The organism is Winogradskyella maritima (assembly GCF_042650215.1).
GTDB classification, from domain to species: Bacteria; Bacteroidota; Bacteroidia; order Flavobacteriales; family Flavobacteriaceae; genus Winogradskyella; species Winogradskyella maritima.
The window spans coordinates 692,060-749,511 of sequence record NZ_JBHSAT010000004.1; the positions used below are offsets into that span (position 1 = coordinate 692,060).

Annotated in this window: 57 protein-coding genes and 1 tRNA gene (2 of these 58 running past the window's edge); 24 read left to right on the forward strand and 34 right to left on the reverse strand. The window is 38.7% G+C overall.

Translation table 11 applies throughout. From position 1 onward, the window contains the following. The 6 genes in view from ACFOSX_RS04065 to ACFOSX_RS04090 are tightly spaced (at most 43 nt apart) and all read left to right on the forward strand, a layout consistent with a single transcriptional unit that may run on beyond the window. Positions 1–458: the 3' end of a vWA domain-containing protein gene (locus tag ACFOSX_RS04065; protein ID WP_386097274.1), read on the forward strand. Its footprint begins 547 nt before the window's first position; 458 of the gene's 1,005 nt are visible here — the last part of the coding sequence; the start codon falls outside the window, past its left edge; the stop codon is at positions 456–458. Further along, positions 451–1,488 carry a vWA domain-containing protein gene (locus tag ACFOSX_RS04070; protein WP_386097276.1) on the forward strand — a complete coding sequence of 346 codons (1,038 nt, stop codon included), beginning with the start codon at positions 451–453 and terminating at the stop codon, positions 1,486–1,488. The genes ACFOSX_RS04065 and ACFOSX_RS04070 overlap by 8 nt, the downstream gene beginning before the upstream one ends. 43 nt (positions 1,489–1,531) lie before the next feature. Then, positions 1,532–2,365, forward strand: a complete 834-nt coding sequence (locus ACFOSX_RS04075; RefSeq protein ID WP_386097278.1) for a tetratricopeptide repeat protein — start codon at positions 1,532–1,534, stop codon at positions 2,363–2,365. A 6-nt stretch (positions 2,366–2,371) separates the two neighbouring features. Next, positions 2,372–4,135 (forward strand): BatD family protein, encoded by a 1,764-nt coding sequence (locus ACFOSX_RS04080; protein WP_386097280.1) that lies wholly within the window; start codon positions 2,372–2,374, stop codon positions 4,133–4,135. Then, positions 4,135–4,887: a tetratricopeptide repeat protein gene (locus ACFOSX_RS04085; protein WP_386097282.1), complete on the forward strand. Its 753-nt coding sequence runs from the start codon at positions 4,135–4,137 to the stop codon at positions 4,885–4,887. The genes ACFOSX_RS04080 and ACFOSX_RS04085 overlap by 1 nt, the downstream gene beginning before the upstream one ends. A 12-nt stretch (positions 4,888–4,899) precedes the next feature. Further along, positions 4,900–6,762, forward strand: coding sequence for a SulP family inorganic anion transporter (locus ACFOSX_RS04090; protein ID WP_386097284.1), 1,863 nt, complete (start codon positions 4,900–4,902; stop codon positions 6,760–6,762). On the opposite strand, the gene ACFOSX_RS04095 is transcribed toward ACFOSX_RS04090, so the two are convergent. Further along, positions 6,759–7,286 (reverse strand): CvpA family protein, encoded by a 528-nt coding sequence (locus tag ACFOSX_RS04095; RefSeq protein WP_386097286.1) that lies wholly within the window; start codon positions 7,284–7,286, stop codon positions 6,759–6,761. The genes ACFOSX_RS04090 and ACFOSX_RS04095 overlap by 4 nt on opposite strands. A 115-nt stretch (positions 7,287–7,401) precedes the next feature. Here ACFOSX_RS04095 and ACFOSX_RS04100 point away from each other — a divergent pair, with 115 nt between their 5' ends. From ACFOSX_RS04100 to ACFOSX_RS04110, 3 genes are all read left to right on the forward strand, one after another. After that, complete coding sequence (locus ACFOSX_RS04100; RefSeq protein WP_386097288.1) at positions 7,402–7,758, forward strand: hypothetical protein; 357 nt, start codon at positions 7,402–7,404, stop codon at positions 7,756–7,758. A 47-nt stretch (positions 7,759–7,805) separates the two neighbouring features. Next, positions 7,806–8,825 (forward strand): phenylalanine--tRNA ligase subunit alpha, encoded by a 1,020-nt coding sequence (gene pheS, locus ACFOSX_RS04105; RefSeq protein ID WP_386097290.1) that lies wholly within the window; start codon positions 7,806–7,808, stop codon positions 8,823–8,825. Positions 8,826–8,908: 83 nt separating this feature from the next. Then, entirely contained in the window at positions 8,909–9,304 is a 396-nt protein-coding gene (locus ACFOSX_RS04110) for a hypothetical protein (protein ID WP_386097292.1), read from the forward strand. A gap of 120 nt (positions 9,305–9,424) precedes the next feature. Here ACFOSX_RS04110 and ACFOSX_RS04115 read toward each other — a convergent pair whose 3' ends face one another. Next, the gene (locus ACFOSX_RS04115) at positions 9,425–10,426 is read right to left on the reverse strand and encodes an NAD(P)H-dependent glycerol-3-phosphate dehydrogenase (RefSeq protein ID WP_386097294.1); all 1,002 of its coding nucleotides are present in this window, start codon (positions 10,424–10,426) and stop codon (positions 9,425–9,427) included. A gap of 191 nt (positions 10,427–10,617) precedes the next feature. Here ACFOSX_RS04115 and ACFOSX_RS04120 point away from each other — a divergent pair, with 191 nt between their 5' ends. Together ACFOSX_RS04120 and ACFOSX_RS04125 are read left to right on the forward strand one after the other, a co-directional pair. Beyond that, positions 10,618–11,571, forward strand: coding sequence for a nicotinic acid mononucleotide adenyltransferase (locus ACFOSX_RS04120; protein WP_386097296.1), 954 nt, complete (start codon positions 10,618–10,620; stop codon positions 11,569–11,571). A gap of 271 nt (positions 11,572–11,842) precedes the next feature. Continuing rightward, entirely contained in the window at positions 11,843–12,439 is a 597-nt protein-coding gene (locus ACFOSX_RS04125) for a hypothetical protein (RefSeq protein WP_386097298.1), read from the forward strand. A 1-nt stretch (position 12,440) separates the two neighbouring features. Here the strand turns inward: ACFOSX_RS04125 and ACFOSX_RS04130 are convergent, their stop codons facing one another. Genes ACFOSX_RS04130 through mfd form a run of 3 tightly spaced genes read right to left on the reverse strand, consistent with a single transcriptional unit; the run spans position 12,441 to position 18,052 of the window. Continuing rightward, on the reverse strand, positions 12,441–13,739 hold the full coding sequence (locus ACFOSX_RS04130; protein WP_386097300.1) for a TlpA family protein disulfide reductase: 1,299 nt from the start codon (positions 13,737–13,739) through the stop codon (positions 12,441–12,443). A gap of 45 nt (positions 13,740–13,784) precedes the next feature. Then, a complete protein-coding gene (locus ACFOSX_RS04135) occupies positions 13,785–14,645 on the reverse strand; it encodes a DMT family transporter (protein ID WP_386097302.1) in 861 nt (286 codons plus the stop codon). Then, positions 14,642–18,052, reverse strand: a complete 3,411-nt coding sequence (mfd, locus tag ACFOSX_RS04140; protein WP_386097304.1) for a transcription-repair coupling factor — start codon at positions 18,050–18,052, stop codon at positions 14,642–14,644. The genes ACFOSX_RS04135 and mfd overlap by 4 nt, the downstream gene beginning before the upstream one ends. A 112-nt stretch (positions 18,053–18,164) precedes the next feature. Here mfd and ACFOSX_RS04145 point away from each other — a divergent pair, with 112 nt between their 5' ends. Then, on the forward strand, positions 18,165–18,596 hold the full coding sequence (locus ACFOSX_RS04145; RefSeq protein WP_386097306.1) for a tellurite resistance TerB family protein: 432 nt from the start codon (positions 18,165–18,167) through the stop codon (positions 18,594–18,596). Between the two features lie 59 nt (positions 18,597–18,655). Here the strand turns inward: ACFOSX_RS04145 and ACFOSX_RS04150 are convergent, their stop codons facing one another. From ACFOSX_RS04150 to fbp, 4 genes are all read right to left on the reverse strand, one after another. Next, positions 18,656–19,615 (reverse strand): HaeIII family restriction endonuclease, encoded by a 960-nt coding sequence (locus tag ACFOSX_RS04150; RefSeq protein ID WP_386097308.1) that lies wholly within the window; start codon positions 19,613–19,615, stop codon positions 18,656–18,658. A gap of 3 nt (positions 19,616–19,618) precedes the next feature. Beyond that, positions 19,619–20,659, reverse strand: coding sequence for a DNA cytosine methyltransferase (locus ACFOSX_RS04155; RefSeq protein WP_386097310.1), 1,041 nt, complete (start codon positions 20,657–20,659; stop codon positions 19,619–19,621). A 3-nt stretch (positions 20,660–20,662) separates the two neighbouring features. Beyond that, a complete protein-coding gene (locus tag ACFOSX_RS04160; protein ID WP_386097312.1) occupies positions 20,663–20,983 on the reverse strand; it encodes a helix-turn-helix domain-containing protein in 321 nt (106 codons plus the stop codon). A 71-nt stretch (positions 20,984–21,054) separates the two neighbouring features. Further along, on the reverse strand, positions 21,055–22,059 hold the full coding sequence (gene fbp / locus ACFOSX_RS04165; RefSeq protein ID WP_386097314.1) for a class 1 fructose-bisphosphatase: 1,005 nt from the start codon (positions 22,057–22,059) through the stop codon (positions 21,055–21,057). Between the two features lie 133 nt (positions 22,060–22,192). On the opposite strand from fbp, the gene ACFOSX_RS04170 reads away from it, so the two are divergent. Genes ACFOSX_RS04170 through ACFOSX_RS04185 form a run of 4 tightly spaced genes read left to right on the forward strand, consistent with a single transcriptional unit; the run spans position 22,193 to position 26,805 of the window. Beyond that, positions 22,193–22,666, forward strand: coding sequence for a GNAT family N-acetyltransferase (locus ACFOSX_RS04170; RefSeq protein ID WP_386100208.1), 474 nt, complete (start codon positions 22,193–22,195; stop codon positions 22,664–22,666). Positions 22,667–22,709: 43 nt separating this feature from the next. Continuing rightward, positions 22,710–23,960 carry an aspartate kinase gene (locus ACFOSX_RS04175; RefSeq protein ID WP_386097316.1) on the forward strand — a complete coding sequence of 417 codons (1,251 nt, stop codon included), beginning with the start codon at positions 22,710–22,712 and terminating at the stop codon, positions 23,958–23,960. A gap of 20 nt (positions 23,961–23,980) precedes the next feature. Next, complete coding sequence (locus ACFOSX_RS04180; protein WP_386097318.1) at positions 23,981–25,801, forward strand: GNAT family N-acyltransferase; 1,821 nt, start codon at positions 23,981–23,983, stop codon at positions 25,799–25,801. Next, positions 25,798–26,805 carry a carboxypeptidase-like regulatory domain-containing protein gene (locus tag ACFOSX_RS04185; RefSeq protein WP_386097320.1) on the forward strand — a complete coding sequence of 336 codons (1,008 nt, stop codon included), beginning with the start codon at positions 25,798–25,800 and terminating at the stop codon, positions 26,803–26,805. The genes ACFOSX_RS04180 and ACFOSX_RS04185 overlap by 4 nt, the downstream gene beginning before the upstream one ends. Here the strand turns inward: ACFOSX_RS04185 and ACFOSX_RS04190 are convergent. From ACFOSX_RS04190 to ACFOSX_RS04260, 15 genes are all read right to left on the reverse strand, one after another. After that, entirely contained in the window at positions 26,800–27,216 is a 417-nt protein-coding gene (locus ACFOSX_RS04190; protein WP_386097322.1) for an arsenate reductase ArsC, read from the reverse strand. The two genes, ACFOSX_RS04185 and ACFOSX_RS04190, sit on opposite strands and share 6 nt — an antisense overlap. 10 nt (positions 27,217–27,226) lie before the next feature. Beyond that, positions 27,227–27,721: a DUF6428 family protein gene (locus ACFOSX_RS04195; protein ID WP_386097324.1), complete on the reverse strand. Its 495-nt coding sequence runs from the start codon at positions 27,719–27,721 to the stop codon at positions 27,227–27,229. 10 nt (positions 27,722–27,731) lie between these two features. Next, positions 27,732–28,103: an ArsR/SmtB family transcription factor gene (locus ACFOSX_RS04200; RefSeq protein ID WP_386097326.1), complete on the reverse strand. Its 372-nt coding sequence runs from the start codon at positions 28,101–28,103 to the stop codon at positions 27,732–27,734. Between the two features lie 58 nt (positions 28,104–28,161). After that, positions 28,162–28,608: an NINE protein gene (locus ACFOSX_RS04205; protein WP_386097328.1), complete on the reverse strand. Its 447-nt coding sequence runs from the start codon at positions 28,606–28,608 to the stop codon at positions 28,162–28,164. Between the two features lie 41 nt (positions 28,609–28,649). Next, complete coding sequence (locus ACFOSX_RS04210) at positions 28,650–29,036, reverse strand: VOC family protein (protein WP_386097330.1); 387 nt, start codon at positions 29,034–29,036, stop codon at positions 28,650–28,652. A gap of 77 nt (positions 29,037–29,113) precedes the next feature. After that, positions 29,114–29,569, reverse strand: coding sequence for a DUF1801 domain-containing protein (locus ACFOSX_RS04215; protein WP_386097332.1), 456 nt, complete (start codon positions 29,567–29,569; stop codon positions 29,114–29,116). Between the two features lie 29 nt (positions 29,570–29,598). Then, complete coding sequence (locus ACFOSX_RS04220; RefSeq protein WP_386097334.1) at positions 29,599–30,537, reverse strand: 2-hydroxyacid dehydrogenase; 939 nt, start codon at positions 30,535–30,537, stop codon at positions 29,599–29,601. 43 nt (positions 30,538–30,580) lie between these two features. Beyond that, entirely contained in the window at positions 30,581–30,946 is a 366-nt protein-coding gene (locus ACFOSX_RS04225) for a cupin domain-containing protein (protein ID WP_386097336.1), read from the reverse strand. Between the two features lie 136 nt (positions 30,947–31,082). Continuing rightward, complete coding sequence (mgtE, locus tag ACFOSX_RS04230; RefSeq protein WP_386100211.1) at positions 31,083–32,432, reverse strand: magnesium transporter; 1,350 nt, start codon at positions 32,430–32,432, stop codon at positions 31,083–31,085. Positions 32,433–32,488: 56 nt separating this feature from the next. After that, entirely contained in the window at positions 32,489–33,265 is a 777-nt protein-coding gene (gene rsmA / locus ACFOSX_RS04235; RefSeq protein WP_386097338.1) for a 16S rRNA (adenine(1518)-N(6)/adenine(1519)-N(6))-dimethyltransferase RsmA, read from the reverse strand. 101 nt (positions 33,266–33,366) lie between these two features. Next, the gene (locus ACFOSX_RS04240; RefSeq protein WP_386097340.1) at positions 33,367–33,690 is read right to left on the reverse strand and encodes a DUF4286 family protein; all 324 of its coding nucleotides are present in this window, start codon (positions 33,688–33,690) and stop codon (positions 33,367–33,369) included. Positions 33,691–33,779: 89 nt separating this feature from the next. After that, positions 33,780–35,633: a tetratricopeptide repeat protein gene (locus tag ACFOSX_RS04245; protein ID WP_386097342.1), complete on the reverse strand. Its 1,854-nt coding sequence runs from the start codon at positions 35,631–35,633 to the stop codon at positions 33,780–33,782. Between the two features lie 495 nt (positions 35,634–36,128). Next, positions 36,129–37,400 carry a serine--tRNA ligase gene (gene serS, locus ACFOSX_RS04250; protein ID WP_386097344.1) on the reverse strand — a complete coding sequence of 424 codons (1,272 nt, stop codon included), beginning with the start codon at positions 37,398–37,400 and terminating at the stop codon, positions 36,129–36,131. A 154-nt stretch (positions 37,401–37,554) separates the two neighbouring features. Beyond that, positions 37,555–38,862 (reverse strand): HTTM domain-containing protein, encoded by a 1,308-nt coding sequence (locus ACFOSX_RS04255; RefSeq protein ID WP_386097346.1) that lies wholly within the window; start codon positions 38,860–38,862, stop codon positions 37,555–37,557. Further along, on the reverse strand, positions 38,859–39,788 hold the full coding sequence (locus ACFOSX_RS04260; protein ID WP_386097348.1) for a bifunctional riboflavin kinase/FAD synthetase: 930 nt from the start codon (positions 39,786–39,788) through the stop codon (positions 38,859–38,861). The genes ACFOSX_RS04255 and ACFOSX_RS04260 overlap by 4 nt, the downstream gene beginning before the upstream one ends. An 82-nt stretch (positions 39,789–39,870) precedes the next feature. Here ACFOSX_RS04260 and ACFOSX_RS04265 point away from each other — a divergent pair, with 82 nt between their 5' ends. Together ACFOSX_RS04265 and ACFOSX_RS04270 are read left to right on the forward strand one after the other, a co-directional pair. Next, positions 39,871–44,835: a thrombospondin type 3 repeat-containing protein gene (locus tag ACFOSX_RS04265; protein ID WP_386097350.1), complete on the forward strand. Its 4,965-nt coding sequence runs from the start codon at positions 39,871–39,873 to the stop codon at positions 44,833–44,835. Positions 44,836–44,863: 28 nt separating this feature from the next. Next, a complete protein-coding gene (locus tag ACFOSX_RS04270) occupies positions 44,864–45,763 on the forward strand; it encodes a PorP/SprF family type IX secretion system membrane protein (protein WP_386097352.1) in 900 nt (299 codons plus the stop codon). A 49-nt stretch (positions 45,764–45,812) separates the two neighbouring features. Here ACFOSX_RS04270 and pth read toward each other — a convergent pair whose 3' ends face one another. The 3 genes from pth to ACFOSX_RS04285 all read right to left on the reverse strand — a co-directional run bounded on the left by pth (position 45,813) and on the right by ACFOSX_RS04285 (position 48,135). Next, positions 45,813–46,430, reverse strand: coding sequence for an aminoacyl-tRNA hydrolase (gene pth, locus ACFOSX_RS04275; protein WP_386097354.1), 618 nt, complete (start codon positions 46,428–46,430; stop codon positions 45,813–45,815). A 75-nt stretch (positions 46,431–46,505) separates the two neighbouring features. Beyond that, a complete protein-coding gene (locus ACFOSX_RS04280) occupies positions 46,506–47,168 on the reverse strand; it encodes a 50S ribosomal protein L25/general stress protein Ctc (protein WP_386097356.1) in 663 nt (220 codons plus the stop codon). Between the two features lie 25 nt (positions 47,169–47,193). Continuing rightward, positions 47,194–48,135: a ribose-phosphate pyrophosphokinase gene (locus ACFOSX_RS04285; RefSeq protein WP_386097358.1), complete on the reverse strand. Its 942-nt coding sequence runs from the start codon at positions 48,133–48,135 to the stop codon at positions 47,194–47,196. 186 nt (positions 48,136–48,321) lie between these two features. On the opposite strand from ACFOSX_RS04285, the gene ACFOSX_RS04290 reads away from it, so the two are divergent. Beyond that, positions 48,322–48,403: transfer RNA gene (locus ACFOSX_RS04290), tRNA-Leu, on the forward strand. A gap of 44 nt (positions 48,404–48,447) precedes the next feature. On the opposite strand, the gene ACFOSX_RS04295 is transcribed toward ACFOSX_RS04290, so the two are convergent. Next, the gene (locus ACFOSX_RS04295; protein ID WP_386097360.1) at positions 48,448–49,470 is read right to left on the reverse strand and encodes a helix-turn-helix domain-containing protein; all 1,023 of its coding nucleotides are present in this window, start codon (positions 49,468–49,470) and stop codon (positions 48,448–48,450) included. A gap of 140 nt (positions 49,471–49,610) precedes the next feature. Here ACFOSX_RS04295 and ACFOSX_RS04300 point away from each other — a divergent pair, with 140 nt between their 5' ends. Then, the gene (locus ACFOSX_RS04300) at positions 49,611–50,441 is read left to right on the forward strand and encodes a helix-turn-helix domain-containing protein (protein WP_386097362.1); all 831 of its coding nucleotides are present in this window, start codon (positions 49,611–49,613) and stop codon (positions 50,439–50,441) included. Between the two features lie 60 nt (positions 50,442–50,501). Here the strand turns inward: ACFOSX_RS04300 and ACFOSX_RS04305 are convergent, their stop codons facing one another. The 3 genes from ACFOSX_RS04305 to ACFOSX_RS04315 form a co-directional block, all read right to left on the reverse strand. Beyond that, entirely contained in the window at positions 50,502–51,050 is a 549-nt protein-coding gene (locus tag ACFOSX_RS04305; RefSeq protein ID WP_386097364.1) for a carboxymuconolactone decarboxylase family protein, read from the reverse strand. A gap of 11 nt (positions 51,051–51,061) precedes the next feature. Further along, complete coding sequence (locus tag ACFOSX_RS04310) at positions 51,062–51,214, reverse strand: hypothetical protein (protein ID WP_386097366.1); 153 nt, start codon at positions 51,212–51,214, stop codon at positions 51,062–51,064. A 151-nt stretch (positions 51,215–51,365) separates the two neighbouring features. Continuing rightward, on the reverse strand, positions 51,366–52,376 hold the full coding sequence (locus tag ACFOSX_RS04315; RefSeq protein ID WP_386097368.1) for a helix-turn-helix domain-containing protein: 1,011 nt from the start codon (positions 52,374–52,376) through the stop codon (positions 51,366–51,368). 303 nt (positions 52,377–52,679) lie between these two features. Between ACFOSX_RS04315 and ACFOSX_RS04320 the strand changes: the two genes are divergently transcribed. From ACFOSX_RS04320 to ACFOSX_RS04330, 3 genes are all read left to right on the forward strand, one after another. Beyond that, complete coding sequence (locus ACFOSX_RS04320) at positions 52,680–53,264, forward strand: HupE/UreJ family protein (RefSeq protein WP_386100214.1); 585 nt, start codon at positions 52,680–52,682, stop codon at positions 53,262–53,264. A gap of 92 nt (positions 53,265–53,356) precedes the next feature. Then, on the forward strand, positions 53,357–53,788 hold the full coding sequence (locus ACFOSX_RS04325) for a deoxycytidylate deaminase (RefSeq protein WP_386097370.1): 432 nt from the start codon (positions 53,357–53,359) through the stop codon (positions 53,786–53,788). Continuing rightward, entirely contained in the window at positions 53,789–55,411 is a 1,623-nt protein-coding gene (locus ACFOSX_RS04330; RefSeq protein ID WP_386097372.1) for a S41 family peptidase, read from the forward strand. On the opposite strand, the gene ACFOSX_RS04335 is transcribed toward ACFOSX_RS04330, so the two are convergent. The 3 genes from ACFOSX_RS04335 to ACFOSX_RS04345 are packed head-to-tail and all read right to left on the reverse strand — an operon-like array spanning position 55,408 to position 56,820. Continuing rightward, a complete protein-coding gene (locus ACFOSX_RS04335) occupies positions 55,408–56,022 on the reverse strand; it encodes an FAD-dependent oxidoreductase (protein ID WP_386097374.1) in 615 nt (204 codons plus the stop codon). The two genes, ACFOSX_RS04330 and ACFOSX_RS04335, sit on opposite strands and share 4 nt — an antisense overlap. Continuing rightward, entirely contained in the window at positions 56,022–56,222 is a 201-nt protein-coding gene (locus ACFOSX_RS04340) for a hypothetical protein (protein ID WP_386097376.1), read from the reverse strand. The genes ACFOSX_RS04335 and ACFOSX_RS04340 overlap by 1 nt, the downstream gene beginning before the upstream one ends. A gap of 16 nt (positions 56,223–56,238) precedes the next feature. After that, positions 56,239–56,820, reverse strand: coding sequence for a MarC family protein (locus ACFOSX_RS04345; RefSeq protein WP_386097378.1), 582 nt, complete (start codon positions 56,818–56,820; stop codon positions 56,239–56,241). An 89-nt stretch (positions 56,821–56,909) separates the two neighbouring features. On the opposite strand from ACFOSX_RS04345, the gene ACFOSX_RS04350 reads away from it, so the two are divergent. Further along, positions 56,910–57,452, forward strand: the 5' portion of a protein-coding gene (locus ACFOSX_RS04350) for a DUF3109 family protein (RefSeq protein ID WP_386097380.1). The gene runs 30 nt beyond the window's last position; the window shows 543 of its 573 coding nt (coding positions 1–543); its start codon is at positions 56,910–56,912; its stop codon lies beyond the right edge, outside the window.

Below are 57,452 nucleotides of genomic sequence, written 5' to 3' on the forward strand. Positions count from 1 at the left end.
ACCGTTTAAAGGATAGCAAAGCCAAAAGCAAGGTTATTATTTTATTGACGGATGGGGTAAATAATTCTGGGTTTATAGACCCTAAAATAGCAAGTGAATTAGCTGTTGAATATGGGATAAAAACGTATACTATCGGTATTGGTACTAATGGAATGGCTCTATCCCCAATCGGCGTTTTACCAAATAATCAATTGCAGTTTGGACGTGTTCAGGTAGAAATTGATGAAACCCTCTTGAAAGAAATTGCAGACGCTACGGGCGGTAAATATTTTAGAGCCACCAACAACCGCAAACTGGCTGAGATTTATGAAGAAATCAATAAGCTCGAAAAAACCGAAATCGAAGAAAAGAAATATTATAACTATCAAGAAAAGTATAGGCCATTGATATTAGTCGCTGGACTCTTACTCTTATTGGAACTGTTATTAAGAAACACATTATTTAGAAGCTTTGTTTAAACTCGACGAAAAAATATGGTTTTGGACTTTACTGGCAATTCCGGTAATCGTTCTGCTATTTCTGTTTTTACAGATTTGGCGTCGTTCGGTACAGAGAAAGTTTGCAGATTCTGGGTTATTGAAGCGATTGAGCCCCAACCGTTCTATTTTTAAAGGAACGTTAAAGATGCTTGTTTGGTGCTTCGCCTTTTTGTTCTTGACCTTAGGATTGGTTAACCCTAAAATCGGGACAAAGTTAGAAACCGTACGTAGTCAAGGTGTGGACATCGTTTTTGCTGTAGATGTGTCTAAGAGTATGTTGGCCGAGGATATTGCGCCAAACCGATTGGACAAGTCCAAACAATTGGTGACCCAAATATTAAACAGCTTAGCCAGTGACCGTGTGGGAATCATCGCTTATGCTGGTAAAGCATTCCCGCAATTACCAATTACTACGGATTATGCAGCGGCGAAGATGTTCCTTCAAAATATGAATACGGATATGCTATCGTCTCAAGGCACCGCGATTCATGAGGCGATTGAATTGGCCAAAACCTATTACGATGATGAAGAGCAAACCAATAAAATCCTCATCCTTATTTCAGATGGAGAAGACCACGGAGATAGTGCTAGAACTATTGCTGAGGAAGCGGCCGATGAAGGCATCCGAATTTTTACCATCGGTGTAGGAGAAGCCAAAGGAGGTCCGATTCCATTGAAAAAGAATGGTGTGATTCTTGGATACAAAAAAGATAACCAAGGTGAAACAGTCATTACTAAACTTGATGAATCTACCTTAAAAACTATCGCAGAAGAAGCGAACGGAGTTTACATCAACGGTGCAAATACTTCCGAAGTTGTGGATACTATTAAAGACCTCTTGGATAAGATGGATAAGCAAGAATTTGAATCAAAGCAAGTCGCTGATTTTAAAGACCAGTTTCAATGGTTTTTAGGCTTTGCATTGTTTTTACTGTTTTTGGACATATTCTTGTTAGATAGAAAAACAGGATGGCTAAAACGCCTAAACCTGTTCAATGAGAACTTTTAATTTTATTTAACGCTAAATAATGAAGGCTTTTATACATTTAAATATGAGATTTTTTATAGCATTATTGGTGTTTTCGTTTGGGCTTCAGGCTCAAGACGTGACTAACGAAAAGCAGTTGGTCAAAAAAGCGAAGAAGGCTACCGAGTTGGTATATGAAGGCAATGAATTACTTCAAGATAACCAAATGGTGGAGGCCGAAATGGAGTTCCGCAAGGCACTTTCGGAAAAGAAAGACAATGTTGCTGGCGCATATAATCTAGCACACACCTATTATAAAAATGGAAGCTATGATGAAGCTTTGTTCAGGGTAGAGCAAGCCGCAAAAAGTGCAACAAACAAGTCAGATAAACATAAAGCTTACCATAACATTGGGAATATTCTCATGCAGAATAAACAATGTAAAGCGGCGGTAGAAGCTTTTAAAAATGCATTACGAAACAATCCCACAGACGACGAAACTCGTTACAATTTAGCCCTCGCACAAGAATGCGCTAAGGAAGAAGATGGTAGTGGCGAGGATAATAAGGAAGACGAAAATCAGCAGGACGACCAAGACAAAAAAGAGCAAGACCAACAGAAAAATAAGGACGACCAGCAACAAGAAAAAGACAAAAAAGAAGACGAAGGCGATAAGGATAAAAAGAAAGGTGAAGAGGAAGAAGATGATAAAGGAAAGCCTAAAGATGAAAAGGACGAAAAGAACAAAGGTGACGAAAACAAAGACAAGCAAAAGCAGAAACCTCAGCCTGGAAAAATGTCGCCACAGCAAATAAAGAATATCTTGGAAGCAATGAGTAACCAAGAACAGAAAGTCCAAGAGAAAATAAATGCACAAAAACAAAAAGGCGCTAAAGTTAAAACCGAAAAAGACTGGTAATCCTATATGCTAGCAAGGTCTTTCTATATCGTTCTATTTCTTTTATGCTCAGCGGCATCGTTTTCGCAAGTAAAGTTTGAAGCAAAAGTCTCCAAAAGTAAATTAGGACTTAATGAGCGACTTCGTGTTGATTTTGAAATGAACCAAAGTGGCGATAATTTTGAATCCCCTAATTTCACGGATTTTACCGTTGTCGGCGGGCCTAATTTGTCAGAAAGTACATCTTATTTTAACGGTCAGCGTTCCTACGCTAAAACGTATACGTATTTTTTATCGCCAACGGCTAAGGGTCGTTTCAAGATAGGAGCAGCTTCTATTGAAATTGGAGGCAAAACCTATAAAACGGAACCCGTAATAATTACAGTTACGGATGCCGTAGCGCCACCTAAGAATTCAGCAGCAGCGGCAGCACAAACTATTGCGGATGAAAATATCCATCTCGTGGCTGAAGTTTCAAATCCTAATCCTTATCTTAATGAGGCGATTACCGTTATTTACAAACTATACGTAGCACCATCGACTGGAGTTCGAAACTGGGTAGAGAAGGAAAACCCAAGATTTAATGATTTTTGGAGCCAAAATCTTGAAATTAAGGCTTATAAAGAAGAGCGTGGTAAATACAAAGGTGAGGATTACAGGTTTGTGGTTTTGAAAAAAGCTGTGCTTTACCCTCAAAAGACAGGTAAATTAAAACTAGATCCTTTTGTATTAGACCTAGTAGTTGAAGTGCCTAAAAACGGTTACGATATATTCGGAAACCGCTTAATGACGCGCGTACCTCAAACTATTAGAGCGGGGAATAGAACTATTAATGTAAAACCTTTGCCAGAGGAAGGTAAACCAGCTGACTTTAGTGGTGCTGTTGGCGAATTCGATTTTGTGGTTACGACCAATAAAACAGCTTTGAATGCATCAGAATCCTTGGAAGCCAAAGTACAGGTTTCGGGTAAGGGGAATCTTAAATTATTTGAATTGCCAAAGTTGACCGTGCCAAGTTCTTTAGAAGTCTATGAACCTGAACATGCTGAAAATGTCCGTACAAATCTTGGAGGCATGCAAGGACGAATATCAGACACCTATACGATTGTGCCTCAGTATAAAGGTAAATATCCGATACCAAGCATCTCGTTTTCGTATTTCGATTTAAAAACAGAATCGTATAAAACCCTCAATTCTGAAGAGCTTTTGGTTGATGTAATTACAGGACCTTCCAACACTGAAAATACCGCAACTTCAACTGCGATTGCGCAACCCAATACGCCGAATGCACCTTTTGCTTTTATAAAAATAAGCACCAATTTTAAACCCACAGAGAGCAAGCCGTTTTTTAAATCAACGACCTTTTGGGCGAGTCTGTTAATGCCATTATTGGCTATTCCTATTGCTATTTTGGTGAGACGAAAGAAGGACGAACGCGATGCTGATATAGTCGGTAATAAAAGACGAAAGGCCGATCGTTTGGCTAGAAAGTATTTAAGCACAGCTAAAAAAGCATTGGGCGATAAAGTGCCATTTTATTTGGCTTTAGAAAAGGCTTTGCACAATTACCTTAAGGCCAAACTGAAGCTTGAAACTAGTGATATGAGTAAGCCAAAAATCAGGGAATTGCTGGCTTCAAGACAAGTTGATGAGGTCAACATCGATAGTTTCTCAAAACTACTAGAAAGTTGTGAGCTGGCAAGATATGCACCTTCAACAACGGTTGAAATGCAACGTGACTATGATGTTGCCGCTACGACAATTTCACAAATTGATAAACAAATCCGATAATGATGAAAAACGTATTTGTTCTTCTTTTTTTAAGCCTGAATTTTATTGTCTTCAGTCAGAATTCAAAACTATTTGAAGAGGCCAACACCTTATACAACAACGGTCAGTTTGAAGATGCAATTTCAAAATATGAAAAGATATTAGAGTCTGGACAGCATTCTGCAGAAGTGTATTTCAATTTGGCTAATGCCCACTATAAACTCAATCATATCGCACCCAGCATTTATAATTACGAAAAGGCATTACTGCTGGCACCAAACGATTCAGAAATAAAAAACAACAGAAGCTTTGCCCAGAATATGACCATTGATGGTTTTTCAACAGTTCCAAAAGTTGGATTTGCTAGAATTACCAATAACCTCACTAATACATTATCGACAGATGGTTGGGCCGTTTTTGCAGTGACTGGCGTTGTTTTATTTGTTATCTTTTACCTTTTATATTACTTTTCATATACATCGAGCAAAAAAAGAATTGCATTTATCCTTAGTTTCGTTGTCGCCTTAATCGCATTAGTTGCATTGGTGATGGCATTTCAAAAAGAAACCTTGGATGCCAATGACAAACCAGCAATTGTTTTTGCCGATGAAATTAAAATGCAGGCGGATCCTAATTTAAAGAGCGATGAAATACTTCGTATACATGAGGGAACCAAAGTGCAGATTATCGATGTCTATGAGGCGTGGAATAAAATTCGATTAAGCAATGGCACCGAAGGCTGGATTCCGGCAGAGTCCATAAAAAAATTATAAACCAACACCATTATGAAAGATTTGTTTAAACACATTAGAGGAGATGCCTTTGGTGGAATTACAGCGGGTATTGTCGCTTTACCATTAGCATTAGCCTTCGGTGTATCCTCTGGTCTAGGTCCAAGCGCAGGGCTTTATGGTGCTATTTTTATTAGTTTCTTTGCGGCACTTTTCGGTGGTACAAATACTCAAATATCCGGACCTACAGCGCCAATGACGGCAGTGAGTATGGTCATCATTGCAGGAATTATTGCGGCTAATGATGGTAGTGTTGAGAAAGCATTGCCTGCAATCCTTACCGTTTTTCTTTTGGCCGGAATTATGCAAATTGGTTTAGGGGCAATGGGTCTAGGAAAGTATATTCGGTACATTCCTTACCCAGTGGTTTCAGGATTTATGACGGCCATTGGCGTTATTATTTTGGTGACCCAAGTTTTACCATCTATCGGATATTATCCAAAGGAGGATGAGGCTTATGTCGAAACATTTAAACCTGAGGCGGAGGAAGTTATTTTAGAGAATATTTTAAAAGAAGAAGCGGCAGAAGATATTCTTGTGCTTGAAGACTTTAAAGAAACCATTGCAAGAGCAGAACAAATAACACAAGAGGATATCCTAAAAGAATCCCAAACACTTGCTGCTCAGAATGCTTCAGGTGTTTTAGGTGCTCTAAAAGTATTGCCAAGAGCTCTGCAAAATATTAATTGGCTAGAGTTGATTTTGGCATTGTGTACCATATTTATCATCTATGGCTTTAGACGGATTACAACTGCCATTCCGAGTACATTGGTGGCGCTTGTGGTCATGTCTGCAGTCGCCATTATAGCAGGATTGGATTACAGGCCCATTCCTGAAATTCCCCAAGGACTCCCTGAGTTCAAATCAGAAATATTTACTAGTTTTAGTTTAGGAAGTCTAACACCATATATATTTACCGCACTAACCTTATCTCTCCTTGGAGCAATTGATTCCTTGTTAACCAGTGTTGTCGCCGACAACATGACAAAAACCAAGCATAAGCCAAATAAAGAATTGGTGGGGCAAGGTATCGGAAACAGTATTGCCGCCATGTTTGGTGGTATCCCTGGGGCGGGTGCCACAATTAGAACGGTTGTTAATATAAATTCTGGAGGAAAAACACGCCTATCGGGTATGATTGCTGGGGTATTGTTGTTCGTTATTCTTTTGGCTGTCGCTCCCTTAGCTTCACGTATACCAGCTGCAGTATTAGCAGGAATTTTGATTACTGTAGGTATTGGTGTTATGGATTATAAAGGACTAAGAGCCATTCCATCTCTTCCAAAAGACATAAAGTTGGGGCCACTTAAATTAAGTTCAGAAGTCCTTATTATGATGGTAGTACTCATACTGTCATCTTTTTGGGATTTGGTCTATGCGGTGGGTATAGGATTGGTTATAGCATCCTTAATGTTTATGAAAAAAATTGGGGATCTCACAGCTCGTAGCAGTGGTGTAATTCCGTTAAAAGAAGAAACATGGTCAGATGAGTATATCTTCCCTGAGAAATTTGCAGAGGAAGTCTTTATTAAACATCTTAAAGGGCCATTGTTTTTTGGGTCTACAAGCGATTTTCAAGCTCTGACTCTACAGATTCCAGTAACAGCAAGTTACGTGATTTTAAGGCTAGAGCGAATGCCATACATGGATCAGTCTGGACTTTATGCAATGGAAGACATGCTTCTGGAGTTAAAAGGTCGAGATACTGAGGTTCTTTTTGTTAGCCTTTTGGAGCAACCCCGTTACATGATGGAGCGTATAGACATTATACCGGATCTAATTCCTGAAGAACACATCTTCAAAAGTTTTGATGACTGTGTTAAATGGATCAACGCTAATGTCGAAGACAAATATTAAACCGCAGTTGAGGCTTCTTCTTTAGAAACCTCTTCTTTTTCGTCCACTTTTATCAAATTCGGAAAAATCATAGGTGATAGTGATTTAACAGGTTCGTAAAGTGCACTGTCTTCAATAGTTTCTTTGTCTACAAAAGGTAATGATTTGTTCATCTTATCGAAGACATTAAGGACAATACTTAAAATCAGAGCAATTTTCAAACCGCCAAAAACACCACCGAGTAGTTTGTTAAGCATGCCTAACATGGCAAAATCTGCAAGCTTGGTGAGGGCTTTTCCGGCGAAGCTGATAGCAATAACAATGACAACGAAAGTGATGGCAAAAGCAACGATATTTACTGTTTTTTCAGCCCATTCCGTTCGGTCCATCAAAAACTCAGAGGCAAAATAGCTGAAGTGGATAGCACCATATACACCAAGAACCAAAGCCAAAAGTGACGCAATTTCTACAAACAGGCCTTTAAATAAACCGCGGATTAACCCAAATAGAATAAGGCCACCCAAAACAATGTCAATAACACTCATAATCTTAGTTATTTAGTCAAAAGTAACGGAATTTTTTTAAGTTGAAAGTAAAGCGAATCCATTCAATATCCATTAACTTTGTCGCTTCTATAACGCAAAAAATGCAGGAAGAATTATGTCGAGAGATATTCAATTAAAAGAACGTTGGGAGTTTTTGGTAGAAAAGCTGTCCAATCAGTTTGCGGATGGTGAGAAATTGGATTTGGACGCCATCATCTATTTAATCGGCGTGCAAGAATTAGGGCAACTTCACAACACCTATAAAAAAGACCATAAGTTAGATTTAATGCATATTGCCATTTGTAAGTTGTTGGAACCTTATGGTTTTTATGAATTCGATTTTGTGGACGACGACGGTTGGCCTCATTATAAAGTCAAAGCCCAGTTGCCACATTTAAAGGCTGGTGAGCAAAGTATTTTAATGAAGGAGGCTATAGTCAACTATTTTGTAGAAACAACGTATATCGATTAGGAATTTTTAAATTTGCAGTCTTATTTTAGGATGAAAAAGAGGGCATTATGATTGATAAGTTAAACGAACTCATTGCAGAAGCAGAAGCATTTACAGCACAGTCCAAGGAAGAGGTTGAAGCATTCCGTATAAAATATTTAGGGTCTAAAGGCCTTTTGAAGCAGTATTTTGCGGAATTTAAAAATGTGGCCAACGAGCAGAAAAAAGAGTTTGGGCAAACCATTAATCAGCTTAAGAAAACAGCTGAAGACAAGGTCAATGACTTAAAGTCTGCATTAGAAAATAGTGAAGAAGACAAAGGTGTCTATGGTGATTTATCACGTCCTGGTGAGCCCATAGCCTTGGGAGCCCGTCATCCAATTTCAATCGTAAAAAACCAGATTATTGATATTTTTTCGCGCATTGGATTCAACGTCAGTGAAGGCCCAGAGATTGAAGACGATTGGCATAATTTCACGGCTTTGAACTTACCAGAATACCATCCGGCGAGAGATATGCAGGATACGTTTTTTATTCAAACTAATCCAGATATTTTGTTACGTACACATACCAGTTCCGTGCAAGTTCGCTATATGGAAAATAATAAGCCACCGATTAGAACCATTTCTCCGGGGCGTGTGTATAGAAACGAAGCTATTTCGGCACGGTCGCACTGTTTTTTCCATCAGGTAGAAGGCTTGTATATTGATAAGGATGTGAGCTTCGCTGATTTAAAGCAGACCTTGCAATATTTTACGACGGAAATGTTTGGGAAGTCAAAAATCAGATTGCGTCCATCATACTTTCCGTTTACAGAACCAAGTGCTGAGGTAGATGTATACTGGGGCTTGGAGACCGAAACCGATTACAAAATGACCAAAGGTACAGGCTGGTTAGAGATTATGGGCTGTGGTATGGTAGACCCAAATGTTTTGGAGAACTGTGGTATTGATTCTAAGGAATACTCTGGATTTGCCTTCGGAATGGGTATTGACCGTATTGCCTTGTTATTGCATCAAATCAGTGATATCCGTTTGTTGAGTGAAAACGATGTACGTTTCTTAGAGCAGTTTAAGTCGGCATTATAATACATTCCTGCGAAAGCAGGAATCTCATTAATAAAAACTGATAGTCTAATTTAAAAAGATTCCTGCTTTCGCAGGAACTAGAGATGAAAAAAGACATCCAAATTCCAGAAGTCAAAGACGTTTATATTGCGGTAGTCAATGAACACAATGACATCTACAATACAAACGATTGGAATGCCTACATCATTAACGATAAAGGCGTAGATTTAGAGATGGTTTTGATTGTCACCAACGGCTATTCCGATGAAAAAATTACGTCAACCTTTAGAAAGAAAATCGACGTACTTCCCAAGAAGAGCTATGCCAAAATAGAGCTTATGCCTGAGGAGCTTTTCGCATTAAATAATCAATTTAAAGTCACCTTTTTTGAAGGCAACCAAATGCTAGATAAAACGTATCTCTTTCGAAAAAACACCATAAATTTAAAAGCTTTACAGCCGATTCCGTTGATGGATGTTAAAGGGGTTTTGGTAAAGTAGTAAATGCTGTCATTGCGAGGAATGAGGTACGAATGAGGTGGCAATCTCACAAAACAGTCATATCAATAATGAGATTGCTTCACTGCGTTCGCAATGACGGGAAAAGGCTAATGCCAATAGCTAGTCCAACTTATCCGTCAACTTTTTAAATACTTTCTTAGGATTTTTATTCTCGTAAAGAATCTCGTACACAGCATTAATAATCGGTAGTCTCGTCTTTTTCTTATTATTTGTATTAAGAATAAAGGCGCTTTTAGTGGCGTAGTAACCTTCTGCTATCATGCTCATTTCCATCTGTGCTGATTTTACGGTATAGCCTTTGCCAATCATGTTGCCAAACATTCGGTTTCGGGAAAACACAGAATAACCGGTTACCAACAAATCACCGAGGTAAGCGGAGTCATTGATGTTCCGTTTCATTTTATGCATCTTTTTGATAAATCTGCGCATTTCCCGTATGGCATTACTCATCAATACACTTTGAAAGTTGTCCCCATAACCAAGTCCATGGGCAATGCCAGCGGCGATGGCATAAATATTCTTTAACATAACGGCGTATTCCACACCAATAACGTCATCACTGGTTTTGGTATTGATGTACCAGCTAGATAGGCTGTCGGCTATAGCCTGCGCCTTTTCTTCATCAGCACAGGAAATGGTTAAATAAGATAAACGCTCTAAAGCGACTTCTTCAGCATGGCAAGGGCCGGCAATGACCGCAATATTTTCAAAAGGAATTTTATAAATATCATGAAAATGTTCTCCAACAAGCAGTCCACTTTCAGGAATAATACCCTTAACAGCAGACACAATTATTTTGTTGGAAATATCGGCGGATAGCTTTTGTAATTCAGAATGCATAAAGGCCGATGGCACCACAAAAATGAGCACATCAGCGTAGTCTGCCATTTCATTGATGTCGTTACTCAGCTTTAGTTGCTTGGTTTTAAATTCAACCGAACTCAAATAGCTAGGGTTGTGGTCTTCCTTTAAAAGATGCTCCTTAATGTAGACACTTCGCATGTACCAACCAACTTCGTCTAAATTTTCACAAAGCATTTTTACAATGGCGGTGGCCCAGCTTCCTGAACCAAAAACGGCATATTTTTTAGGTTTTTCCATAGATGGTGTTGCGTTATGCACTTTCAAAAATACATAATTTATAAAAGGTGCTTAGCGCAATCGGTGTAAAGACTGATTCAGTATGCGTGCATAATAAAATGAACTACATAAAATACTGATAATCAATTGATTGAATTTTTGGCACGCGTTTTGAAAAGTCTAAAGCAGAGAACAATTAAAAACGAAGGATTATGAAGACTTTAAAACTACTTATGGGATTTGCCTTGACAGCAACCCTATTTACATCATGTTATGTTGAAGATGCCGTTATTGTGGTAGACGACCCAGTACCAGGCATAAATGTAAATCAGCTATTAAACTCTTACGAGTTATGGTATGTTGATGTTAATGAAACCTTAGGGTCTGGTGAAGTTCCGTTTTTGCAGATAGCATTTACGGTGTCATTTAGAAACGGAATTCTCTATGCTAACAATAATTTAGTAGGTATAGGAGAACAGGGTAATGGCTTCGGAATACCAATCGGTGTTTACGATGCTTATGATGGGATTTTGGATGTGAATCACGATTTGGATGGCTTCGGGACGTTTGATGTCTTCAGGATTGATAACAACACCATTGAATTATATAACCCGTCTTCAGACACCTCATATTTCCTAAATGGATACCAACGTTCTAACTTTGATTATGACTTTGTGTTCTATGATAATATTCACTATTTCCTTCAAGAATATGAAGCATGGGAGAAGACCTATACAAGTGAGTTTGGTGCGCTAGATGAGTTTGACAATGAAAATTACCTACAGTTCGTAGCTGGTGGTAACGATATAGAATTTAGAAGTTCGCAAGACGCTAATATCTCTAACCCAAGTAATATTGTTTGGGATTTCACTGGCCTCTATGACGTGGCAGATGTAACAGGTAACTTCTACCTTAAATATTTAACACTGGATTATGATTTCTTCGACAATGAAGTTTTTGAACTGAGCGTTATAGATGATGGAACCATTGAAATTCTTCATGCAGACTCTGGTACTGTCTATGAGTTTGCGGGTAAAGGTTATATAGAGTTCCTAAGACAAGCACCAGTTGCAAAAGGTGGAGAGTCTATAAAGAAGTCAGTGGTGAAGAAGCGTAAGCAAAAAACAGCTAAGAAAGACAATCCTAGAGAAAGTACACGAAGCTAAATTTTGGTTGGTTATTTAGTTTCTTAAGCGCTCAGCAGACATTAGTTTGCTGGGCGTTTTCTTTTGAGTTTAGTTTGAATGGAACACAGAACAACATAAAATCAATATGGCTATTTCATACGTAGTTCTACGTATAGTTTTCATCCTGAAAATTTTCCCGTTAATCGGAAGCATGGTTGATTCAGCGTAAATCAAGGTGGTACATCGAATATTTAATGATGCAATAAAGGCTGTGTTATAGTTTTACCGAGCAACCTAACCCAAATGAATCATGAAAAAACTACTTTTCCTACTTACTGTAGTAGCCTTATTATCAACTGCATGTACGAGTGAACCAATAATTCTAACAGAGGAGGCTAGTTCTGAAATTAACTATACCACATCAGCCAAAAATTCAAAAACATCTAATGATAGCGATTGGTCTTTTGATGTACCATGCGTTCAGATTCCTTTAATGGCAGGACAATATCATAACGCTGGTTCGGTCAATATATATGTCGTAGACGGCGAAATAGTCATTGCCTATGAGAGTACTGGAGATTGGGAAATCTCTGGAGTGCATATGGATATTAGCGCATGTGATAACCTTACGTTTCCTGTAACAGGTTCTGGAAATCCTAAAATTGGTAAGTTTCAATATAAATCTGAACACCCTGAAGGCACCGACCAAGTGGCCTTTTATTTTAACGAAAATGATTTAGAAGACCAGTTTTGTGTAGCATTGCATGCCGTGGTAAATGACGGTAATGGTAATGAAGAAACCGCCTGGGGTCAAGGAATAGATTTTGGTGGCAATAGTTGGGCCATGTATGCTTCTGTAGATTTATCCGACTGTGTAGTCGACCCAATTATTCATGAAGTAGAATAAATTACTTCTTAGACAAATAATCCTTCAACATCTCTAAATCATAAGGCTTAGCCACAATACGCTTGTCCTTATCCAAAACAAAATAATACGGTGTTGCTTGAATGCCGTAGGTTTTTACTAAGGGATTTTCCCATTTACCCAAACCTAAAACATGGGTAAAATCGGGGAACTGCCTAATGGTTTCTGACCAGTTTTCTGAAGTATCTTCAAGACCATAAGCGATAACCTTTAAATTAGGATGGGCTTTTAACTCTTTGTGAAGCACAGGCAATTCATTTAAACAATGGCCACAGGTACTGCTCCAAAATACCAATAGGTATTGGTCAGCTTCATTAAGTTCCAATAAACGTTGCTTTCCCGCTATGACTTCAAAATCTGGCGCTACATTTCCTAATGATGTATTCTTATAGGTGACAAGGCGTTGCATTAAATCTAAATCGTGCTCCTCTGTGGCGATGTCAATAAGATAGCTTTCTGCAATATGGTTCGCCATAGTTTCGTTGCCTTTTTCAACAAAAGTTTGCCAAAGCATTTCCAAAAGGGTACTGCGTGTATCAAGATTACTGCCATCTAAAGCTTTGGCCAAAATGGCTAAATGCGATTTATAAGCCTCAGCATCCGAGTCTTTAGAAAGCCCGAAAATAAAACCATTAACTCGGTCTGTTATAAACGTGGAACTCTGTAGTAACGGGTCATCAAAATTTACATGCGCAAAATAATTAGCTTTAAAATTGTCCGAATAGGTTTTTAAATCTTCGTATGTCTCAGGAATGTAAGGCTTATTCGCTTTTATGAATGTCTTTGCCAGCATACCATCAGCCGAATTTTCATAACCTCTTTGTGTCTCGCTTAGGGTTTTAAAAATATCTTGAAACGCTTTTTTGTCGGTTCCGTTTTGTGTGTAATAGTTGTTGATGGTGTTGTTAATGACTTCCATACTTTTAAGGTAAGAGGCCCACTGTTTATTTTCTAAAGACGAGGTAAATTCCACTCCATTTTCCAAGGAAAAATTAAGGTTCACATCTTCTTTTCCGTTATAAATAATATCGAAATTATTCGCTTCTGCCGGAAGCGCGTATATAATTTTATAGATACCTGGCTTGGCATTCTCATCTAAAACAATATTGAAATTCCCCAAACTATCTAATTCTGCCTTCCCGACAAACTCTGGGTCTTTCGGATTCATTTTATAGAGAAATGCATAGGTGAAATCTTCAGCCGGACTAAAAGTGCCTTTCAATTCATGTTGTCCTAGAGCTAAAAGTGGAAAGAGTAAACCTATCAGAATCAATTTTTTCATAAGAGTGTTATTTACAAGAGGTCTTTCAACAATAATTACGCCAATTCAGACCTTGCGAGACCTCAAACTTTCAATTAATACAGTAGTTAATATAATCGCCCCGCCAATATAGGTATTTGTAGCGGGAATTTCATTCAAAAATAAAAAGGCAATAATAATCCCGAAAATCGGTTGGGCACTTGCAATGATACTCGCCGTTGTTACTTTAAAATAGCGTAAGCTCGAAACAAACATAGTATGGCCAATGGCTGTAGTTAATAAAGCCAAAATGAGTATATACGGATATTGGATGACGATACCCGAAGAATCCATGAAAAATAAAGCAGGGAGCAACAATACAGAAAGAATCAATACCTGAAAAAACATCAAAGCTGTTCCGTTGTAGTTTGACACATGTTGTTTCAAAATCAAGGTGCGCAAGGCGTAGCAAAGTGCCGAGAGCAATCCCAGAAGTATGCCTTTAAAATCATCATTTTCCAAACTGAATTCAGGAGCCAACAAATACACTCCAAATAAAATAAGAGCTCCCAAAGGGAGGTAAAACGGGTCGAATTTAGTCTTTGTAAAAGCAGGTTCCAATACCGAAGTGATGATTGGAAATGTAAACAGCGACAACATTCCAATAGCCACATTTGAAATTTGAAGACTATAGAAATAGGTAACCCAATGTGCACCCATAAAAAAGGCACTTAGAAAAAAGGGCCAGCGGTCCTTGGGTTCGTTTAGTTTTAACGAAATGCCTTTTATGAGGCAATAGATAAGCAGAAAGACGCCAGCCAAAGCCGAACGCCACCAAATGGTCACAGGCGTTGGCATAGCGATAAATTTTCCCAATGCGCCTGATGTGCTTATAAACAAAGTAGCCAAGAGCAACCAAAAAACTTGCGTGTGGTGTTGCCCCTTCATATTTGAGACATCATATCCAAGGCCTGCTTCACCGAAGTTATATTTGAAAAGCTGATGATGAGTCGAAGACCATTTCTGGTCTGCTTTTCTTTCATCTTTACCGCTTTAGGACGTGTTTGAACAAATTGTAGCACTTTAGTGAATTGGTCGCTCTGATAGAAACTGCTCTGCTGGTCTTGGATGAAATATCCAATAAGACGATTTTGCTTCATGACCAGTTTTTCTATTCCCAATTTTGTGGCAATCCATTTTAGTCTTACACTATTAAGCAAACCTTCAACCTGTTCTGGGAATGGCCCAAAGCGGTCTACGATTTCAGCTTCAAATTGCTGTAACTCAGCTTCGGTTTTTAGTGTGTTTAACTTTGTATAGAGATTCAAACGCTCTGTAATGTTGTTGACATAATCGTCCGGGAAGAGCAATTCAAAATCTGTGTCAATGGTAATGTCTTTGACGTATGTTTTGGGTTTCCCATCGTCTTTGTAGAGGTCGGCAAATTCAGATTCCTTGAGTTCCTCAATGGCTTCATTCAATATTTTTTGATAGGTATCAAAACCAATATCATTGATAAATCCGCTCTGTTCGCCACCCAATAAATCGCCGGCACCTCGTATTTCCAAATCCTTCATGGCAATGTTGAATCCGCTTCCCAGTTCCGTAAACTGCTCTAGAGCTGTGATACGTTTTCTTGCATCAGTAGTCATGGCTGAATATTCAGGCGTAATAAAATAACAGAACGCTTTTTTGTTACTTCGGCCAACGCGTCCACGCATTTGGTGTAAGTCGCTCAATCCAAAATTATTTGCATTATTGATGAAAATAGTATTGGCATTGGGGACGTCCAACCCACTTTCTACAATGGTTGTACTCACAAGGACATCAAACTCACCGTTCATAAAGGCGAGCATCAAATGCTCAAGTTTTTTTCCATCGAGTTGACCGTGGCCAATCCCAATTTTTGCATCAGGCACCAAACGTTGAATCATACCCGCAACTTCCTTGATGTTTTCAATCCGATTATGGATAAAAAATATCTGTCCACCACGCTGAATTTCGTAACTAATGGCATCTCTGATTGTTTCCTCATTAAAGCGAATGACATGACTTTCAATCGGATACCGATTTGGTGGTGGCGTAGTAATGACCGATAAATCACGAGCGGCCATTAAGCTAAATTGAAGTGTTCTAGGAATTGGTGTCGCCGTCAAAGTCAAAACGTCAACATTCTCCTTAATGGTTTTTAAACGCTCCTTTACCGCAACGCCAAATTTTTGCTCTTCATCTACAATGAGTAATCCGAGGTCTTTAAATTTTACATTTTTATTGGCGAGTTGGTGCGTTCCGATAATGATATCAACGGCTCCGTTTTCCAAACCTTCAAGTGTTTCTCGTTTTTCCTTGGCGGTTCTAAAACGGTTAACGTAATCTACAGTTACTGGAAAATCCTTCAAACGTTCAGTAAACGTTCGGTAATGCTGGTAGGCCAAAATGGTCGTCGGTACTAAAACGGCAACTTGTTTGCCATTATCTACGGCTTTGAATGCGGCGCGGATGGCAACTTCCGTTTTTCCGAATCCGACATCACCACAAACCAATCGGTCCATGGGGCGTTCACTTTCCATATCGGCTTTGATATCTGCAGTAGACGTAATTTGGTCTGGGGTGTCTTCGTAAATAAAAGAAGCCTCGAGCTCATGTTGCATGTGGCTATCTGGGGCATACTGAAAGCCTTTTTTTAGTTTTCGTTTGGCGTACAGTTTTATAAGGTTGAATGCAATTTCCTTAACGCGCGACTTGGTTTTCTGCTTAAGTGTTTTCCAAGCTTTGCTTCCGAGTTTATAAACCTTCGGTGGCTTTCCGTCCTTGCCGTTAAACTTGGTGATTTTATGAAGCGAATGAATACTGAGGTAGAGAATATCCCGTTCTCCATAGACCAATTTAATGGCTTCTTGTTTCTTGCCTTCAACATCTATTTTTTGAAGTCCCCCAAACTTTCCGATACCATGGTCGATGTGCGTGACGTAGTCGCCAATTTCGAGATTGGTTAGTTCTTTAAGTGTAATGGCCTGCTTTTTAGCGTAGCCATTCTTCAAATGAAACTTGTGGTAACGGTCAAAAATTTGATGGTCGGTGTATACCGCAATGTTTTGCTCAGGGTCAATAAATCCTTGGTATAAGGCCAAAACCACAGTCTTGTAATGAACCGTTTGGTCTTGGTCGTCAAAAATGTCATGGAACCGTTTGGCTTGTTGCTCGCTGACACAAGCGATATAATTGGTGATACCCTTGTCGTGGTTGTCGTTGAGGTTTTCAATCAGGAGATTGAATTGCTTGTTGAATGCCGGTTGAGGTTTGGTATTGAATGTTATGGCAGAACTGTCATTGCGAGAAACTTGTGACGACGCAATCTCTTCATTAGAAACAGATTGCTTCTCTCGTAAATCGCTAGCAATAACTTTTGCGAAGTAGGAAGTGGAACCAAACTCCACTACCACATACTCCAAAAACTGACGCTTCAGTGCTTCTGAATTACAAAATAACTCATCAGGCGAGGCGTGTTTTATATCTCTCGATAAGTTCTCAAACGCCTCTTTGGCCTTCTCATAGAAACCATCAATCTTGGAAAAGAGGAGTTCCGCATTTTTTGAAAATACCACAGTTTTAGACGACATGTATTTCAGAAAACTTTCGCGCTTGTCTTCTATAAATTTATTAGCAACGTTGGGGATGATGCTAATTTTTTTGACCTTGTCGGTAGAGAGTTGGGTTTCCACATCAAAGGTGCGGATGCTATCGACTTCATCACCAAAAAATTCAATTCTGTAAGGTTCATCGTGAGAAAAAGAGAAGACATCCACAATCCCGCCGCGCACTGAGAAATCTCCTGGTTCCGTGACAAAATCGACACGTTTAAATTTATAATCGAACAACACTTCGTTTACAAAATCGATAGAAAGATTGTCTCCAATAGAAATTTTTAAAGTGTTCTTTTCAAGCTCTCGTTTGGTTACTACCTTTTCGAATAAAGCATCAGGATAGGTAACGATTATTGAAGGTTTCTTTCGGGAGTTGATACGGTTCAATACCTCGGCGCGTAAAAGCACGTTGGCATTGTTGGTTTCTTCAATTTGGTAGGGTCTGCGGTAACTTCCCGGATAGAATAACACATCCTTATCGTTGATGAGCTGTTCCAAATCATTCAAATAATAGGCGGCCTCTTCCTTATCATCAAAAACAACTACAAAAGGTTTGTCTGCGGTTTTAAATACTTCAGATATGACAATAGATAGCGACGAACCAACAAGGCCTTTGAGATGATGCTTACTTTGTGGGTGGGCAATAGCGGTCTGCAGATTTTGCAGTTGCAAAGCCTGTGCATAGGTTTGGGAAATCAATGTCTTGCTCAAGAGCTGTAAATTGAAGGTGCAAATATAAAACTTTTTAAAGGGCTGATGACTGTTAAAACTTGGAAAGGAATTATATTTGCAGTCCATAAACAAAGACAAAAAATTAGATTATATGTCAATTTCAGATTTATTCGAAAGCGGTTTTAAAAAACGAAATGAAGACCATTTTGCAGCCATCGTTAGAGTGGCGATGAGCGATGGTGTCATTACTGATGAAGAGAAAGCTTTTTTAGACCGTTTGGCGACGAGACTCGATGTCACCGAAATAGAATACAAGCAAATTTTAAAGGATTATAACTCGCATCCTGTGAATGCCCCGCATTCGTACGATGAGCGTTTAGAGCGTTTGTACGATTTAGCCAGAATGGTTTGGGCGGACGATATCGATGAGCCAGCACAACACAACTTATTGAAAAAGCTTTGTGTAGGGCTAGGGTTTAACACCAAAAATGTTGGCTACATCGCTGATAAAGCGATTAGATTGTGCGAAGAAGAAACCGATTTAGATACTTTCGTTGATGAGATGAAAAATATGAATCAGTAAGCGATACTATTACATGAAATTATTATAGAGCGATGCCGGCAATGGTGTCGCTTTTTTGTTTAATTTATAAAAATATGATTTGTAAATAAAGTGTGTGGTGCACTTACCAAATTTATGTCAAACTTTAAAGACGGTTCAACTCTTGAGCTTGCGTTATGAATTCTAAAAGATATTTGCCAACCTTCGTTCAAAGAAACCAATAATGTTGTAGTCGAGTTTTCTTGGTAAACAATTTCGATTAATCTTGTCGGTAGTTTTAGTTTAGGAATCTTGGCTTTTGGTTTTATTTTTTCAAACGGTAAGTTTAGAGTCCCGTGGAAATTGTAGGCTTGGATTTCAACTTTCTTTTTGCTTTTAATCACTTTGTAAAAGTCCTTGTTCCCAATTAAATATTGAACTAAATTTTCTGCAACAATGTTAGAATTTCCTTTATCCAAACGAAGCAACTCTTTTCTAAAAGCGTCTAAAATTGGCATATAAACCACTTGATGCATATTTTCAATGGAAGTCCATTTCGTTGCTCTGTCTATTGCTCTCAATTCTGTCAGCATATCGAAGATTGGTTTAATTTCGTCAAAGTAACTTTTTGAACAAGGAACGCCCAACCATTTATCTCCGAAGTCAATTCTTTGCGATAATCTTGAATGCTTTACTGCTCTATGATTGTTTTTTGCGGAAATCCCAATTTCCCAATTCTGTAAGGAACGAATTATTAACACATCACGCACATCTCCTGTTTGGCCTGCTTGGTCGCTAACAAGTTCTAGTACCAAAATATCGTCTTTGCTTATTCCATTCGATAGTCTTGGCTCTATATCAATTAGAAAATTTATTGAAGCACTTGCCGTAATTCGAAATGTATCTTGTTCATTTTCGCTGAAACCATCGAAAAAACCTTTTGCCGTTTTGTAGGGTTCGTTTTCTGTAATAGAAGCACTTGTTATTGTTTTTAAACGTTCATAAAATTCAGAGAGCAGAGCATATTCAAATGCTTTACCATTAATTGTTTGGCTTGCCATAAATTATGAAAGTGTGTTTTCTAATTCCAATTTTTTGATAGGTCTTTTTAATTTCTTCTCTGCATTTTCAATTTGTGATTTAATGCTTATAGCGATGTGTTTAGCAAGATTAACTGGAACCGCATTTCCAATCATTTTATATCCAGCTGAAATATTATCATAATGAAATATAAAGTCATTTGGAAAAGTCTGAATTCTTGCACATTCTCTAACACTTAATCTACGATATAAATCTTCTTTTCCAGGAACAAAAACACGAACATTTTGCTCAATGAATTTCATCTTTGGTGCCTGTGGATGAATAGGTGCGTGTCTTCCGCCTGCTTGAATTGTGAACGACTGTTCATCCCAACTTCTTACTCTATTCCTTGACATAAACATAGAAGAGAATCCACCAATCATATATTCGTGATTTGGGATTTTACAATTTTCTTTATTTGTCTTATTTCCATGTTTTGCAGGAACTACAGAATCTTTTAAATCAGCTATTGCCTGCTCAAGAGTCACTTTCTTTTTTAATGATTGAGGAAATTTAAATTCAAAACCAAGGTCTTCTCGAATACCTACAAAAAATACTCTCTTACGGTCTTGGGGAACATCAAAGTCAGAAGCATTTAATAACTTAAAGGATAATCTGTATCCAGCATTTTTAAACATTTGCTTAATGTTTTTTAAAGCTTCGCTGTGTCTTTCTAATAACATTCCACTTACATTTTCAGCAAGAAAGAATTTTGGCTGTTTGGCTTCTAATATCCGGATGAAGTCATAAAATAATTGTCCTCTTTTGTCATTTATTCCACGTAAAGATCCTGCTTCACTCCAACTTTGACAAGGTGGTCCGCCAATTATTCCATCGCATTCAGGAACTTCGTTCGACTCTATGTTTACGATACTTCGTCTGTCGAGTATTGTGATTTTATGGTTCTTCTCATATGTTTCCCAAATATCTTTATCGTATTCGTTTGCCCAAACAACATTAAATCCTGCTTTTTCAAATCCTAAATCGAGTCCGCCAGCTCCTGCGAAGAATGATACTATATTCATATTTTATTGTGCTTGAAGTGTTTTATTTAGTTTTCTGCGATATTCCGCTTTTTCCTCTGCGACTTGTAAAAGTTGCTTTGTACAATTGGTTTCATAAATATGTTTTCCAATTTGGTCGGTCACATATTCATTCCGTAATTCAGTCAGATTGAGCTTGAAGATTTTCGATAGTTTTGGTAGTCGTTTTTCATCGAAATCTCTTTTTCCGTTCTCTATTTTGCTCAAATTTGCAGAATCCAAGTTCAGTTTGGCCGCAAGTTGAGTCAAAGTCAATTCGTTTTCGTTTCGTAAAAGTCGGATGTATTCTCCAAATGTGGTTTTCATAAGACTTGTCATATTTTGACAAATCTACATTTTGAAAATTAGATATTCAAATATGAAAATGTTAAATTTTCTTATCCTTTCCTCATAAACGCTTCCGCCTTCTCCACCATATTTAGACTGCCACAGATAAATGGTACACGTTGATGCAATTCCGTAGGTTGAATATCCATAATTCGGTTAAATCCATCACTAGCCTTACCATTTGCTTGCTCAGCTAAAAATGCCATTGGATTACATTCATAAAGTAAACGCAATTTTCCATTTGAACTAACCGAACTTTTTGGGTACATGTAGATACCGCCTTTTATCATGTTTCGGTGAAAATCAGAGACTAAAGAGCCAATGTAGCGAGAGGTGTATGGACGGTCGCCTTCTTCCATTTGGCAATACTTAATATAGTTTTTAATGCCTTGTGGAAAGTGGATATAATTACCCTCATTGACGGAATAAATCTTTCCATCTTTAGGAAATTGCATATTAGGATGTGATAAGTAAAATGTACCAATAGCAGGGTTTAAGGTAAAGCCATTAACACCCGCACCAGTGGTGTAGACAATCATGGTAGACGTACCGTAAATAATGTAACCCGCAGCAACTTGCTTGTTACCCTGCTGTAGAAAGTCATCGAGAGTAACTGGTGTGCCAACTGGTGTTACACGGCGATAGATAGAAAAGATGGTTCCGACAGAAACATTAACGTCAATGTTTGAAGACCCATCTAAAGGGTCAATCAATACCACATACTTGTTTTGGTGGTTTTCATCCTGACTGTTGATGGAAATAAAATCATCTTCCTCCTCACTGGCAATACCACAAACAATATTTCGATTAGTAAGGGTTTGTATAAATTTATTGTTGGCATAAACATCCAACTTCTGCTGGTCTTCACCTTGAATATTAGTATCACCAGCGGCGCCGATAATGTCTACCAAGCCTGCTTTGTTCACTTCATGATTGACCACTTTGGCGGCCAATCGTATGGAATTGATTAGTCTAGAAAGCTCGCCGGAGGAGTATTTAAAGGACGACTGATGTTCAATAATAAATTCTCCGAGCGTTTGGTTTCTTTTAGACATAAAGCGTGATTTGGTTTTATGCCTGCAAATATCGAATAATTTTCTTCAACTACATCGTTTTCGTAACTCAAAAAATTGTTTTTACACCAGACTTTAAGCTATATTTGAGGTGCTTAAAACCAACCACAAACCCATGGTAAGAGATGCCAAAATTACAGATATGCCTAGAGTATTGCAACTCATTACTGAGCTCGCCGTATTTGAAAAAGAGCCTGATGCAGTTGAGGTCACTTTAGCGCAACTTCAGGAAGATGGCTTTTCTACCCAACCCAAGTTTAAATGCTTTGTTGCTGAAGACCATGGCGAAGTGCAAGGCATGGCTTTGGTCTACAAACGCTATTCCACATGGAAAGGCGAGGTATTACATCTTGAAGATTTAATTGTGAATAAAGCCGTACGGGGTTCTGGTCTAGGTACTGAATTATTGAACGAAGTTGTGAAATATGGTAAATCCGAAGGCGTAAAACGTATCTCTTGGGAAGTTTTAGACTGGAATGAGCCTGCCATTGAATTCTATGAAAGGAAAGGAGCGAATGTGATGCGAGATTGGGATGTGGTGCAACTGGATGAAGCAGGAATCGATGACTATTTAAAGAAGATTAATTAAAACAAGACTCCCGCTCCCGAAGCGTCGGGACGGGAAAATAAATATGCGCGTATATAAATTTGGTGGTGCATCAGTAAAAGATGCCAATGGCGTAAAGAACTTGGCAAAAGTGCTCAAGAACACTGGTCATGAAAGTACCTTAGTGGTCGTTTCCGCAATGGGAAAAACCACCAATGCCATGGAGCTGGTCATCAAAAATTATTTTGAAAATAAATCTGAATTGCAGTCGGCCATTCACGAAGTCATCAAATACCATAACGAAATTCTTTTAGAACTTTTTGAAAACGACAGACACGAGGTTTTCACTAAAGTGAAGAGTTTTTTTGACGAATTGAATAGCTTCTTTAAATCGAATAAATCACCCGATTACAATTACGTTTACGACCAGGTTATTGGTTATGGGGAACTGATTTCAACCACCATTATCAGTGAGTATTTAAATAAAACAGGACTAAAAAATAACTGGCTAGATGTCCGGGAATTCATAAAAACAGATAACTATTACAGAAGGGCCAATGTAGATTGGACCATGACGCAAGAACAGATTATTTCAAATTTTGACCGCTCTACCCTTAACATTACCCAAGGATTTTTAGGAAGTGATGGTAACAATTTTACCACGAGTTTAGGACGTGAAGGCAGTGACTACACAGCGGCCATTTTTGCATACGCGCTCAATGCTAATAGCGTCACCATTTGGAAAGATGTGCCCGGCGTATTGAATGCCGACCCACGTTATTTTGAAAACGCCCAATTGCTTAATCAAATCAGTTATAGGGAAGCCATTGAGTTGGCCTTTTATGGTGCCTCAGTCATACATCCAAAAACGCTTCAACCCCTACAGCGCAAGGAGATTCCGTTATACGTGAAATCGTTTTTAAACCCTGAAGCTGATGGAACAAAAGTGAGTAAAGGCCAACCAATTGAACCGAAAGTCCCGTGTTTTATCGTTAAGAAAAACCAGATTTTGATTTCGTTATCGTCTTTGGATTTTTCATACATCGTGGAAGAGAATATTTCTGAAATATTCAAACTATTGCATCATTATAAAATGAAGGTGGATGTCATTCAAAATTCGGCAATAAGCTTTTCGGTTTGTGTAGATAACATCTATAACAATCTCGAAAAATTATTGCAACATCTCAAAGCAAAATTTAAAGTCACACATCACAAAAATGTGAGTCTTTATACTATTCGGCATTATAATGATGAGGTTATTGCTGAATTAGAAAAAGGGAAAACGGTTTTACTCAAGCAGTTGGCCCAAGAAACGGTTCAAATGGTAACTAAATAACATTCATTACATTTGTTTTAATGAGCAAATCATCTAACACAGGTCTTGTCACCGCTAAGGAAGTCGCTAAAGCCATCAACTTTGATAAGTATGGGTTTTTGGGAACGTTTGTCGGTTGGATGCTCATGAAAGTCCTTAAGATTTCTACGCTCAATAAAATCTACAATCGTAATAAACACTTAAGCGACGTAGAGTTTTTGGATGCCATTTTAAATGAATTTGAAATCAATTTTGAAATCCCCGAAGAAGACCTGAATCGCTTGCCAAAAGAAGGGCCTTACATTACCATATCTAACCATCCGCTTGGCGGCATCGATGGGATTTTGCTGTTGAAGCTTATGGTTGAAAAGCGACAAGACTTCAAGATTATAGCCAACTTTCTACTTCACCGAATAGAGCCGATGAAGCCTTATATTATGCCTGTTAATCCGTTTGAAGACCGTAAGGATGTGGCAAGCAGTATCGCAGGATTTAAAAATGCCATTATGCATTTGCGGAACGGCCATCCGCTAGGATTGTTTCCGGCGGGAGAAGTATCGACGTATAAAGATGGAAAGTTGATGGTGGATAAAGATTGGGAAGAAGCGGCCATGAAGCTGATTAAAAAAGCTGAAGTGCCTGTGGTTCCAATTTATTTTCATGCTAAAAATTCAAAACTGTTTTATAGACTTTCTAGAATCAGCGATACGTTTAGGACAGCAAAGTTGCCTTCAGAATTACTGACACAGAAAAGACGCGTTATTAAGGTCAGGGTCGGGAAACCGATAAGTGTAAAAGACCAGCAAGAACATACTGATTTAAAGGATTTTACAGAGTTTTTGAGAACAAAGACTTACATGCTCTCAAAGATATTTGAAAAACCGAAAATGCTAGATAATATTCAATCCTCCTTAAAAGTTCCAAAGCCTGCCAAGCGCATTGTTACTCCAATAGATTCTGGGTTGATGCAAACGGAGGTTGAAGGCCTTAGAGAAAAGGACTGTCGTTTATTGAGTAGTAAAAATTATGAAGTCTTTTTAGCTTCGGCTAATGAGATTCCAAATATTCTGAGTGAAATAGGCCGACTACGTGAAATCACCTTTAGGGAAGTTGGTGAAGGCACTAATGAAGCTACCGATTTGGATAAGTTCGATGAGTACTATCATCATATGTTTTTGTGGGACAACGAAAAGAAAATTTTGGCAGGAGCCTACCGAATGGGCTTGGGCTCTCAGATTTATGCCAAGTATGGTATAGATGGTTTTTATCTTCAGGATTTGTTCCGTTTTGAGCCCGAATTACACAAAATGATGAGCCAGTCCATAGAAATGGGTCGTGCTTTTATCATCAAGGAATACCAACAAAAACCAATGCCTTTATTCTTACTTTGGAAAGGTATTGTTCACACGACTTTGCGTTACCCTGAGCACCGTTATTTAATCGGAGGTGTGAGTATAAGCAATCAGTTTTCAAACTTCTCTAAAAGCTTGATGATTGAGTTTATGAAATCACATTACTATGACCCGTATGTGGCGCAGTACGTACATCCTAAAAAGGAATTTAAGGTGAAACTCAAGGATGCTGATAAGGACTTTATTTTTGATGCGGCGGAAGCCGATTTAAACAAGTTCGATAAAATTATTGATGAGGTTGAACCGGGAGCCTTACGCTTACCAGTCCTTTTAAAAAAATACATCAAACAAAACGCAAAACTAGTAGCCTTTAATGTGGACCCGTTATTTAATAATGCGGTAGACGGATTGATGTACATTAAAATTGCCGACCTTCCTGAAAGTACGGTACGTCCGGTTATGGAAGAGTTTCAGGCTGAGCTGGAGCAGAAAATATATGGTCAGCAGTGAAAACACTTCAAATTGTAACGGCTTTTTTATGTGTTGCAGGCTGTATTAGCGCTCAGACATTGAAAGGGGTTGTAACGGATGCGCTGACTAAGCAACCTTTAGAAACCGTTTCAATCTATTTTAACAACACCACTATTGGGACGACGACCGATAGTAATGGCGAATTTTCCATTACGTACACAGATGTGGTGCAGTCGCCTTTGATTATTTCTTATCTCGGTTATGAAAAAATTATCATCGATAAATACCGAGGCCTTTCAAGCTTAAAAATTGAATTAAAAGAGAAGGTTGGGGAACTGGATGAGGTGGTCATTAACACAGACGATGGTCTCACCAGAAAGCAAAAGCTCCGAATTTTTAGAGAGCAGTTTTTGGGAACGTCAAATAATGCCAATAAGTGTAAGATTCTTAATGAAGACGATTTAATCCTCAGATATAATAAACGCGAAAAACAATTGAGCGTCAGTGCCGTTGCACCTTTAGACATTGAAAACAAGGCGCTTGGTTATACCATCACGTATGAGTTGGTGGATTTTGAAGTGGTCTTTAATTATGTAGATAAATTTAGACGGGAGTTCAACGTGTTTTCTACGTTTTATTCGGGAACATCCTTATATAAAGATGAAAACTTTGAAGAAAAAGAGCGTGTATTAAAAAAGCGCGAAAAGGCATTCAATGGCTCGATTCAACATTTTATGCGGTCGCTTTACAACGGTGATTTAAAGGCTGAAAACTATAGGGTTTTTAAGAAAGGCTTAGGTGTAAATCAAGATGAGCACATTTTTATTAGACAAACAGAGGACGAGGATTTTAAAGAAGTGAAGCTTTCCGGAAAGTTAGCCATCTTATATAAAGGGAGAGCCCAATCTGATATCATCCCACAATCCGAATCTTTTTACGTTGATGCATATGGGAATTTTTTGCCTGTGCGAGCCTTGTTCTTTAATGGTGCTATGGGGAGTCAGCGTTTGGGAGATACTTTGCCGTTGGACTATGGTCTATAAATGAGTTTCTACAAAATCCTTACAATAGCCCTTAATCTCTTCTCTGGCCTTCAAAAATGCATTTTCTTTTTCTTCTTCTGTACCCTCAACCTTCGATGGGTCAAAGAAATTATGATGTAGTCTCAGCGCATTGGCGCTAGGGATAAATGGGCAGTTTTCCTTAGCGTGGTCGCAAACGGTAATAATATAATCAAAGGTCACATCGGAATATTCATCGACATGATTGGATGTGTGCTTAGAGATATCAATTCCATCTTTTTTCATGATAGCCTGTGCCCCAGGATTAATACCATGGGTTTCGATGCCTGCACTATAAATGGAAACGTCATCATTAGTAAATTGATTAAGATAGCCATGGGCCATTTGGCTTCGACAGGAGTTACCTGTGCAGAGAACTAAAATATTTTTCATACTAAATAGATTAACAACAGTTACTTGATGGCTCACAACACATGGCTTGGGGTTCTTCTTTTGGTGCTTCAATACCGCAGATATCTTTCGCTTTGCAATCTGTAGCCGTACTTCCCAAATGAACAATAATGGAATTTTCAGAATAGCTTACCTCACCAATTGTAAGTTGCGCCGTATGGAATGATGGGTTGCCGTATTCGAACTTTACTTCAGAATTCATGGTAAAGGGCTTAAGTTTTCCAACTTTATTCAGAATGCCCAATGCTTTAAAACAGGTCATTTCAGAAGTTGTAATTGGTAAATCCATCGTATCGGCTTCAAGTAATTGAATGACTGTTTCGCGCCATTGATGTTGCTGTGCGCCACAGTCTACCGTTTCAATAAGTACATGCTTTACTTCGGTAATATGATAATCTGCATTTACAAATTGTTCTGGCGAATAACTAAAACGTAGTTGTTTTGATGGATTAGATTTTAATAGGTCTAAAAAAGTGTCTAGTCTCATATTAATTGATTTAACAGCAGTTTTTTGCTGTGGTGTAGAAAAAGGAATTCATAAGTTCTTTTAAATCTTGAAGGCGGTCAACATTAATGCAATAACATTTGCGTGTGCCTTTAAACGTTCCGCGGATGAGGCCAGCTTTGTTGATGACTTCTAAATGTTGTGAAACAGTAGCTTGTGACAGCCCAATTTCCTCGACAATGTCGTTGCAAATACAAGACTCTTGTTTGCTGATATAAGCAATAATGGCTACACGCGCCGGATGCGCAAACACCTTGGCAATCGAGGCTACATCATTGTGATAATTGGAATACATATTGAGTTTTGAAGCGCCCATAAGATTAGTGTTTAAGGCAAATATAGAATATCTATCGTAATATTGCAATATTACGATAGATTAAATTGAAAGAAAAGCCAGAGTCGATACCTCTGGCTTTACAGTTTTAGAACCAAGGCTTATGGCCTACTTGATATGTATTATAAAACTCTTCATCGGTTTTGGTAAGGTAAATAATACCTTCTATAAGTCCAAGAATCCAGAGTGCACCACTAAAAATACCACAGGTTATAATAGATAATATAATCGTTGCAACCAAAATAATAATACCTTCTTTAGTGTAGCCCAATATAAACTTATGAATACCTAATCCACCCAAGAGTATAGCCAAAACGCCAGCCAATACCTTCTTGTTTTCACTAGAGAATGTTTCTTTGGCACTTTCACTAAACTCTTTAGCACTGCTTTGTGCATCCTTAGAAAATTCAGAAGCTTTCTCTTTAGCTTCACTTGCAAATTCTTTGGCTTGTTCAGAAGCCTTTTTTGCAGATTCCTTTGCGTCGCCCAACATATCGTTGAGGTCGTCGCCTAAATTTTTGTTATCGTCAGACATAGTTGGTTTTTATTTTACAGGTATGAGTTTAATATCTATTGTTACAAAAAGGCTTTATCTACGGGTTCCCAAAGTTCTATTTTGTTGCCATCGTTATCCATAATCCAACCAAACTTTCCGTAGTCGTATTCTTCCATCTCTCCAACAATGGTAACACCTTCGTCCTTTAAAACCTTGAGCAGTTCTACTAGGTTTTCAACCCGATAGTTAACCATAAAATCCTTACCCGATGGTTTATAGTATTCCGTATCCTTGGCAAACGGGCTCCATTGCGTAGAGCAATCATTACCGTCTTTATCTTTCCACCAAAACGTACAGCCGTAATCGTCGGTATTAAACCCCAAGTGTTTTTTATACCATGCTTTTGATGCGTTAGGGTCGGTGCTTTTAAAGAACAAACCGCCGATGCCTGTGACTCTTTTTTTCATCTTTAGTTCCTGCGAAGGCAGGAATCTCATTAATTAAACATTATATTTTTCCCAAAGGGAAGACTTGTTTTAAGTTATTATTTCTTAATCGCTGATTCATAAGTTGAAATCCAGTCATCACAACTCATTTTGGTGCAGAGCTCCCCGATTAATTCAAACGGAATATCATCCACTTTCTTAAACCGGATACAACATTTACCCATATCCAGTTTTCGGGAGGCGTGTTTCGGGTATTCATTTACAAACCAATCATGCAATTCTTTTTTAGCATAAATACCACTGTGGTATAAGTTTACAGAGTTTTTTTGTGAAGCGAAACTCATAAACGGTAAAGGCTCTTCGGGTTTGCAATGGTAACCGTCGGGATATTTGCTATGTGGCACGTAATAGCCAATCATTCCATATTGAATACCTTCCTCAAATCCTTTTGGCAAATTATCATTGATGGTTTTGCGTAATTTCTTTAAAGCATCGTGACGCTCCTCTGGCGTTTGGCTGATATACTCTTCGGGCGAATTGGCTTTGTACTGCATAAGTCAATCATTGTTATAAACCCTTAAAGTTAGCAAAATTTCGCTTTTATTTTATCCACAATGGTTTGTGCGAGTTTTATTTTGCTTTCTTCGGTCCAACCAGCGACATGAGGTGTTAAGATGACGTTCTCTGCTTTTATGAAAAATTGAAAGGCTTCTGGCATAACGTCGGAAGTAAATAAATCTTCAAAGGATGTTTTTTCGTATTCCAAAACATCGAGTCCAGCACCCAAAATTTCACCCGATTTTAAAGCGTCAACCAAGTCTGAAGTCACTACCGATTTCCCACGGGCGGTATTAATCAACCAGAAGGGTTTTTTAAAGTTTGAAATAAACTCAGCATTCACCATTCCGACGGTTTTTGGGGTTTGTGGTGTATGAAGGCTTAAGACATCCGCTTTAGTTTGAAGCTCAGTCAATGTTACTTGCTTTGCGTTTTCATCACCTACATTATCTTTAATGTCGTAGCACAGCACCTCCGCATCAAACCCTCGAAGCTTCTTGGCAAATGCCTTTCCCATATTGCCATAACCAATAAGCCCAACGGTTTTGCCGTCTAACTCTATACCTCTGTTGGCTTCGCGATACCAACGCCCATTTCGGACTTCACGGTCTGCTTTATTGAGTTTGTTGAATAACGAAAGTAATAGCCCTAAACTGTGTTCGCCCACGGCATTGCGGTTGCCTTCGGGAGCTGAGATGAGGTAAACGCCTTTTTCTTCAGCATAGTCACAATCTATATTTTCCAAGCCCGCACCTACACGTCCAATGAACTTTAAATTTGAAGCCTTGTCCAGAAATTCCTTATCAATCGAAAAGCGACTCCGGATGATAATACCATCATAGTCTGAAATCTTTTCGAGTACCTCCAATTTGGAAGAGGTATAATCTTCATGATTGGTATAACCCAACTCGTTGAGTTGGTTTAGGAGTAAGTTGTGGTTGCTGTCTAGGTGTAGTATTTTCATGAAGCCATCTTAATTTTCCCGAAGGAAAGAAACTGTTGTGTTTTTAAATTCTAGGGTATTCCGTCTGCGTTCGTTCATGCTTAACATTCCCTGTATGTGCTGTGGTTAATTTCTCAAATAATAATACATGAACTTCTTCATCATTAATGGTCTTGGGATTATGTTCTACACCTTTGGGTACAACAATGAGTTCTCCTGGTTTTACAATCTCAACTCGGTCTCTAAAATGCATGTGTAATGTGCCTTTAATGACTTGAAACAATTCGTCCTCGTCCTCGTGGCTATGCCATACAAATTCGCCATTTAGTTTGGCTAATATCACTTGCATATCATCCACTACTGCAATTTGATGTGGATGCCAGTTTTTACTGAATTTAGTAAACTTTTCTTTAATGTTTATAGCTTTCATACAGAATCTCTATTTGCATTGAAAGTTACAAAGTTTTGCGATAGCGATTGTAGAGAAAATCCTTTGGTTTACCAAAGATTGAAACGGAAAGCGCGGTGCACCGGAAAGGAATGGAGGGGCAATCGCCCAAAAAATCTTAAAACCCTATAATCTTACCAGCGATCACGAAAAAAAGATAAATACCAAGGATGTCATTGCTCGTAGTAATAAACGGTCCAGTAGCAATGGCTGGGTCAATACCACGCTTGTCTAAAATAATCGGCACAAACGTACCGACCAAAGCAGCCACGACAATAACGGACATCATAGACACGGCAATCGCCAAACTTTCAGTTGTATTTTGGCCAACCAAATAGCCAAAAAGCATAACTAAAAGGGCAAGTGCAAAACCATTGATAAGACTTAGGCCAACTTCCTTTAATAAACGATTGATAAGACTTCCTTTTACGTTATTATTAGCAAGACCTTGAACAATAATTGCACTCGATTGAACGCCCACATTCCCTGCCATAGCGGCAATGAGTGGCGTGTAGAAAAACAAGGATGGTACGGTAGCCATTATGTTTTCATAGCCTTGCATGATGAATACAGAACCAAGGCCACCAAAAAGTCCTAAAACCAACCAAGGTAATCGTGCTTTAGTAAGTTGCAAGATGCTATCATCGGCCTCTACGTCTTGCGTAATACCAGCGGCAAGCTGATAATCTTTATCGGCTTCTTCTCTTAGGACATCGATTATGTCATCAATGGTAATCCGTCCGAGAAGGGTTTGGTTTTCATCCACAACAGGGATAGCTTCCAAATCATATTTTGCCATAACTTTAGCGACCTCTTCAACATCTTCATCGACATTGACAAAATCAACATTAGTGATATATATATCTGAAATTTTTTGTTCGCTTTTAGCAACAATTAAATCTTTTAGGGAAAGTCGACCAATCAGTTTTTCTTGCTTGTCCACCACATAGATAGAATGGACCCGAGTTACATCTCTGGCTTGTCCTCTTATGCGTCGTAAACAGCCAGCAACAGTCCAAGTTTCGTAAACTTTAACCAACTCCTTGGCCATCAATCCACCCGCAGAACTTTCATCGTACGCAAGGAGCTCTTCAATCTCTGCTTTGTGTTCAGCGTCTTCAATTTTTGAGATGACTTCGGCTTGACGTTCCTCTGGAAGCTCAGCAATAATATCAGCGGCGTCATCGGTGTCTAGCTCTTCAACCTCTTCCGCAATCTCTTTACTGGAAAGGTTTTTTAAGACTTTTTCCCGATTATCCTCATCAAGTTCCATAAGGATATCAGAGGTAGTTTCAGAATCGAGAAGCTTAATGACGTAAACAGAATCGTCAAGATTTAATTCATCCAGAATTTCAGCAATATCAGCGTAGTGATATTCAGAAAGTAGGTTTTTAAGTGCCTTATCGTCTTGGTTTAAAACGAAATGCTTTACCTGCTCTACAAGCATATCTGTGAGTTGAAATTGAATATGTTCTTGTGTGTTTTCCACCTTGAAACCGTTTTGCCTGGAATGACAGAATTTTACTAATGCACGTCGTTTTCAATCAGCGTTGCTAACTCAATAAATTGAGGAACGCTCAACTGCTCCGGACGCTGACCAAATATAGTGTTTGCTTTTAAATTATCAGACAGGTTCATTGTTTTTAAACTGTTACGAAGTGTTTTTCGGCGTTGTTGAAAGGCCGTTTTCACAACTCTGAAAAATAATTTGTCATCGCAAGGCAAGGTTTTGTCTTGTTTTCGGGTTAAACGAAGTACGCCAGAATCTACTTTCGGAGGTGGATTGAAAACCGTTGGTGGCACGGTAAATAAATATTCGGCGTCATAATACGCTTGAGTCAATACTGAAAGAATCCCATAAACTTTTGAGCCTTCTTTTGAGCAAATACGAAGTGCGACTTCCTTTTGAAACATGCCCGAAAATTCTGGAATCTGGTCTCGCAATTCTAATGTTTTGAATACGATTTGCGACGAGATATTGTACGGATAATTTCCAATTAGTGCAAAAGGTTCACCTTTGAAGACATCGTTAATATCATACTTTAAAAAATCTTTCTCAATGATGCGGTCAGCGAGGTTGAGGTAATTGTTTTTGAGGTATTCTACCGATTCCGAATCGATTTCAATAACATGCGTTGTTGTATCTTTTTTGAGTAGATATTTGGTGAGCACGCCCATACCAGGACCGATTTCCAATACGTGCTTGTAGCCTTTAAACGACAAGGTTTCGGCAATACGTTCGGCGATGGATTCGTCTTTAAGAAAATGTTGTCCTAGGTGTTTTTTGGCTTTTACTGTCATGTTTTTTGTTTCTCGCGGAGTAGTTAAAGTTTTTCTCACAAAGGCGCTAAGTCGCAAAGCTTTGTGTGTCGCTTTGCGCCACCTCGACTTTACGAGTATTATTATTTAAAATCCACAGCATATTCATCAATAACCTCTAACTCCGTTCTAAAAGCCAACATTTTATCGGCGAATTTCACTAAGCCTTCTTGTCGAAGTCGGTCAGCATCTTGTGCATAGTAGGCTTCTAAAGCCTCTCGAGAATGTGCCCGATACTGAATGGAGTAGGTCTGTCCACCCATATCTTCTTCAACTAAAACCTTGGTCAACTTGGCTTCTTTGAATTTTCCTGTGGCTAATACCTGTGGGATGTGTTCTTTTATCCAGCCTAACCACTCCTCGTGTGCGCTGTCGTCTATATTAACCGTGACGTTATATATAATCATATTGTAAAAATTCCAAAGGTTCAAATTCTAAAACACAAAAGTACAGTTAAAGTCTAGCTTATTGAAATTTGGTGCTTAAGGTTTGGAATTTAATTAATCGCATCCCCTCGAAGCATGCGATACTTCTTTCGGGCTTCGACGAAGTAGATGCTGTCTTCGTGATTGAAGAGTATTTTCTCGTAGAGCTCCTTGGCCTTTTCAGGTTGGGCGAGGTGCGTGTTATAGAGTTCGGCTAAGAAATAATAGGCGTCATCAATGAGAATATCTTCGCGCCAATCGGCAATAATTTTTTGGTAATTGGCTTCGGCTTTGGCGTAGTCTTTTTTGGCTTCAAACAGCTGTGCTTGCTTAAAAAGTGTTTGGTCAGTGATGCTTTCGCCTTTATGCTCTTCGAGGATTTTACCTAATAATTGGAGTGATTCCTCATCTCTATTCTGAAATTCCAACAAGTCCGCCTTAGCATAATAGCCGAGTGCTGTTCTTGTAGAATCTTCGTATTTATTATCTGAAATCAATAGTTTTAAATCCAGAGCGTCATTAGCAATGAGTTGTGATGTGGCGCGCTTTAGAATTTTCAATTGGGTTTCCGCCCAATCAAAATCACCTTTGTAGTAACTTGTTTTTGCAATTTTGAATCGGGCTTCTTGTGCCAAAGTACTATTCTTCAAATTCGCCTGAATCTGCGAATAGTAAATCAGAGCCTCATTAAATCGCTCTTGCAAGACTAAAATATCGGCCAATTTCATTTTTACCATCCCTTCTTGAAATGGCGATTTGTCTATGCTCGCCGATTCCTTTAAAAAATCACTGGCTTCTTTAGGTAGGCGAAGGTCAAAAGCCAAGAAGTGCGCATAGGCCAATTGTAAGGATAAGGACGTTTCTGTTCTGCCATAGGTTTCAAAAAGCTCAAGATATTCCGACTTAATCGCCTCTTTTTCTTTTGGAGTTACCGCAGATTTCGATTTAATATCTAAAATGTACTGGTGTGCTGTGAGTTGTGTTGCTAAATCTTGCGAGGTGTCTAGGATAAATTCAAAAATTGTATTGGCAGTATCTGTATCGTTATCATCAATGGCAGTCAGTGCCAATTCAATGATGCGATTAAGACTTTCTGGGTTACGACGGTAAATGGCTTTCTCTTGCGTAAAGGATTTTCCGTAGGCTTTCTCCTGGACGTATAACCAGCTAAGGAGTTCATTCCACTGCGGATTAGGCTCTAGTTGAAGGCGTTTCAACAGTAAGCGACGAAGCATAATATTGCTTTCGTTCTCTTTATTTTCTGAAATAAAAGCACTGATGGCGCGCTTAGTATTATTTATGAAATCTGGTCGGTAGGCAATGTAATCCAAGTAGTTGGAAAACATAGCTTCCACATCGCCTTGGTCGCCATAAAGTCTGGCCAATTGCACACTGAAATTTTTATCTGGGAGTAATGTTTTTGCTTTCTCGTAGGTAGTTATGGCCTGGTCTGTGAGGGAACGTTGTTCAAATTTTTGTCCTACGCTGTAGACATAATTAGGTTTTTCGTCTAAAAAGGCAATAGCTTCATCATATAAGGGAGTTGCCAAAGAGAGGCTGTCCATTAATTGGTAATTATAGCCCAACTCAATAAGTAACGCTGGAACTTTAGAACGTTCCATTCTAGTTTTGAGCAATTGCTGAGCGACCTCGTACTGCTCTAATTGTTGAAGCGCACCAACGAGTTTGTAGAGGTAATTATAGTTGTAAGGTTGCTTATCGTATAAGGCTTCGTAGGAAAGTCGGGCTTTTTCAAATTCACCTTTGTTGAAATATCCATCAGCAATCTGCAATTCTTCGGCCAAAGCTCTGCGCTCCAATTCTCGTTTTTGTGCACTCAGTTTTTGGGCCTCGGTTTGTGCGAAACCAAAATTGCCGAGTAGAGCAACGATTAGTACGAAAAGTAGGATGCGTTTGTTAAGCATAAGGTTAAATATAACATATCTATTGAGCAGAAATTGTAAATGTTATGGTAAAAATTAGGCTTTAACCATGAAAACTCCTCGATTTGTCAATCTAAGCCCGTTTTAGATTCTAATTTCATATGTTTAAGATGCTGAAACGAGTTCAGCATGACAACTAGATGAGAATACTTTAAAAAAAATGCTCGAATTGTACAATTCGAGCATTTTCCATTAACTAACTTTTCAAAAAAATGAAATCAAAATTAAAACAATTGCGGTGCGTTTTTAAAGTTAAGCTCCTGCCTGTCGGCAGACAGGTGTTTTTAGAACAAAACTTTCGAAGCGATTAACACTAGTGTGATAAGCAACGTAACGCGTTTTAAGTCTTTCATAAGCAGGTCGTTTTAGTTGGGATTACTAACATCTAAAAAAAAATCTAAAACATCCACGAAAGAACAATTTATTCGATAAAATACATTTTATTTTAACATATATCGAATAATATTCAGAAAATACTTACGAAATAATATCAAATCCTGTGTAAGGAATCAATACTTCTGGCACTTTAATTCCTTCTGGCGTTTGGTAATTCTCTAATAGTCCAGCCAATACGCGCGGTAATGCTAAAGATGAACCGTTTAACGTATGTGCCAATTCATTCTGACCATCTTTGTTTTTAAACCTCAATTTGAGGCGATTAGCCTGAAACGTTTCAAAATTAGAGACCGAAGAAATCTCTAACCAACGGTCTTGCGCGGTTGAGAATACTTCAAAATCAAAGGTTAATGCCGATGCAAAAGAAACATCGCCACCGCAGAGTCTTAGGATACGGTAAGGCAATTTCAATTCACGAAGGATATTTTTTACGTGGTCGACCATACCATCCAAGGCCTTATAAGAATTGTCTGGATGTTCTACTCGGATGATTTCTACTTTATCAAATTGATGTAGTCGATTCAATCCGCGGACGTGCGCACCGTAACTGCCTGCTTCGCGTCTAAAACATGGTGTGTAACCCGTTATAGTTTGTGGTAAGTCGTCTTCAAATAGAATCACATTCCTAAAAATATTGGTACCAGGAACTTCCGCTGTCGGAATGAGATACAAATCATCTGCCGTAACATGGTACATCTGGCCTTCCTTATCAGGTAATTGCCCCGTTCCAAAACCTGAAGCTTCATTTACCAACAGAGGTAGTTGATATTCGGTGTATCCCGCTTCCGTATTTTTATCTAGAAAGTAGGCAATCAAAGCACGTTGTAGTCGCGCCCCTTTTCCTTTGTAAACCGGGAATCCTGCGCCAGTGACCTTGTTGCCCAATTCAAAATCGATGATGTCGTATTTTTTGGCCAATTCCCAATGTGGTAGTGCACCTTCTGCCAATGTTGGGATATCTCCTTCTCTAAAGATTTCTTCGTTATCCTCGTCAGAATTTCCACTTGGCACACTCGCGTGAGGTACGTTTGGAATGTTGTATAAGACATTATTCAACGCTTCAGCCGTTTCGGCCAATTGCTGTTCGCCCATTTTAATGTCTTCCTTAAGTTGTGTGGTTTTCTCTTTTAAGATATTGGCTTTGCTCGCCTCGCCATTTTTGAATAACTGCCCAATTTCTTTGGACAGCGTGTTCATTTCGGCCTTAGACTGGTCTAAGTTGGTTTGCAAACTTCGGCGCTTTTCATCTAGAGCAATGGCATTATCAACCGATTCCGTGGCATCGATATTACGCACGGCCATGCGTTTTATCACATCCTCTCTATGTTCTCTTAAAAATGAAACTTGTAACATTGGGTATTGTTTTTGGCGTTCACGACACTATGGTTATGGCGGGTTGATTGCGGAATTACAGACACATATCGTCTTAAGATACCGTTTCCATCCCTAACGCGATTTAAGCCCACAAAAGTAATAAGAATTTAGGGCTGGTAAAAGATTTAGAGCGCTATTTTGAAGGGAGCAACCACTCGCTATGCGCAAAGCGTCTCCACGGTAATGAAGCAATATCTACCGTTGGGTCGGTGAACTGTTTTCTGGGTTTTCCGTTGACGCTGACATAGGCTTTTACAAAAACCGAAACGTCTTTGCCTTCTTTGGCAAAGTGCTGTTTAAGGCGGTGGGCGAATTGCCACATTACATCGGGTTTGGTGCTTGCCGTACGCTGTTGTTTTTTACTCAGGAAGTCATTTAAATTAACAGGAATGGCATTGTTCGTCGCTTTGTCAATTACAGTATATGTCGTTGAGCCCGACTTGGCACGAAGCATCATCCGCCACGATAATCGATGGCCTTCTTCCGTCCATAAGACATCATCTTGAATAAAATGATGACGCAATGGTAAAGCAACTTGAATGATTAAATAGATAATCAAACCCGTCATTAAAATTGGCGCTGGTTTGAAGGCTTTTTTACCTTCAGGATTAAAGCTCGGCTTCTTTTTGAGGAATAATTTTCGAATCGTTTCAGCATCAAAAAAGAATAAACTGAAGGCTAGAGACAAATACGGAAATATGCCAATATGAAAAATGAATGAGTTGAAAAGATGGAAGAATATCGAAATAAAAAAGGCGAATTTCCGTGTTGGTTTATACAGCAATGCCGGAATAATCAGCCCATCAAACAAAATACCGCCATAGCTTAAAAAGTAGTGTATGGCTTTTTGTTGAAGCAGTTCGCCAACCAGAAAATAATGCGATTTACTTTTCATAAGCAAAGCCATGACCGAGCCGTCAAGCCAATCGGGATAAAACTTAGCAATGCTGGCGAAAGTATAAACGATAAACAGTTGTGAAATAATCAACCACCGACACCAATTAGGCATGGAGAGGGATTTTAAACTTGGATTGAATTTTACATCCAAGGAGGCATAGCGATTTGCTGGCAAAACGGCCATCAATGCGCTCAATAACATTAGCAGGTAATAATGATTATTGTATGAGGATTTTTGCATCAAATAGGTGCACGTCCACATGAGCGTGAATGCTAATACACTCCAACGGTATTTATAGCCGAGCATAATACCAATACCAAACAGGCTCATTATGGCATAATGCCAATACATGTATGGGCCTTGCAACACTTGAAGGAAATCAAAACCGATAAAATTGAACGTTGCTTCGGGCTCTACCAAATTTCGGCGTACCCAGCCTGTGGCAATGGCGCCCGCAGATTCCAAAAAGCACAACAACCCAAATAGGATTCTAAAAACGATTAATCCTGAATTATCTATCGGTTTGTTGAGAAACTGTTTCACACTAAATCCTTTAAGACAGCCAAGGCATTATCCTCATCTTTTTTGAGTTGGTTTTTTAAATCCTCTAACGAATCGAATTTATATTCATCTCTGAGGCGTTTTAAAAATTCAATTTTTAAGGTACAATCGTAAAGTTTTTGGTCTAGCTCGAAAAAGTGGACTTCAATAGTTCGTTCTTTATTGGCAATAGTTGGGTTAGAGCCAATATTCATCATGCCGTAAACGGTTTGTTCTTCAATTTTAGATTGCACCACGTAAACCCCATCTTTCGGGATGAGTTTATAATCTTCCCTAATCTTAATATTTGCGGTTGGATAGCCGAGTTGACGTCCGAGACGTTGTCCAGTAACCACAATTCCGGTTATGAAATAATGATAGCCCAAATAGGTGTTTGCTGTTTCAATTTCACCTTCAAACAAGGCATTTCTAATTTTAGTGGAACTGACGGTGACATTTTCTATGTCTTGGGCGGTGATTTCTTCGACTTCAAAATCGAATTCATTTCCGAAGTCTTTTAAATCATGAATATTGGCACTTCGGTCTTTTCCAAAATGATGGTCGTACCCTATTATGATGACTTTGGTATGTAATTCATCTACCAAAATATCCTTCACGTAATCTCTTGGCGACAGATTGGCGAACGTTTTGGTAAATGGTTTTACGATAACATTCTGTATGCCAAAATGTTTTAAAAGTGCAATGCGTTCCTCAATGGTGTGGAGCAACTTAATTGAAGAATTTTCCTCCAAAACCATACGTGGATGGGGGAAAAGTGTTAGTACCGCAGATTCCATCCCTTTTTGATGGGCAGACTCAATGACTCTAGAGAGTATTTTCTGGTGGCCTATGTGAACACCGTCGAAAGTGCCTATGGTTAGGGCTTTTGAATGGTATTGGTTGGTGATGTTAATTTTTTTTGTATTCAACTGAAATATTGATGAATAGTTAAGGATTTCTTAAAAAAATGTATACATTTGAGTTCCATTAAAATTAAGTAAACTAAACTTTATGAAAACAAAGCTACACTTAGTTTTGTCATTCTGTATGTTTTTAACGGTTTTTTCGGCTGTTGCCCAACAAGGGTATTGGCAGAAAATATCTTCGACCGATAGAAGCATTTCTGACAAACTTACCAACCTGAAGCAAGACAATTTTGAAACGTATCAATTAGATATAAATGCGTTTAAAAATGGCCTTATTGGCGCTCCACTCCGTGGAACTGCATCATCAAATGTGATTGTGTATTTGCCAAATGAAAACAATGAATTGGAACCATTTAGAGTCGTAGAAGCCCCTGTGCTTTCTGACGCTTTAAGTGACAGGTATCCAAACATTAAAACGTATGTCGGTACCAGTTTAAACCTTGCTGGTGTACGTGCGCGTTTTAGCGTTACACCGCAGGGTCTACAATCTATGATTACTTACCCTAATCGCTCAACGTCGTTTACCGTGCCATTAAGCAAGGGGAATTCTTCTAATTATATTTCTTATAATAGAGGAGTGCGTTTAAATAGCGTGAAAGATTTTGAATGTTTAACTACTGGAGAAGTCATGCCAATTTCTCAAGATGGTCTTAGTGGTAGAGATGCCGATGACCAAGTTATTAGGGATTTTGACATTGCAATTTCTACAAACGGAGAATATACCGAATTCTGGGATGATGGTGACGATACCAACGGAACGGCTCAAGAAGATGCTTTGGCTCAAGTAGTGTCTACATTAAACAGAAACAATGAGGTTTTTGAATGGGATATGGCTGTTACCTTTACTCTGGTTAACGGCATAGAACTAATTTATCCAGACCCAGCTTCTGACCCTTATGGCGGAGGCGGATTAAATGGAGCACTACAATCTACTCTTACTAGTGAAGTCGGTGAAGATAATTATGATATAGGACATTTATTTGCCTTTGGACCAAAAAACGGTAATGCAGGCTGTATTGGTTGTGTTTGTGTTGATGGCTCTAAAGGAAGTGGATTTTCTCAACATGATTTCGTTGATAACGATGGAGGGCCTTACATGGCTGACTTTTTTGACATTGATTATGTGCCACATGAAATAGGTCATCAAATGGGAGCTAACCATACATGGTCTTTTTCTACTGAAGGTACAGGAGTAAACTCTGAACCAGGCAGTGGAACAACTATTATGGGTTATGCTGGGATTACTGGTCCAAATGATGTACAAGATCACAGTGATGCCTATTTTCACTATCACAGTATAGACCAAATTTTAAATAATTTGGATAATAAAGATTGTGATACGGAAACTGCTACTGCAAACAATGCGCCTGTCGCTGATGCAGGTGCTGATTACACCATTCCTGGAGGGACAGCTTTTGTTCTTAGAGGTGCAGCAACAGATGCAGATGCTGGTGACGTTTTAACATATACTTGGGAACAGATTGATTCTGGACAGTCGACGTCTACCTCTTTTGGCCCGACAGCGACCTCTGGAGGAACATTTAGATCTAGACCTCCAAGCACAAGTCCTGACAGATACATGCCGTTTATTGAACGTGTTATTGCAGGCGAATTAACGGAGACTTCTCCAACGGAGACTGCCGATAATACATCTTGGGAAACCGTTTCTACTGTATCTAGAGATTTAAACTTTGCACTTACAGTTAAAGATAACGTTGTTTATGATCCTGGAGCAAATATGATAGGGCAGTCTAGTTTTGATACTATGACGGTTTCTGTAGATGGATCTGCGGGACCTTTCATAGTAACATCTCAAGATGATCCATCTGTGACTTGGGAAGCTGGTTCTTCTCAAACTGTTACCTGGGATGTGGCAGGAACTGACGGAGGTGCTATTAATGCTACAAACGTAGATATTAAATTATCAACAGACGGCGGCTTAACATTCCCGTTTGATGTTGCTACAGGAGTCCCTAATACAGGTACTGCTTCAGTAACTGTTCCAATTACAGGAGGAGATACATCAACAGCCAGAATAATGGTTGCTGGTTCAGATAATATATTCTTTGCTGTAAACAGTTCAAACTTTTCCATTATAGAATCGGAGTTTGTTATGAGCTTAGACGAGTCATCAGTGGATGTATGTAGCCCAGCTGACGCTGTTTACACATTTACCTATAATACATTTTTAGGATTTACAGACACTACTGTATTTAGTACAATGGGATTACCTGCTACCGCTGTAGCAACATTTAGTCCAGCTACTGCTAGTGCTGATGGTACCGTTGTTACAATGACAGTAACAGGTACAGGTACTTTGGCTGTGGGCAACTATCCATTCACAATTGTTGGAACGTCTGGTACTATTGTTAAGACTGCTGATGCCGAATTAAATGTTTATGATGCTAATTTGGCAACATTAACTTTAACCAATCCGGCTGACGGTGCTACTGAAGTGCCTGGAGATGCCGCTATGTTAGCATGGGATGCAGATATTAATGCGGTAGCATACGAATATGATGTTGCGTCTGATGCAGGATTTACCAGTTTAGTTACGGGAGGTGTTGTAACAGAAGCTATGGCTACGGTTTCAGGCTTGGCTACCGATACAGAATATTTTTGGAGGGTAAGAGGTGTTAATGCCTGTAATAATATGGGTCCTTATTCTTCGGCTAGCTTTACGACTGCCAATATAACTTGTAATAACTTTGATGCTACGGATACTCCGATTGCAATTCCTGACGGAAACCTTGCAGGAACAACTTCGGAATTAATGGTAACTAACGTTGCTTTGATTACTGATATCAACGTCACAATAGATGTTACGCATACGTGGGTTTCAGATTTAACTTTGACCTTAACAAGTCCTAACGGAACAAGTGTTGTTCTTACTGCTAAAAATGGCGGTAGTGCCGACAATTATACAATGACCGTTTTCGATCAAGAGGCTACAGAAGCTATTGGCGATGGTACTGCACCATTTACTGGAACATTTATTCCAGACGGAGATCTTTCCAATTTTTATGGTGAAGTGTCTTCAGGGGAATGGGAGTTATTGGTCGTTGATGATACAGGATTTGATGCTGGAACATTAAATAGCTGGTCTATGGAAATCTGTGGAAATCCTCTTGCTGATACAGACGGTGATTTAGTGCCTGATTTAACAGATAACTGTCCTATGATGGCTAATGCAGATCAAGAAGATACGGATGCAGATGGTCAGGGAGATGCTTGTGATGACGATATTGATGATGATGGTGTTTTAAATGCTGATGACAACTGTCCTACGATTCCTAATCCAGATCAAGCAGATACCAATGGAAATGGTATCGGTGATTTATGTGATTTTGAATGTAGTGTAGGCACGGATTCACCAGCCTTGGCAATTCCAGATGGTGACCCTGAGGGGGTTACAACTACGGTATTGATTACTGAAGCTACTGTGATTAATGATGTTAACCTTACTTTAAATATTACTCACACTTGGGTTTCTGATTTAATTATTCGATTAACCAGCCCTTCTGGTACAACAGTAGAATTGGTCAACGGTATAGGAGGAAGTGGAGATAACTTCACAAATACTGTCTTAGATGATGATGCTGACGACCCTATTGCAGGTGAAGCGGCACCATTTACTGGGACTTTCCAACCATTAAATCCTTTGGCAGCTTTCAATGGTGAAGGTGGAGGTGGCGAATGGACAATCTTTATCTCTGACAATGTAGGTTTCGATACAGGAACATTAGATGACTTTAGTTTAGAAGTTTGTGGATTGCCACAGCCAGATGCAGATAGTGATGGTATTGCTGATGCAGACGATAACTGTCCAGATACACCAAATACAGACCAATCAGATTTAGATGGTAATGGTATTGGTGATGTATGTGATAACGATTTTGACGGAGATGGTATCTTAAATGAAGATGATAATTGTCCTCAAAATGCTAATCCAGATCAAGCGGATACAGATGGTGATGGAATAGGCGACGCCTGTGATCCTGAATGTTCATTGTCTGTTTTTGATGGAGACCCAATTGTTATTGATGATGACTCAGGTCAACCATTCCAACAGTATGTTGTGCCATTGACAATAGAAGACAACCTTACGATTACGGATATTACTGTAACTGTTGATATTACACATACATGGGATTCTGATTTATTATTGGCTTTAGTTCACCCAGATGGCCAGCAATTCATCATCCTTGCTAACGGTGTTGGTGGTAGTGATGATGATTTTACAGGCACTGTATTTAATGATAATGCGGACACGCCTATTGGTGACGGGGATGCACCTTTCACAGGACTGTTTAGCCCGGAAGACCCATTCTCAACATTCTTTGGACAACAGTCTCTTGGAACTTGGTTCTTTGTAGTGGTTGATACGTTTCCTGCTTTAGATGGTGGCTCAATAAATGCTGTTAGTCTAGAAATGTGTGGTATTGTTGACCCAACAGACTTTGACTCTGACGGTATTCTTAATGAAGATGATAACTGTATATTAATTGACAATCCTGATCAAGCAGATAATGATGGTGATGGAATTGGGGATGTTTGTGACGATGATGATGATAATGATGGTGTTCTAGATGTATTAGATAATTGTCAATTTGTTGCAAACCCAGACCAAGCTGATAACGAAGGTGACGGTATTGGTGACGTTTGTGATGATGATGACGATAACGACGGTGTACTTGATGATGACGATAACTGTCCATTAACTTTCAATCCAGGTCAAGAAGATTTTGATTTAGATGGTCTTGGAGATGTTTGTGATGGTATCTCAGTCAATGATATCGTTTCGCCAAATGGTGATAACATTAACGACACTTGGTTAATTGTAAATATTGATAAGTTCCCAGGGACTAAAGTACAAGTCTTTAACCGTTGGGGTAAAGAAGTATTTACAAGTAGCAATTACAACAATGATTGGGCTGGAAATGACAATGGTAGTGGTAACACTCTTCCATCAGGATCCTACTATTATGTTGTTGATGTAGGAGGCACTGGAACAGAAGTCGTAGATGGATGGTTATTCATAACCTTGTAATCGCATAACCTTTAAACAAATGAACACAATGAAATTTTATAAAAACACATTAAAAATTATTGCTCTGTTAGTGTTTGGCGGTTTATATGCGCAACAAGAACCTAACTATGCATTGTACAGATATACAATGAATGCTATCAATCCCGCTTATGCGGGAGCTGATGGCTTCGCTAACCTGACGACTAATTTTAGGAGTCAATGGAGTGGTGTACAAAGTGCACCTGAAACACAAACCTTATTCTATTCTCAACCATTAGGTAATAATTTAGGAATAGGATTGAGTTTTGTGAATGATCAAGTCTTCGTTGAACAAAACACAAGTTTTAATATTGACTTTTCTTATAAGTTGCAAATGAACGAAGAGACTAATTTATTCTTCGGGATTAAAGCAGGTGGAAGTTCATACAGCATTGACAGGGATAAATTCGGGAATTTTCAGACGGCAGATGACCCTGCTTTAGGGAATATTGATACTGGATTTAGACCAAATTTTGGTGCTGGGTTATATTTGATGAATGAGAAATATTTCTTATCAGTTTCTGTACCTCATATATTATTGAGTGAGCGTATCAGCAATGACAACGGCACTGTTTCTGTCGCTAATGAGAAAGCGCATTTCTATTTTTCTGGAGGATATAATTTTGATATTTCAGAAGACGTTGAGTTTAGACCATCAGCTATGGCGAGGCTCGTAAGTGGTGCGCCAATATCAGCTGATTTCACAGCAGCCTTTAGGTTTATAGACAGAATCGAAGTCGGTGCTATGTACAGAACGGATTCAGCTTGGGCTGGAGTAGCGATGTTATCATTGGCAGACTGGTTTGATCTAGGGTATGCTTATGAAGCATCATCGCAAGATGTCGTATCTAATGGTAGTGATGGTACACACGAAGTTGTTTTAAGATTCAACTTCAGAGGCGATAACTAATTAGATTTAGTATAGATAATTAAAAAGGCCATCATTAGGTGGTCTTTTTTTATTTGCCGTTAAAAGTATTCATGGTGTTATTGATACCAGCCAATCCAAAAGATTTTACAGCTCCTATGGACTTGTCTAAGCGTTCAGGGAGCTTGGTATTCTCCTCTTCGGACCATTCGCCCAATACATAATCTATTTGGCGTCCTTTTGAAAAACTATCACTAATCCCGAATCTAAATCGGTTGTACTTTGTAGTATTCAATTTATCTTGGGTGTCTTTTAAACCGTTGTGGCCACCGTCGCTACCTTTGGTTTTAATTCGGATTGAACCAAACGGTAAATTCAAATCATCAGTAATCACCAAAAGATTCTCAAGAGGTATCTTTTCTTTGTCTAACCAATATTTAATGGCTTTGCCACTGAGATTCATATAGGTGCTCGGCTTTAACAATACAAAGGTTCTCCCTTTCAATTTATAAATACAGCGGTCGCCTAGTTTGTCTGTTTCAAATTGAAGCGCTTCCTTTTCGGCTAAATGATCTAACACTTTAAAGCCTATGTTGTGACGTGTATTTTCGTATTTCTCGCCAATATTTCCTAATCCGACAATCAAGAATTTTTTCATGTCAATCTCTATTTCTTTCGATTTAAATAAACCCCAAAACCAATGTATCATGCTTGTGAATTTATTCAAAAATAAAAAAGCATTCCCACAATGAGAATGCTTTTAGATAATGTAATTGTGTTTAATTTATTCTTTTACTGCTGCAACGTCATCAGTTTCCGTTGCAGGTACGTCTGAAGCTTCAGTTGTTCCTTCTGCTCCTTCTTCTTCCTCCTCATCTTCATCTTCTGCATCGACAATGGCCAATCTACTTCGTCTTACCTGCATAACAACAGTGTTGTCTGGATGTAAGAATTTGTACTTGTCATTTTGAAGTTCAGTGATGTATAATTTGCTTCCAATTTTAAGTGGAGTAATATCTACCTCGATAAAATCTGGCAAGTTAGCGGGTACCGCTTTAACTCTAAGTTTACGATAAGGTCTTCTTAAGTTACCACCGTTTAAAACACCTTTAGATACACCTACTGTCTTAACAGGAATATCCATAGTAATTTCTTTATCGTCAAAGATTTGATAGAAATCGATGTGTAAGATTCTATCGGTTACCGGATGAAACTGAATGTCTTGCATTACTGCGTTAACCGTTCCTCCGTTGTCTAAGGCAATCACAACCGTATGCGCATCTGGTGTGTATACGAGTTTAGAGAATGCCAATTCTGGTGCAGAGAAATGCAATGGCTTGTCTCCTCCGTATAGTACGCAAGGAACCTGACCAGCATTACGTAAGGCTTTTGTTGACTTTTTGCCTACGCTTTCTCTTTGAGATCCATTAATTGTAATTGATTTCATTGTTGTTGTTTATAGTTGTTTTTAATTACATTATAAATTTTGAACTGATAGAATTGTTGTGATGTACGCGGTGCATAACATCTGCAAATAAATCAGCACAGCTTAAGACCTTAATCTTATTGCTTGTTTGTTTAAGAGGAATAGAATCCGTTACGATGAGTTCTTCCAATTTTGAATTTTCCAATCGCTCATACGCGCTTCCCGATAAAATAGGATGTGTACAAATAGCTCTAACACTCAATGCGCCACGTTCAATCATTAGGTCGGCAGCTTTGGTTAATGTACCGGCTGTATCGACCATATCATCTACGAGTACGACATTTTTGCCAGTTACATCACCAATCAATTCCATATGTGAGATCACATTAGCCTTAGCACGTTGCTTATAACAAATGACAACATCACTGGTCAAGGCTTTAGAATAAGCATAAGCTCGTTTAGAACCACCCATATCCGGAGAGGCTATTGTAAGATTATCGAGATTTAAATCTTGCAAGTAAGGCAAGAAAATCGTTGACGCAAACAAATGATCTACTGGTTTTTCAAAGAACCCTTGAATCTGGTCTGCGTGCAAATCCATAGTAATGATACGGGTTGCACCTGCAGCTTCTAGCATTTTTGCCACGAGCTTTGCTGCAATTGGTACTCTAGGTTTATCCTTACGGTCTTGTCTTGCCCAGCCAAAATAAGGCAACACGGCTGTGATATGACGAGCAGATGCACGCTTAGCCGCATCAATCATCAACAACATTTCCATTAAATTTTCAGGGCCAGGATGTGTAGAACCTATTATGAAAATACGCGTACCACGGATAGACTCTTCGTAAGACGGTTGAAATTCACCATCACTATAGGTAGAGGTAATGACGTTGCCCAACTTAACGCCATAGGCATTAGCAATCTGTTCGGCTAAGTACTTACTTTGCGAACAGGTAAAGATTTTTGCTTCTGGTGCTTCGTGTGGCATCTTTAACTAGTTTATAATCCGTTGTGTTAGATTCTCTTAAACAGGCTGCAAATTTAAGAATTTATTTGAAGCTAAAAAGTATAAAACCCTTTAATTTTAGTTGTTTGAATAGAGATTTTTTCTATTTTTGCAGTCCGAAAATGCTCAAGTGGCGGTCCCGAAGCTTCGGGAGGTAGACGCTCAAATGCTCAAGTGGCGGAATTGGTAGACGCGCTGGATTCAAAATCCAGTTCTTTCGGGAGTGTGGGTTCGATTCCCACCTTGAGTACAGATTAGTAAAAGCAAGCTTAATTTTAAGCTTGCTTTCTTGTTTTAAGACACTTTTATGGATACTGCCTTTCTGTAATCAGATGGCAATACGCCATACCGCTTAAAAAAGAGTTTTGAGAAATAACTTCGGCTGTTCAGGCCACAGGCGTAAACAATTTCTGAAATATTTAGGTCATCGGCAATGATGAGTTCTCTTGCTTTCTCTAATCGTACTTTGGTGATATAATTGTTGACGCTCATATCAAATAAACCCTTGAATCCTTTTTGCAGTTTTTTGGCGCTCAGCGACGATTCTGATGTTAAGTCTTCTATGGTAATTTTAGTATGTATGTTGTCGGCGATGAATTTGGCCAGTTTTATGACTTTATTTATTTCTGGACGTTTTAACGGTGCGTCAAAATTAGCGTCGTCTGTTTCCTTATCGTGATATTCAATCTGTGATGATAATATTCTGAGGATATAACTTTCTGTAAGTAATCGTCCAACAATACCACCTTTTACGTTCTCCATTAATAGACTCACGTATTCTGTAGTTACGGGACGAATCTTACCTAAATATCTAAAAAATTCATCCTCTGGGATGTTAGAAAATAGTTCGTCGAGATATTCAACAAGTGCGGTTCGCCCTTCGCCTTTTAAGGTGCTTATCCTTAATTCATCAATGGTTATGATACTTATTTTAAGTAGTTGGTCTTTAGGAAATACCATAATATTGTGGCCTTCCGGACATCCTTTTAAAATGACATTTTGCTGATTCTCTATATTTGAAAAATTATCTTCCTTTTCAAATTTATGTTTTAAAAAACCTGAGTGGCAGAAGATAAAATACATGGCCTTCATGGCGTTGCCGCTAAGTTGCAATTCTAAGGGTTCGTTAAATTCTATATTGCAAATCATGGTCGCCATACCTGGAAACAGGTCAGTACCAATCATAGTGCCATTGCCTAAATCATTATTTATGGTCATTTTTCGGAAACCGATGCTTTTTTCTAACTCCCCGTTAAGGGTATCGTTAATGGTTTCTAAAATTTTTGTGATGTATGAGCTTTCGACAACTAATGACATGGGTAGCGTTATATTCAGAATTTTTTCAAGATATCAATTTTGAGTGTAAATGAAGGTGTTTGATAACAGATTATCATTTCAATTTTTAATGATTTAATTTTATTTAGTTAGTAATAGTACTTAATCAAGACCAAACCCCTATGAAACTTGACTACCAAAACATAAAAGACGAAAGTAAATTTACACTAACCAATTTTACCTGCACGCCTTCATTGCATCTTCTCAATAGAAAGGGTTTGTACAAAATCTTATGGGCAAAAACGGACGACGCGGAGATTACCATTGATGGTTACCACATGACCATAAAAAAGAACCAAGTCGTGTTTTGTACACCATTGAATGTGGTAGAGTTAGATAAGGATGCCGGTTTTGAAGCCTTGGTGTTTAACAGGGAGTTTTATTGCATCCGTGACCATGATGATGAGGTATCTTGTTACGGCTTTTTGTTTTTTGGTTCTGCCCAGCCAAAGATAGCGACACTAAAAGGCGAAGATATTACACGTTTTGAAGCGAGTTTTTACATGATAAAAGATGAATTTAAAACTAAGGATAACATCCAAGGTGAAATGCTTAGAGTTCTCTTAAAACGCTTGTTGATTACTTCTACAAGACTGCTAAAATCAGAATCAGAGACTACTGAACAAGACGAGCCTCAATATGATTTAGTAAGACAATTTCATGTGTTGGTGGAACAGCATTTTAGGGAGAAGCATGCCGTAGCTGATTATGCGGATTTGTTATTTAAATCTCCTAAAACATTGTCTAATGTATTTAAGAAGTCAGGTAACACATCGCCATTAAAAGTGATTAATTCTAGATTAGCCTTAGAGGCTAAACGCTTGTTGCTGTATTCTGATAAAACGGCGGAAGAAGTGGCTTTTGAAATTGGTTTTAATGATCCCGCACATTTTTCGAGATTCTTTAAGAAAGAAGTTGGTGTGCCACCTTCCAAATTTGGTTTAGAGTCATAGAAAAGGCTGTCTGAAGTATATAATTCTAGACAGCCTTTTAAAGCAGAGTTTGTCAGCTAACTATACTGCTACCGCTTCTAAACTTGGTGCTACCGGAAAGTCCACTGGCACTCTGGTTGTGTTGTTGATGTAGTTAGAGATAGTTTTGTCGCCTACCAAAGCAACGGTATCTATAAAATTCTCTTTGGTGTATCCAGCTTCAAAGAAGTTCTTTAATACTTCAGAATCTGTGTTTCCTCTGTTTTCGGTAATGTTTTTGGCTAGCCTAGCTAGAGCATCAAACTTCGCATCAAAAGAAGCTTTTCCTGTACGGAGTTCCAAGATTTGGTCGTCATTAAAACCGTTCATTTTTCCGATAGTTGTGTGTGCGGACAAGCAGTACTCACAATTGTTGACTTGACTTACGGCAAGGTTTACAACTTCTTTTTCTTTCGCTTTTAATGAGGTTGGTGCATTGGCATAGGCTAGGTAGTTCCCCAAAGCATTTTCAGAATGTGCATAGGTTGCAAAAAGGTTAGGGACAAAGCCTACTGATTTTTCAAGTTGGTCAAAAATAGCTTGGTTTGCTGGACTTACTTCGTTTCGTGTTGGTACATTAAATGTGCTCATAATTTAAATTCTTATTTGTTAATAAATGGTTTTTCTGCATCACAGTAGAAATCGTGATGGTAATTGGTGCTACAGTGCGTCGGACTAATATTCCGTTCTACTGTGGCTTTAGCCTTTCTAAAAATCTCAATGAGATTAAAAATGGAAGTGTGTGTCGTCTTCATCTGTATCTGTTTTAATTATAGTACAAAGATGCAATGAAGATGACCTTCAAAATTTTACGATTCTTCCCGAGGTCTTGCAGATTATTCCCGTAACACAAAAAGTCCCACCTTACGGTGAGACTTTTTCTCGCTATTAACCAACTACGGTTTATTACGCCACTTGTGCGTGACGCAAATTTGTTCTATAGAAACTTGGGCTACAGTTATATTTTGTTTTGAAGATTTTTGAGAAGTAACTTCTGCTTACAAATCCTACGGTGTATACCACCTCAGAAACGTTCATCTCAGTGGTTTTTAATAATTCCTCAGCCTCTTCTAATCTTATGTTACGGATACAGTCTGTTACTGTTCTTCCGAATAATTCTTTAAATCCTTCTTGTAATTTGTTTTCAGACAAACAGGCTTTTCTGCTTAATGAGGTTACTGTGTATTCTGCACCAGGATTGGCTTTGATTTCTTCAATCAACGTAGATACACGTCTCATTTCGCTCTTGGTTAAGGCCGAAGGTTTTACGTTCTCTAATTCTTTATCGTTTAAATATTGTTGGTATTCTAAACCTAAAATCACACGTACTTTACCAGCAAGAATCAACTCTCTGGCCAAACCTTCACCTTTAAGTTCGCTTAATTCTTTTACAGCCATCCCAATACCTAAGTTACGGCTTCCGACGTGACATACTTTAGCGTCATTATCGCCATTGGTAATCAATTTTACAAGGTGGTCCGTTAAATCGAAATTAGCTTCGTCCTTCGTGGCAATGGTTTTGTCTACCGAAATCACACTTAAACTACAGGTCTGATTTGGCTTAATGTATAAATGCACATCCGATGACTCGTCTCCTGATACTATTGCAGTTTGAAAACTTCCTAAATTTTTTCTGCAATCCGTATTAGTTAATTTTATTAAAGCTTCACCCTCTCTACAATAGATAAATTGTAAAGCCTGATTTTTACCACTTGGCATTTTAAGAGTTAACTCCGCTTTGTTAGAAATCTCAATTTGTGATAAGCTGATACCACCTGGAACTGATTCTGAAGTAATAGAACCATCACAATTTGGCGTATTAATTAATTCTGAAACTTGCTTATCTGTCGTAGGATTCGAAGTTGATAATGGGGAAAAATTAATTGTTGCGTCTAAATTGATGTTTGAGTTTTTCATTGGAAGTATATTTTTAATCGGTTTGTTTGATTTTTTTTGGTTGCGACAGTTACCCTGCCAAATCTGATTACAAAGTTGCAACCAAGAGCGACCTTTTTTGTTATAGAATTTTCAGATTGTGTTATACAATTTTAGGTTTGGCGTCAATTTAGCTAGTGATAGAGGGCAATTTGGACGTCTTTTGAACTCTATCGGTTATAAAGCTGTGCTGTTTCAAATTTTAAAACGGTGTGCATTCATCGAAATAATTTTAGAAAGTCAGACTAAATCGTAAATTTGAAAGCAATAGCAACACCCTTTATAATGGATGAATTTTGGTTTAATGTTAAATATGGTATCAATCACGTTTTAGATGTTAACGGACATGACCATGTACTTTTTCTCATGGTTTTGGCCGTGCCTTATCTTTTTAAAGATTGGAAACGTGTCCTTCTTTTAGTTTCTTTATTTACGTTGGGACATACCTTGTCATTGGTGCTGGCCGCTTACGATGTGGTTTCGGTAAACGGAAAACTTGTAGAGTTCCTCATCCCTGTGACCATTTTGATTATGGCAGTTTATAATGTGTTTACTGCTGGCAAAAAGGACAAAGGTAAAAGTGTTGGTCTGTTGCTTTTCTCCGCTTTGTTTTTCGGGTTAATTCACGGCTTAGGTTTTGCCCGTGAGTTTACTATGGTATTTGGAGACTCAGACAACAAAGTATTGTCTTTGGTAGAATTCGCCTTGGGTATTGAGATTGCACAAATCATAATTGTTTTTGTAGTGCTCTTTTTTGGCTTTTTGTTTCAAACCTTATTTCGGTTTTCACGTCGCGATTGGGTGATGGTGCTTTCCTCTGTTGTTGTTGGTTTAGTGATTCCTATGCTTATTGAAAACAATATCTTTTAGACATATTTAAAGTTTGGTAAAACTTTAACCCGTTCTATTTTTCTATAAAATAGCAAGCGATTATATTCGTTATAAGCAAGGAAAATCAACCTATGTCCAAAACTAAACAGTTGCGCTACGACAAGGCGTATTTAAGAATAGCCAAAGAATGGGGTAAATTGTCCCATTGTAAACGTAAGCAAGTAGGTGCACTAATTGTGAAGGATAGAATGATTATCTCAGACGGATACAACGGTACACCAACGGGGTTTGAAAACTATTGTGAGGACGAGGACGGTTACACCAAATGGTACGTGCTACATGCAGAAGCCAACGCTATTTTAAAAGTGGCCGCATCTACGCAATCTTGCAAAGGGGCTACATTATACATTACTATGTCGCCTTGTAAGGATTGTAGTAAGTTGATTCATCAAGCTGGCATTATTCGTGTGGTATATGCTCAAGGTTACAAGGACGATTCAGGGTTGCGATTTTTGGCTAAAGCCGGAATTGATATCCAACACATCGAAGATTTAAATGATTAAATGAAAGATACCAAAAAATACATACCCTTACTACTTGGCGCCGCTATTGCCATCGGGGTGTTCATTGGTGGGAAATTGAATTTTTCGGATTCGTCAGACCGACTATTTACAACAAACAGTAAGAAGGATAAGTTGAATCGTTTAATTGATTTTATTGATTACGAATATGTCGATGAGGTCAACACCGATAGCATTGTTGATGTTACTGTCAATGGTATTTTAGATAATCTTGACCCACATTCCACCTATATTCCTAAAAAAGATTTACAGCGTGTCGCCGAAAACATGAAAGGGGACTTTGTAGGTATTGGCATTAACTTCTATCCGTATAAGGATTCTATAGCCGTCATACGTCCAACGGAAGGCGGGCCAAGTTACCGCGCCGGTATTAAAGGTGGTGACCGCATCATTATGGCCGATGGCGAAAAATTGACGGGTTCACGATTGCGTAATGACTCCATTCTTTCAAAATTAAAAGGGAAGAAAGGGACTTACGTTAATTTGAAAGTGAAACGTAAAGGCGAAGACCAATTGTTGGATATTAAAGTGAAGCGCGGTTCCATTCCTATAAAGAGTGTCGATGCTGCTTATATGCTGACGGATAATTTAGGTTATATAAAAATCAATCGTTTTGCGGAATCTACGTATAAGGAATTTAAAACGGCATTAGATAGACTCCAAAATAAAGGAGCTACAAAATTAGCCTTGGATTTGCGCGATAATCCTGGTGGCTTTTTAGGTGTTGCCGAACAGATTGCCGATGAGTTTCTGGAAGATGACAAACTCATTGTCTTCACTAAGAACAAAAAAGGAAAGCGAGAAAATGTCTATGCCACTAAAAAGGGCGATTTTGAGGAAGGCGATATTTACATTTTATTGAATGAAAATTCAGCTTCGGCAAGTGAAGTCATAGCCGGTGCCTTACAGGATAATGATAAAGGTGTCATTGTCGGGCGACGTAGTTATGGAAAAGGCTTGGTACAGCGCGAAATGGCCTTAGGTGACGGAAGTGCAGTTCGTTTAACCGTGTCGAGATATTACACACCAACCGGTCGTTCTATTCAACGTTCGTATGACAAAGGCAACAATCAAGCGTATTTTAATGATTATTACAAACGCTTGAGAAATGGCGAACTGATGGATTCTGAATCTATTGAAGTTGCAGATTCCCTAAGATTTGTGACCCCAAAAGGCAAAGTCGTTTACGGTGGCGGAGGCATTATTCCTGATGTATTTGTGCCAATGGATAAGTCTACGGAGAATGAAACCATCAACTATTTAAGACGTATGGGGCATTTCGGATTTTTTGTGTTTGAAGAATTAGACAAGGACCGCGCAATCTATGAAGGTGTTTCTAAGCACGACTTTATCAATAATTTTCAAGTCAGCTCTGATATTGTGCTTCGTTTTCAGAAATACGTTAACAGACGAGAAGGCACCAACATTACATTTGTAGCCTATAATGATATCATCAAGCGGTTAATCAAAGCCACGCTGGCGCGCCAACTCTATGACGACAATGCTTTTGAAGAAATTATGAATAGGGATGATATCGTTATTGAAGAAGTTTTGATGCTTAGTCGAGATAACGAGCAATTCAATATTCAAGAAATTCAGAATTAAACAGAAATAACCTTATCGTGTACTTTAGTGTGCTTCCCTCCATTCCAAAGGGTTAAAATATCTGTTGCCACATGCGCACCACTGCCACAAGCTATAGCATACTGACTTCGCCATCCGGACAATGTTCCAGCGACATAAAGATTTTCAGTAATGAGATGGTCTTTATTTTTTAACCAAATTCGAGATTTTTCAATGGCCGCTCTAGGATGAGGTTCTACATAATCCTGTAAACCGTCTATAGTGAGCAAATCGGTATACCCAACCGCTACAACCACCATTTTAGAAGAATAGTTCCCTTTATTTGTTTCAACAGAAAACCCGTCAGATGTTTGGGAAATAGCCTTTACTTTCTCTTTGTTGATTTGGTCTATATGAGGATACAAATCGTGCAACTGGTCTTTGCCACTTTCTAATATATCCTTTCCAAGCGTTCCTGGTGTTAAACCCAATACATTATTGAAAAGCGCATTCTGAAGATGTGACGTTTTTTGATGGGTTACTATACCTATTTTTTTGTCGGAAGCAAAGGCTTTTGGTTTTGCTGAACCCAAGACCAATGCGCAAGACAAACCTGCGGCACCAGCGCCAATTATTAAGCAATCATAATGCATTAGCGTTTTTTGCTTAGGGTTTCAATCTTTTTGGAAATGCGTAAAATCTGAAGCATCATAATAACACACAAGGCGGCAACAATGGTTATGACGGCAACCAAACTATCGCCTTCTAATAGGACTTCCGTATTTAGCTTTGTGGCATTGAAAGCAATAATTCCGACAGCAGCAATGGTAAGTATGAGTGTAAAGATTTTCATGAGGCAAAGATAAGGATTATACAAATAAGGCCTTAATGTTAGTGGCGAACAACTTCACGGCAATGGCCAGTAAAATAACTCCAAACACTTTCCTAATGATGTTAATTCCGTTTTTACCAATCAGCTTTTCAATTTTTGAAGAAGTCTTCAAAACAATATATATGAAGATGACATTAAGGATAATTCCAACAATAATGTTTTCGGTGTTAAATTCTGCTCGAAGGGCCAATAGTGTGGTTAAGCTTCCCGGGCCTGCAATAAGCGGAAAGGCCAATGGAAATACCGAAGCTGTCATCGGGTCTGAATCATCTTCTTTGTAAAGAGTAATGCCTAGAATCATTTCTAATGCAATAAAAAATAAGATAAAAGAGCCAGCAACTGCAAAGGAGTTGACGTCTACGCCGATAAGGCCAAGAATACTTTTCCCTACGAACAGAAACACTACCATAAGCACACCCGAAACGATGGCGGCTTTTTCCGATTGAATGTGTCCTGCTTTTTTCCGAAGGTCAATCACAATAGGAATATTGCCGATAATATCAATCACGGCAAATAGAATCATAAATGCAGCTGCGATTTCCTTAAGATTAAAATCCATGGCTCAAGTGTTTAGAATTGGGGCAAAGTTCGGATTTAATTCCTGATTTTCAAGATTAAATAAACGTAAAGTTTGGCTATTTTTGCCCTATGTTTCAAATGGGAAAAACCATCATCTCCGAGGAGATTATCGATAAAGACTTTGTGTGCAATCTCAGCGCGTGCAAAGGCGCCTGTTGTATAAAGGGCTATGCTGGCGCGCCATTGACAAAGGATGAGACGAATATTCTAGAGGACATTTATCCCAAGGTGAAGCCCTTGTTGCGTAAAGAAGGTATTGATGCCATTGAAAAGCAAGGAACGAGCATCACTACCGAATTTGGTGATATGGAAACGCCACTTGTTGAGGGCGAAGAATGCGCTTATGTGACTTTTGCAGACAACGACACGGCGCAATGCGGAATTGAAGATGCCTACAATAAAGGATTGGTAGACTTTAAAAAGCCGATTTCTTGTCATCTTTACCCTATCCGCGTGAAGGATTATACTGAATTCTCGGCTGTAAATTATGAGCGTTGGGCCATTTGCGATGATGCCTGTACGCTTGGAAAAGAGCTAAAAGTGCCCGTCTATAAATTTGTGAAAGACGCGCTGATTAGAAAATTTGGTGAAGACTGGTATATGGAACTGGAA

What these genes read in the sequence shown, in the direction of transcription:
- ACFOSX_RS04225 (WP_386097336.1), bottom strand. Translation starts at nt 30,946, where the DNA reads ATGAAAGCTATAAACATTAAAGAAAAGTTTACTAAATTCAGTAAAAAC.
- ACFOSX_RS04330 (WP_386097372.1), top strand. Translation starts at nt 53,789, where the DNA reads ATGAAAGATACCAAAAAATACATACCCTTACTACTTGGCGCCGCTATT.
- ACFOSX_RS04150 (WP_386097308.1), bottom strand. Translation starts at nt 19,615, where the DNA reads ATGGCAAGCCAAACAATTAATGGTAAAGCATTTGAATATGCTCTGCTC.
- ACFOSX_RS04120 (WP_386097296.1), top strand. Translation starts at nt 10,618, where the DNA reads ATGAAGACTTTAAAACTACTTATGGGATTTGCCTTGACAGCAACCCTA.
- ACFOSX_RS04310 (WP_386097366.1), bottom strand. Translation starts at nt 51,214, where the DNA reads ATGAAGACGACACACACTTCCATTTTTAATCTCATTGAGATTTTTAGA.
- ACFOSX_RS04130 (WP_386097300.1), bottom strand. Translation starts at nt 13,739, where the DNA reads ATGAAAAAATTGATTCTGATAGGTTTACTCTTTCCACTTTTAGCTCTA.
- ACFOSX_RS04190 (WP_386097322.1), bottom strand. Translation starts at nt 27,216, where the DNA reads ATGAAAAATATTTTAGTTCTCTGCACAGGTAACTCCTGTCGAAGCCAA.
- ACFOSX_RS04205 (WP_386097328.1), bottom strand. Translation starts at nt 28,608, where the DNA reads ATGTCTGACGATAACAAAAATTTAGGCGACGACCTCAACGATATGTTG.
- pth (WP_386097354.1), bottom strand. Translation starts at nt 46,430, where the DNA reads ATGATACATTGGTTTTGGGGTTTATTTAAATCGAAAGAAATAGAGATT.
- ACFOSX_RS04315 (WP_386097368.1), bottom strand. Translation starts at nt 52,376, where the DNA reads ATGAAAAACTCAAACATCAATTTAGACGCAACAATTAATTTTTCCCCA.
- ACFOSX_RS04085 (WP_386097282.1), top strand. Translation starts at nt 4,135, where the DNA reads ATGATGAAAAACGTATTTGTTCTTCTTTTTTTAAGCCTGAATTTTATT.
- ACFOSX_RS04340 (WP_386097376.1), bottom strand. Translation starts at nt 56,222, where the DNA reads ATGAAAATCTTTACACTCATACTTACCATTGCTGCTGTCGGAATTATT.
- ACFOSX_RS04210 (WP_386097330.1), bottom strand. Translation starts at nt 29,036, where the DNA reads ATGAAAAAAAGAGTCACAGGCATCGGCGGTTTGTTCTTTAAAAGCACC.
- ACFOSX_RS04170 (WP_386100208.1), top strand. Translation starts at nt 22,193, where the DNA reads ATGGTAAGAGATGCCAAAATTACAGATATGCCTAGAGTATTGCAACTC.
- ACFOSX_RS04325 (WP_386097370.1), top strand. Translation starts at nt 53,357, where the DNA reads ATGTCCAAAACTAAACAGTTGCGCTACGACAAGGCGTATTTAAGAATA.
- ACFOSX_RS04295 (WP_386097360.1), bottom strand. Translation starts at nt 49,470, where the DNA reads ATGTCATTAGTTGTCGAAAGCTCATACATCACAAAAATTTTAGAAACC.
- ACFOSX_RS04125 (WP_386097298.1), top strand. Translation starts at nt 11,843, where the DNA reads ATGAAAAAACTACTTTTCCTACTTACTGTAGTAGCCTTATTATCAACT.
- ACFOSX_RS04285 (WP_386097358.1), bottom strand. Translation starts at nt 48,135, where the DNA reads ATGCCACACGAAGCACCAGAAGCAAAAATCTTTACCTGTTCGCAAAGT.
- ACFOSX_RS04195 (WP_386097324.1), bottom strand. Translation starts at nt 27,721, where the DNA reads ATGAGACTAGACACTTTTTTAGACCTATTAAAATCTAATCCATCAAAA.
- ACFOSX_RS04240 (WP_386097340.1), bottom strand. Translation starts at nt 33,690, where the DNA reads ATGATTATATATAACGTCACGGTTAATATAGACGACAGCGCACACGAG.
- ACFOSX_RS04090 (WP_386097284.1), top strand. Translation starts at nt 4,900, where the DNA reads ATGAAAGATTTGTTTAAACACATTAGAGGAGATGCCTTTGGTGGAATT.
- ACFOSX_RS04320 (WP_386100214.1), top strand. Translation starts at nt 52,680, where the DNA reads ATGGATGAATTTTGGTTTAATGTTAAATATGGTATCAATCACGTTTTA.
- ACFOSX_RS04095 (WP_386097286.1), bottom strand. Translation starts at nt 7,286, where the DNA reads ATGAGTGTTATTGACATTGTTTTGGGTGGCCTTATTCTATTTGGGTTA.
- ACFOSX_RS04270 (WP_386097352.1), top strand. Translation starts at nt 44,864, where the DNA reads ATGAAATTTTATAAAAACACATTAAAAATTATTGCTCTGTTAGTGTTT.
- ACFOSX_RS04265 (WP_386097350.1), top strand. Translation starts at nt 39,871, where the DNA reads ATGAAAACAAAGCTACACTTAGTTTTGTCATTCTGTATGTTTTTAACG.
- ACFOSX_RS04160 (WP_386097312.1), bottom strand. Translation starts at nt 20,983, where the DNA reads ATGAAAACCACATTTGGAGAATACATCCGACTTTTACGAAACGAAAAC.
- ACFOSX_RS04180 (WP_386097318.1), top strand. Translation starts at nt 23,981, where the DNA reads ATGAGCAAATCATCTAACACAGGTCTTGTCACCGCTAAGGAAGTCGCT.
- ACFOSX_RS04335 (WP_386097374.1), bottom strand. Translation starts at nt 56,022, where the DNA reads ATGCATTATGATTGCTTAATAATTGGCGCTGGTGCCGCAGGTTTGTCT.
- ACFOSX_RS04155 (WP_386097310.1), bottom strand. Translation starts at nt 20,659, where the DNA reads ATGAATATAGTATCATTCTTCGCAGGAGCTGGCGGACTCGATTTAGGA.
- ACFOSX_RS04245 (WP_386097342.1), bottom strand. Translation starts at nt 35,633, where the DNA reads ATGCTTAACAAACGCATCCTACTTTTCGTACTAATCGTTGCTCTACTC.
- ACFOSX_RS04135 (WP_386097302.1), bottom strand. Translation starts at nt 14,645, where the DNA reads ATGAAGGGGCAACACCACACGCAAGTTTTTTGGTTGCTCTTGGCTACT.
- ACFOSX_RS04280 (WP_386097356.1), bottom strand. Translation starts at nt 47,168, where the DNA reads ATGAAATCAATTACAATTAATGGATCTCAAAGAGAAAGCGTAGGCAAA.
- ACFOSX_RS04115 (WP_386097294.1), bottom strand. Translation starts at nt 10,426, where the DNA reads ATGGAAAAACCTAAAAAATATGCCGTTTTTGGTTCAGGAAGCTGGGCC.
- fbp (WP_386097314.1), bottom strand. Translation starts at nt 22,059, where the DNA reads ATGTCTAAAAGAAACCAAACGCTCGGAGAATTTATTATTGAACATCAG.
- ACFOSX_RS04075 (WP_386097278.1), top strand. Translation starts at nt 1,532, where the DNA reads ATGAGATTTTTTATAGCATTATTGGTGTTTTCGTTTGGGCTTCAGGCT.
- serS (WP_386097344.1), bottom strand. Translation starts at nt 37,400, where the DNA reads ATGTTACAAGTTTCATTTTTAAGAGAACATAGAGAGGATGTGATAAAA.
- ACFOSX_RS04100 (WP_386097288.1), top strand. Translation starts at nt 7,402, where the DNA reads ATGTCGAGAGATATTCAATTAAAAGAACGTTGGGAGTTTTTGGTAGAA.
- pheS (WP_386097290.1), top strand. Translation starts at nt 7,806, where the DNA reads ATGATTGATAAGTTAAACGAACTCATTGCAGAAGCAGAAGCATTTACA.
- ACFOSX_RS04300 (WP_386097362.1), top strand. Translation starts at nt 49,611, where the DNA reads ATGAAACTTGACTACCAAAACATAAAAGACGAAAGTAAATTTACACTA.
- ACFOSX_RS04220 (WP_386097334.1), bottom strand. Translation starts at nt 30,537, where the DNA reads ATGAAAATACTACACCTAGACAGCAACCACAACTTACTCCTAAACCAA.
- ACFOSX_RS04215 (WP_386097332.1), bottom strand. Translation starts at nt 29,569, where the DNA reads ATGCAGTACAAAGCCAATTCGCCCGAAGAGTATATCAGCCAAACGCCA.
- ACFOSX_RS04145 (WP_386097306.1), top strand. Translation starts at nt 18,165, where the DNA reads ATGTCAATTTCAGATTTATTCGAAAGCGGTTTTAAAAAACGAAATGAA.
- ACFOSX_RS04345 (WP_386097378.1), bottom strand. Translation starts at nt 56,820, where the DNA reads ATGGATTTTAATCTTAAGGAAATCGCAGCTGCATTTATGATTCTATTT.
- ACFOSX_RS04080 (WP_386097280.1), top strand. Translation starts at nt 2,372, where the DNA reads ATGCTAGCAAGGTCTTTCTATATCGTTCTATTTCTTTTATGCTCAGCG.
- ACFOSX_RS04110 (WP_386097292.1), top strand. Translation starts at nt 8,909, where the DNA reads ATGAAAAAAGACATCCAAATTCCAGAAGTCAAAGACGTTTATATTGCG.
- ACFOSX_RS04305 (WP_386097364.1), bottom strand. Translation starts at nt 51,050, where the DNA reads ATGAGCACATTTAATGTACCAACACGAAACGAAGTAAGTCCAGCAAAC.
- ACFOSX_RS04175 (WP_386097316.1), top strand. Translation starts at nt 22,710, where the DNA reads ATGCGCGTATATAAATTTGGTGGTGCATCAGTAAAAGATGCCAATGGC.
- rsmA (WP_386097338.1), bottom strand. Translation starts at nt 33,265, where the DNA reads ATGACAGTAAAAGCCAAAAAACACCTAGGACAACATTTTCTTAAAGAC.